General features: G+C 62.9%; 62 protein-coding genes and 6 tRNA genes (2 of these 68 only partly in view). 10 read left to right on the top strand and 58 right to left on the bottom strand.

The features are described from left to right. Positions 1–380 carry the 5' portion of a hypothetical protein gene (locus N4261_RS03250; protein ID WP_261758788.1) on the bottom strand. The gene continues 169 nt to the left of window position 1, outside the view, so only the first 380 of its 549 coding nucleotides appear in the window; the start codon lies at positions 378–380; the stop codon falls past the left edge of the window. A 425-nt stretch (positions 381–805) separates the two neighbouring features. Between N4261_RS03250 and N4261_RS03245 the strand changes: the two genes are divergently transcribed. Then, a complete protein-coding gene (locus N4261_RS03245) occupies positions 806–2,458 on the top strand; it encodes a glycine betaine ABC transporter substrate-binding protein (RefSeq protein WP_261758787.1) in 1,653 nt (550 codons plus the stop codon). Here the strand turns inward: N4261_RS03245 and N4261_RS03240 are convergent. After that, the gene (locus N4261_RS03240) at positions 2,418–3,593 is read right to left on the bottom strand and encodes an HDOD domain-containing protein (RefSeq protein ID WP_261758786.1); all 1,176 of its coding nucleotides are present in this window, start codon (positions 3,591–3,593) and stop codon (positions 2,418–2,420) included. The two genes, N4261_RS03245 and N4261_RS03240, sit on opposite strands and share 41 nt — an antisense overlap. A 271-nt stretch (positions 3,594–3,864) precedes the next feature. On the opposite strand from N4261_RS03240, the gene N4261_RS03235 reads away from it, so the two are divergent. After that, positions 3,865–4,374 carry a VOC family protein gene (locus N4261_RS03235; RefSeq protein WP_261758785.1) on the top strand — a complete coding sequence of 170 codons (510 nt, stop codon included), beginning with the start codon at positions 3,865–3,867 and terminating at the stop codon, positions 4,372–4,374. A 135-nt stretch (positions 4,375–4,509) separates the two neighbouring features. On the opposite strand, the gene N4261_RS03230 is transcribed toward N4261_RS03235, so the two are convergent. The 3 genes from N4261_RS03230 to N4261_RS03220 all read right to left on the bottom strand — a co-directional run bounded on the left by N4261_RS03230 (position 4,510) and on the right by N4261_RS03220 (position 8,179). Further along, positions 4,510–5,238, bottom strand: coding sequence for an ABC transporter ATP-binding protein (locus N4261_RS03230; protein ID WP_261758784.1), 729 nt, complete (start codon positions 5,236–5,238; stop codon positions 4,510–4,512). Position 5,239: 1 nt separating this feature from the next. Then, positions 5,240–7,024 (bottom strand): branched-chain amino acid ABC transporter ATP-binding protein/permease, encoded by a 1,785-nt coding sequence (locus N4261_RS03225; protein WP_261760594.1) that lies wholly within the window; start codon positions 7,022–7,024, stop codon positions 5,240–5,242. A 120-nt stretch (positions 7,025–7,144) separates the two neighbouring features. After that, positions 7,145–8,179, bottom strand: a complete 1,035-nt coding sequence (locus N4261_RS03220) for a branched-chain amino acid ABC transporter permease (RefSeq protein ID WP_261758783.1) — start codon at positions 8,177–8,179, stop codon at positions 7,145–7,147. 163 nt (positions 8,180–8,342) lie between these two features. Here N4261_RS03220 and N4261_RS03215 point away from each other — a divergent pair, with 163 nt between their 5' ends. Continuing rightward, positions 8,343–9,101, top strand: a complete 759-nt coding sequence (locus N4261_RS03215; protein WP_261758782.1) for an enoyl-CoA hydratase/isomerase family protein — start codon at positions 8,343–8,345, stop codon at positions 9,099–9,101. A 145-nt stretch (positions 9,102–9,246) separates the two neighbouring features. Here N4261_RS03215 and N4261_RS03210 read toward each other — a convergent pair whose 3' ends face one another. Continuing rightward, on the bottom strand, positions 9,247–9,771 hold the full coding sequence (locus N4261_RS03210) for a GAF domain-containing protein (protein ID WP_261758781.1): 525 nt from the start codon (positions 9,769–9,771) through the stop codon (positions 9,247–9,249). 376 nt (positions 9,772–10,147) lie between these two features. Between N4261_RS03210 and N4261_RS03205 the strand changes: the two genes are divergently transcribed. Beyond that, positions 10,148–10,384 (top strand): hypothetical protein, encoded by a 237-nt coding sequence (locus N4261_RS03205; protein ID WP_261758780.1) that lies wholly within the window; start codon positions 10,148–10,150, stop codon positions 10,382–10,384. 368 nt (positions 10,385–10,752) lie between these two features. On the opposite strand, the gene N4261_RS03200 is transcribed toward N4261_RS03205, so the two are convergent. After that, positions 10,753–11,313, bottom strand: a complete 561-nt coding sequence (locus N4261_RS03200) for a thymidine kinase (RefSeq protein ID WP_261758779.1) — start codon at positions 11,311–11,313, stop codon at positions 10,753–10,755. Positions 11,314–11,527: 214 nt separating this feature from the next. Between N4261_RS03200 and N4261_RS03195 the strand changes: the two genes are divergently transcribed. From N4261_RS03195 to selD, 4 genes are all read left to right on the top strand, one after another. After that, positions 11,528–11,731: a hypothetical protein gene (locus tag N4261_RS03195; RefSeq protein WP_261758778.1), complete on the top strand. Its 204-nt coding sequence runs from the start codon at positions 11,528–11,530 to the stop codon at positions 11,729–11,731. Between the two features lie 200 nt (positions 11,732–11,931). After that, positions 11,932–12,726, top strand: coding sequence for a ProQ/FinO family protein (locus N4261_RS03190; RefSeq protein WP_261758777.1), 795 nt, complete (start codon positions 11,932–11,934; stop codon positions 12,724–12,726). Beyond that, positions 12,674–13,363 carry a tRNA-uridine aminocarboxypropyltransferase gene (locus N4261_RS03185; RefSeq protein WP_435531999.1) on the top strand — a complete coding sequence of 230 codons (690 nt, stop codon included), beginning with the start codon at positions 12,674–12,676 and terminating at the stop codon, positions 13,361–13,363. The genes N4261_RS03190 and N4261_RS03185 overlap by 53 nt, the downstream gene beginning before the upstream one ends. A gap of 48 nt (positions 13,364–13,411) precedes the next feature. Next, positions 13,412–14,467 (top strand): selenide, water dikinase SelD, encoded by a 1,056-nt coding sequence (selD, locus tag N4261_RS03180; RefSeq protein ID WP_261758776.1) that lies wholly within the window; start codon positions 13,412–13,414, stop codon positions 14,465–14,467. Between the two features lie 137 nt (positions 14,468–14,604). On the opposite strand, the gene N4261_RS03175 is transcribed toward selD, so the two are convergent. The 38 genes from N4261_RS03175 to rpsL all read right to left on the bottom strand — a co-directional run bounded on the left by N4261_RS03175 (position 14,605) and on the right by rpsL (position 38,476). After that, on the bottom strand, positions 14,605–15,123 hold the full coding sequence (locus N4261_RS03175; RefSeq protein ID WP_261758775.1) for a DUF2306 domain-containing protein: 519 nt from the start codon (positions 15,121–15,123) through the stop codon (positions 14,605–14,607). A 503-nt stretch (positions 15,124–15,626) separates the two neighbouring features. After that, positions 15,627–15,703 (bottom strand) — tRNA-Met (locus N4261_RS03170). A 190-nt stretch (positions 15,704–15,893) separates the two neighbouring features. Continuing rightward, positions 15,894–15,970, bottom strand: a tRNA-Met gene (locus N4261_RS03165). A gap of 39 nt (positions 15,971–16,009) precedes the next feature. Beyond that, on the bottom strand, positions 16,010–17,911 hold the full coding sequence (dsbD, locus tag N4261_RS03160) for a protein-disulfide reductase DsbD (RefSeq protein WP_261758774.1): 1,902 nt from the start codon (positions 17,909–17,911) through the stop codon (positions 16,010–16,012). Between the two features lie 280 nt (positions 17,912–18,191). Next, the gene (gene rplQ / locus N4261_RS03155; RefSeq protein WP_261758773.1) at positions 18,192–18,581 is read right to left on the bottom strand and encodes a 50S ribosomal protein L17; all 390 of its coding nucleotides are present in this window, start codon (positions 18,579–18,581) and stop codon (positions 18,192–18,194) included. Between the two features lie 91 nt (positions 18,582–18,672). After that, a complete protein-coding gene (locus tag N4261_RS03150; protein WP_058933619.1) occupies positions 18,673–19,665 on the bottom strand; it encodes a DNA-directed RNA polymerase subunit alpha in 993 nt (330 codons plus the stop codon). A 142-nt stretch (positions 19,666–19,807) separates the two neighbouring features. Next, positions 19,808–20,431 (bottom strand): 30S ribosomal protein S4, encoded by a 624-nt coding sequence (gene rpsD, locus N4261_RS03145; RefSeq protein ID WP_261758772.1) that lies wholly within the window; start codon positions 20,429–20,431, stop codon positions 19,808–19,810. Positions 20,432–20,688: 257 nt separating this feature from the next. Further along, complete coding sequence (rpsK, locus tag N4261_RS03140) at positions 20,689–21,093, bottom strand: 30S ribosomal protein S11 (RefSeq protein WP_056194196.1); 405 nt, start codon at positions 21,091–21,093, stop codon at positions 20,689–20,691. Positions 21,094–21,121: 28 nt separating this feature from the next. Next, positions 21,122–21,487: a 30S ribosomal protein S13 gene (rpsM, locus tag N4261_RS03135; protein ID WP_261758771.1), complete on the bottom strand. Its 366-nt coding sequence runs from the start codon at positions 21,485–21,487 to the stop codon at positions 21,122–21,124. 36 nt (positions 21,488–21,523) lie between these two features. Further along, the gene (gene rpmJ, locus N4261_RS03130) at positions 21,524–21,637 is read right to left on the bottom strand and encodes a 50S ribosomal protein L36 (protein ID WP_058933616.1); all 114 of its coding nucleotides are present in this window, start codon (positions 21,635–21,637) and stop codon (positions 21,524–21,526) included. A 63-nt stretch (positions 21,638–21,700) separates the two neighbouring features. Next, positions 21,701–21,919 (bottom strand): translation initiation factor IF-1, encoded by a 219-nt coding sequence (gene infA, locus N4261_RS03125; RefSeq protein ID WP_261758770.1) that lies wholly within the window; start codon positions 21,917–21,919, stop codon positions 21,701–21,703. 53 nt (positions 21,920–21,972) lie between these two features. After that, entirely contained in the window at positions 21,973–23,283 is a 1,311-nt protein-coding gene (gene secY, locus N4261_RS03120; RefSeq protein WP_261758769.1) for a preprotein translocase subunit SecY, read from the bottom strand. Positions 23,284–23,308: 25 nt separating this feature from the next. After that, complete coding sequence (gene rplO, locus N4261_RS03115; RefSeq protein WP_261758768.1) at positions 23,309–23,740, bottom strand: 50S ribosomal protein L15; 432 nt, start codon at positions 23,738–23,740, stop codon at positions 23,309–23,311. Positions 23,741–23,766: 26 nt separating this feature from the next. Next, positions 23,767–23,949 (bottom strand): 50S ribosomal protein L30, encoded by a 183-nt coding sequence (gene rpmD / locus N4261_RS03110; RefSeq protein WP_261758767.1) that lies wholly within the window; start codon positions 23,947–23,949, stop codon positions 23,767–23,769. 16 nt (positions 23,950–23,965) lie between these two features. Next, a complete protein-coding gene (gene rpsE, locus N4261_RS03105) occupies positions 23,966–24,484 on the bottom strand; it encodes a 30S ribosomal protein S5 (protein ID WP_261758766.1) in 519 nt (172 codons plus the stop codon). 18 nt (positions 24,485–24,502) lie between these two features. Further along, positions 24,503–24,868, bottom strand: a complete 366-nt coding sequence (gene rplR / locus N4261_RS03100; protein WP_261758765.1) for a 50S ribosomal protein L18 — start codon at positions 24,866–24,868, stop codon at positions 24,503–24,505. Between the two features lie 11 nt (positions 24,869–24,879). After that, entirely contained in the window at positions 24,880–25,413 is a 534-nt protein-coding gene (gene rplF / locus N4261_RS03095) for a 50S ribosomal protein L6 (RefSeq protein ID WP_261758764.1), read from the bottom strand. 19 nt (positions 25,414–25,432) lie between these two features. Then, on the bottom strand, positions 25,433–25,828 hold the full coding sequence (gene rpsH, locus N4261_RS03090) for a 30S ribosomal protein S8 (RefSeq protein WP_058933609.1): 396 nt from the start codon (positions 25,826–25,828) through the stop codon (positions 25,433–25,435). A gap of 23 nt (positions 25,829–25,851) precedes the next feature. Further along, positions 25,852–26,157: a 30S ribosomal protein S14 gene (gene rpsN, locus N4261_RS03085; protein ID WP_067065192.1), complete on the bottom strand. Its 306-nt coding sequence runs from the start codon at positions 26,155–26,157 to the stop codon at positions 25,852–25,854. A gap of 8 nt (positions 26,158–26,165) precedes the next feature. After that, the gene (gene rplE / locus N4261_RS03080) at positions 26,166–26,705 is read right to left on the bottom strand and encodes a 50S ribosomal protein L5 (protein ID WP_261758763.1); all 540 of its coding nucleotides are present in this window, start codon (positions 26,703–26,705) and stop codon (positions 26,166–26,168) included. A gap of 10 nt (positions 26,706–26,715) precedes the next feature. After that, a complete protein-coding gene (rplX, locus tag N4261_RS03075; protein ID WP_261758762.1) occupies positions 26,716–27,033 on the bottom strand; it encodes a 50S ribosomal protein L24 in 318 nt (105 codons plus the stop codon). Between the two features lie 25 nt (positions 27,034–27,058). After that, entirely contained in the window at positions 27,059–27,427 is a 369-nt protein-coding gene (rplN, locus tag N4261_RS03070; RefSeq protein WP_058933605.1) for a 50S ribosomal protein L14, read from the bottom strand. Between the two features lie 258 nt (positions 27,428–27,685). After that, the gene (locus N4261_RS03065) at positions 27,686–28,195 is read right to left on the bottom strand and encodes a peroxiredoxin (RefSeq protein ID WP_261758761.1); all 510 of its coding nucleotides are present in this window, start codon (positions 28,193–28,195) and stop codon (positions 27,686–27,688) included. 163 nt (positions 28,196–28,358) lie between these two features. Then, positions 28,359–28,628, bottom strand: a complete 270-nt coding sequence (gene rpsQ, locus N4261_RS03060) for a 30S ribosomal protein S17 (RefSeq protein ID WP_058933603.1) — start codon at positions 28,626–28,628, stop codon at positions 28,359–28,361. Further along, positions 28,625–28,822, bottom strand: coding sequence for a 50S ribosomal protein L29 (rpmC, locus tag N4261_RS03055; protein WP_261758760.1), 198 nt, complete (start codon positions 28,820–28,822; stop codon positions 28,625–28,627). The genes rpsQ and rpmC overlap by 4 nt, the downstream gene beginning before the upstream one ends. 13 nt (positions 28,823–28,835) lie before the next feature. Beyond that, positions 28,836–29,252: a 50S ribosomal protein L16 gene (gene rplP / locus N4261_RS03050; RefSeq protein ID WP_261758759.1), complete on the bottom strand. Its 417-nt coding sequence runs from the start codon at positions 29,250–29,252 to the stop codon at positions 28,836–28,838. Between the two features lie 2 nt (positions 29,253–29,254). Further along, the gene (rpsC, locus tag N4261_RS03045) at positions 29,255–30,076 is read right to left on the bottom strand and encodes a 30S ribosomal protein S3 (protein ID WP_261758758.1); all 822 of its coding nucleotides are present in this window, start codon (positions 30,074–30,076) and stop codon (positions 29,255–29,257) included. A 15-nt stretch (positions 30,077–30,091) separates the two neighbouring features. Then, on the bottom strand, positions 30,092–30,421 hold the full coding sequence (gene rplV / locus N4261_RS03040; RefSeq protein WP_261758757.1) for a 50S ribosomal protein L22: 330 nt from the start codon (positions 30,419–30,421) through the stop codon (positions 30,092–30,094). Positions 30,422–30,432: 11 nt separating this feature from the next. Next, positions 30,433–30,711, bottom strand: coding sequence for a 30S ribosomal protein S19 (gene rpsS / locus N4261_RS03035; RefSeq protein WP_058933599.1), 279 nt, complete (start codon positions 30,709–30,711; stop codon positions 30,433–30,435). A gap of 13 nt (positions 30,712–30,724) precedes the next feature. Continuing rightward, complete coding sequence (gene rplB, locus N4261_RS03030) at positions 30,725–31,549, bottom strand: 50S ribosomal protein L2 (RefSeq protein WP_261758756.1); 825 nt, start codon at positions 31,547–31,549, stop codon at positions 30,725–30,727. Then, positions 31,549–31,863, bottom strand: a complete 315-nt coding sequence (rplW, locus tag N4261_RS03025) for a 50S ribosomal protein L23 (protein WP_261758755.1) — start codon at positions 31,861–31,863, stop codon at positions 31,549–31,551. Before rplW ends, rplB begins: the two co-directional genes overlap by 1 nt. Beyond that, positions 31,860–32,480 carry a 50S ribosomal protein L4 gene (rplD, locus tag N4261_RS03020; protein WP_261758754.1) on the bottom strand — a complete coding sequence of 207 codons (621 nt, stop codon included), beginning with the start codon at positions 32,478–32,480 and terminating at the stop codon, positions 31,860–31,862. The genes rplW and rplD overlap by 4 nt, the downstream gene beginning before the upstream one ends. Then, the gene (gene rplC / locus N4261_RS03015) at positions 32,480–33,154 is read right to left on the bottom strand and encodes a 50S ribosomal protein L3 (protein WP_261758753.1); all 675 of its coding nucleotides are present in this window, start codon (positions 33,152–33,154) and stop codon (positions 32,480–32,482) included. The genes rplD and rplC overlap by 1 nt, the downstream gene beginning before the upstream one ends. 346 nt (positions 33,155–33,500) lie before the next feature. Beyond that, on the bottom strand, positions 33,501–33,815 hold the full coding sequence (gene rpsJ / locus N4261_RS03010; RefSeq protein ID WP_067065169.1) for a 30S ribosomal protein S10: 315 nt from the start codon (positions 33,813–33,815) through the stop codon (positions 33,501–33,503). 134 nt (positions 33,816–33,949) lie between these two features. Then, complete coding sequence (gene tuf, locus N4261_RS03005) at positions 33,950–35,140, bottom strand: elongation factor Tu (protein ID WP_261758742.1); 1,191 nt, start codon at positions 35,138–35,140, stop codon at positions 33,950–33,952. A 160-nt stretch (positions 35,141–35,300) separates the two neighbouring features. After that, positions 35,301–37,403, bottom strand: coding sequence for an elongation factor G (fusA, locus tag N4261_RS03000; protein ID WP_261758752.1), 2,103 nt, complete (start codon positions 37,401–37,403; stop codon positions 35,301–35,303). Between the two features lie 69 nt (positions 37,404–37,472). After that, entirely contained in the window at positions 37,473–37,943 is a 471-nt protein-coding gene (rpsG, locus tag N4261_RS02995; RefSeq protein ID WP_261758751.1) for a 30S ribosomal protein S7, read from the bottom strand. A gap of 155 nt (positions 37,944–38,098) precedes the next feature. Next, on the bottom strand, positions 38,099–38,476 hold the full coding sequence (rpsL, locus tag N4261_RS02990; RefSeq protein WP_058933591.1) for a 30S ribosomal protein S12: 378 nt from the start codon (positions 38,474–38,476) through the stop codon (positions 38,099–38,101). 267 nt (positions 38,477–38,743) lie between these two features. On the opposite strand from rpsL, the gene N4261_RS02985 reads away from it, so the two are divergent. Next, positions 38,744–39,217, top strand: coding sequence for a PIN domain-containing protein (locus tag N4261_RS02985; protein WP_261758750.1), 474 nt, complete (start codon positions 38,744–38,746; stop codon positions 39,215–39,217). A gap of 98 nt (positions 39,218–39,315) precedes the next feature. Here N4261_RS02985 and rpoC read toward each other — a convergent pair whose 3' ends face one another. The 13 genes from rpoC to N4261_RS02920 form a co-directional block, all read right to left on the bottom strand. Next, complete coding sequence (gene rpoC / locus N4261_RS02980) at positions 39,316–43,536, bottom strand: DNA-directed RNA polymerase subunit beta' (protein ID WP_261758749.1); 4,221 nt, start codon at positions 43,534–43,536, stop codon at positions 39,316–39,318. 21 nt (positions 43,537–43,557) lie between these two features. Beyond that, on the bottom strand, positions 43,558–47,679 hold the full coding sequence (gene rpoB / locus N4261_RS02975; protein ID WP_261758748.1) for a DNA-directed RNA polymerase subunit beta: 4,122 nt from the start codon (positions 47,677–47,679) through the stop codon (positions 43,558–43,560). 418 nt (positions 47,680–48,097) lie between these two features. Then, a complete protein-coding gene (rplL, locus tag N4261_RS02970) occupies positions 48,098–48,478 on the bottom strand; it encodes a 50S ribosomal protein L7/L12 (RefSeq protein ID WP_261758747.1) in 381 nt (126 codons plus the stop codon). A gap of 48 nt (positions 48,479–48,526) precedes the next feature. Continuing rightward, the gene (gene rplJ / locus N4261_RS02965; RefSeq protein WP_261758746.1) at positions 48,527–49,057 is read right to left on the bottom strand and encodes a 50S ribosomal protein L10; all 531 of its coding nucleotides are present in this window, start codon (positions 49,055–49,057) and stop codon (positions 48,527–48,529) included. A 376-nt stretch (positions 49,058–49,433) separates the two neighbouring features. Then, positions 49,434–50,141 carry a 50S ribosomal protein L1 gene (rplA, locus tag N4261_RS02960; protein ID WP_261758745.1) on the bottom strand — a complete coding sequence of 236 codons (708 nt, stop codon included), beginning with the start codon at positions 50,139–50,141 and terminating at the stop codon, positions 49,434–49,436. A 1-nt stretch (position 50,142) separates the two neighbouring features. After that, positions 50,143–50,574: a 50S ribosomal protein L11 gene (gene rplK, locus N4261_RS02955; protein ID WP_199596317.1), complete on the bottom strand. Its 432-nt coding sequence runs from the start codon at positions 50,572–50,574 to the stop codon at positions 50,143–50,145. 220 nt (positions 50,575–50,794) lie between these two features. Beyond that, positions 50,795–51,379 (bottom strand): transcription termination/antitermination protein NusG, encoded by a 585-nt coding sequence (gene nusG, locus N4261_RS02950; RefSeq protein ID WP_261758744.1) that lies wholly within the window; start codon positions 51,377–51,379, stop codon positions 50,795–50,797. Between the two features lie 24 nt (positions 51,380–51,403). Then, on the bottom strand, positions 51,404–51,787 hold the full coding sequence (gene secE / locus N4261_RS02945) for a preprotein translocase subunit SecE (protein WP_261758743.1): 384 nt from the start codon (positions 51,785–51,787) through the stop codon (positions 51,404–51,406). A gap of 144 nt (positions 51,788–51,931) precedes the next feature. After that, a tRNA-Trp gene (locus tag N4261_RS02940) sits at positions 51,932–52,007 on the bottom strand. A gap of 16 nt (positions 52,008–52,023) precedes the next feature. After that, complete coding sequence (gene tuf, locus N4261_RS02935) at positions 52,024–53,214, bottom strand: elongation factor Tu (protein ID WP_261758742.1); 1,191 nt, start codon at positions 53,212–53,214, stop codon at positions 52,024–52,026. 47 nt (positions 53,215–53,261) lie between these two features. After that, positions 53,262–53,336, bottom strand: a tRNA-Thr gene (locus N4261_RS02930). A 69-nt stretch (positions 53,337–53,405) separates the two neighbouring features. Continuing rightward, a tRNA-Gly gene (locus N4261_RS02925) sits at positions 53,406–53,479 on the bottom strand. Between the two features lie 78 nt (positions 53,480–53,557). Next, a tRNA-Tyr gene (locus N4261_RS02920) sits at positions 53,558–53,643 on the bottom strand. Positions 53,644–54,150: 507 nt separating this feature from the next. Between N4261_RS02920 and N4261_RS02915 the strand changes: the two genes are divergently transcribed. Next, positions 54,151–54,553, top strand: the 5' portion of a protein-coding gene (locus N4261_RS02915; protein ID WP_261758741.1) for a TonB-dependent receptor. The gene runs 2,255 nt beyond the window's last position; 403 of the gene's 2,658 nt are visible here — the first part of the coding sequence; its start codon is at positions 54,151–54,153; the stop codon falls past the right edge of the window.

Raw genomic sequence — 54,553 nt, 5'->3', positions numbered from 1 at the left:
GGTGCGCGGGGATCGCCGCAATCCAGCAGATCGCCGTATCGATTCAGGGCCTCGCGGTAGAAGCGCGCGACGCGGTCGACATCGTCGCGACTTTGGTACTTGGCCGCGGCCAACTGAACACCAAAGCGGCCACCCCACATGCTCAGGTTGACCGCGGACTTGTCCTCCGCACTGTCCCGCTGGGGCTGGGCGCCGGGATACACGGGCATGCCCAGTTGCGCCGGACCGACCTCCTCCGTGACCTCGATGCCCGCACTGAAACCGCTCGCCGGCGCAGGCGGTGGAGGGGGTGGCGGAGGCGTCTGCGCGCAGGCGCCCAGCGCCAGCAAGGGCAGCACGGACAGGCTGAGCAGCCGTCGAGACAAGGGGCGAAGCGTCATGGCGGGCTCCTGGATGAACGAAGCGTGGCAGATGCGGGGAAGGTCGCACTCGAGCGGCCGGTGCATTGCGTGGCGACGACCGGCCGCCCCCCCTGCCCTCGTCGCGGACTGTAGGCATCGCACGCCGATCGCGCGTTCGTGCCGCGACAGACCGCAGGCCCGCTGGCACCAGGTGCGGCAAGGTCCGCTCAACTGCAGGACCATCGCCACCGCCACCGCCCGGCGCCCCCCCCGCCGCGAACACAAACGCCATCGGCCCGCGCCTAGCCTTCGCGGACCGCGGCCGACGGCCCGGTCTGGTTATGCTCCGCCCCATGCTCTTGATTCGCTGGATGAGGCGCGGCCTCCCCTCGCAGGCGCCGCATGCGGTGTCATCCACACGAACGCGCTCGCGCTGTAGCGCTGCGCTATGGGCCAGCCTGACGATGCTGGCGTTGGTCTGCGGGACGTCCGTCGCCGAGGCCACGTCCACGTCCACGCCGACCTCCTCCAGCAGCGCCCCAGCGAGGACGGCCCCGACCTCCGAGACGCCGTTGCGCATCGGCTCCAAGCGTTTCACCGAGAGCTACATCCTGGCCGAAGTGATGGCGCAGACGGTGCGTGCCGCAGACGCCTCGGCCGCCGTGGAAGTGCGCCAAGGCCTGGGCAACACCGCGATCGTGCTGGCGGCCTTGCGGGCCGGCAGCATTGATGTCTATCCGGAGTACCTGGGCACCATCGAGCGCGAGATCCTGGGACGCTCCACGACCGGCGCCTCGCTCGATCAACTGCGGGACGCCCTGCGACCGATGGGGCTGGACGTGGCCGTGCCGCTGGGCTTCAACAACGGCTATGCACTGGCAATGCGCGGGGAAGACGCCCGCGCGCGAGGCCTGACGCGGCTGTCGCAGCTGGCGGCGCATCCGTCGCTGCGACTGGGTCTGAGCCACGAATTCCTGGGGCGTGCAGACGGCTGGCCTGGGTTGGCCAGGCGCTACGCCCTGCCGCAGCGGCCGGAAGGTCTGGACCACGGGCTGGCCTATCAGGCGCTCGCACGGGGACAGATCGCGCTCACCGACATCTACACCACCGATGCGCAGATCGCCGCGCTGGGGCTGACGGTGCTGGAAGATGATCGGCAGTTCTTTCCCCGCTATGACGCGGTGCTGCTGTTCCGCGCCGAGCTGCCGCAGCGCCATCCGCGCGCATGGGCCGCGCTGCAGACGCTGCGCGGCCGCATCAAGGAAGCGGACATGATCGCGATGAATGCGCAGGCGGAACTGAAGGCCCAACCCTTCGATGCGATCGCGCGGCGCTTCCTGGCGTCGTCGCCGTCCGCCGACGCCGCATCCGCATCCGCATCCGCATCTGCATCTGCATCTGCATCTGCATCTGCATCCACGCCTTCATCTGCGTCCAACGCAGCATCAACAGGTCCATCCACGGCAGGCTCCCAGAGCGACGCGCCGCGTGCCGGCCTGTGGGCCCGTCTGTTCGGACCTGACTTGCCGCGACTGGCGCTGCAGCACCTGGGATTGGTTCTCGCCGCGGTGGGCCTGGCGACAGTGATCGGCGTGCCGCTGGCCTTGCTGCTGCATCCCTGGCCGCGGTGGCGTGAGGCGGTGCTGGCCACCAGCGCGTTGATGCAGACGATCCCGTCCCTGGCGCTGCTGGCCTTGCTGATCTGGGCCATGGACCGCATCGGCCCGGCGCCGGCAGTGGTGGCCCTGACGCTTTATGCGCTGTTGCCCATCCTGCGCAACAGCACCGTCGGATTGAGCGAGGTGCCCAGTGGGCTCATCCAGGCCGCGACAGCCCTGGGATTGACGCGCTTCCAGACCCTGAGGCTGGTGCAATTGCCGCTGGCGCTGCCAGTGATGCTGGCGGGCTTGCGCACCGCCACCAGCCTGTCGGTGGGCACGGCGACGATGGCGGCCTTCATTGGCGCGGGCGGCTTCGGCGAACGGATCGTCACCGGGTTGGCGCTGAACGACCAGACGCTGCTGCTGGCCGGCGCGCTGCCGGCAGCGGCCTTGGCGCTGGTGCTGGACGCTGGCTTCAGCCTGCTGGGATGGCGTCTGGTGCGGCGTCGGAATTGAAGCGCTGCTCCAGCGCCTCATAGGCGCGGCGCTGGGCCAGCGACCAGTCACCGAGTTGGGACGCCTGCAGACCCGGCTGCATCAGATGACGCAGCGCCACCGCGCCGGCCGCGCGCACCACCTGGGCCAGCACCGCCACTTCCGCGCTCTGGCCCGGCTGCCCCGGTCGGGCAACCAGGGCGTCCACGACCCGGCTCGGGAAGCCCCAATGGGCGACGATCAATGAGGACCAGCCCGCCGACAGCGGCACCAGTTGCCGATGCAGGCCCTCGCGATCCAGCGCCGGTCGCTGACCGACCGGCAAGGTGTCCAGGACCCGCAGCAGGCCCATCAGCCCGACTTGCGAGCTGAGGCCAGCCAGATAAGCGGCAAAGCGCTCATCCCCCGGTGGGGCCAGCCGCATGGCCGCGAGGCCGGCGCGTTCGCCCAGATCCCAGAGCAGCGTGCCGGCCTGCCGGCTGTAACGTCCCTGGGCCTGGCTGTAGATGGGTCGCATGGTGACCCGCATGACCACCTGGTTCAGGCCCTCATGGCCCAGCACCAGCACGGCGCTGGCCAGATCAGTGATCTCGCGCTCGGGCCGGTAGAGCGCCGAGTTGGCGACGCGCATCAGCTCGCCCACCAGACTGGGATCGCGCGACAGCACATCGACCAGCGCGCGCGACGAGAGGTTCTCTCGCCGCATCAGACTCATCAGTTGCGGCAGGACCGCCGGCAGACGCGGCAGCAGTTCCGACCACTGCGCGCCGGTGCGGGTCTGCAGGCGATGCAGCAAGGCCGATTCCAGCGGATGCGGCGCAGAATCCTTCAGGCGCTGCAGACCGAACAGCCGCGCGCTGAATTGCAGCCATTCGGCGGTGACCGGCTGGGACATGTCCGGCGAGGCCGCCCCGGGATAGAGCTCCGGCGGTCCCAGCGTGATGGGCCGCGAGGCCGGCACCGTGTCATAGCCGTGGGTGGACGGCGTCACCGAGATGTCCGGCAGCGTCAGCGACAACGCCACCGACGGCGCCGGCGGCGGTGCGCTGACCGTCGACGGCGGCGCGCCGCGCAGCGAGGACGGCGCAGCGGTGGTGGCGGGGGACTTGCGGCTGTCGCTGGACAGCAGCTTTTTCAGGGTGGACAGGAGGGCCATGATGTGTCCGGGGATTATGGTGGTCGACCCTCGGTTGACCGCGCGGGCCGCCCCTGACTGAGGGGGCCGGATCGGTAAAACTGCGCGGCAGCCGCCCTGTGTCAATCGGTGTCTGGCCCGTCGACATCCCGCAGCGGCGCGTGGGACACAAGTCGGCACACCTTTAACGCGCTGCTGTCGAAATTGCCGCTGCCGCTTCGTCGTGCTCATGTAGGGAATGACGCAGCCCGCGATCCAGACCACGATGCAGACCCCACCACAGGAGATCGAGATGACTGACTTCACCGATGCCACGCCGCGCACGGGCCCGACCGCCACGCAGGCCGTCCCGCCAGCCGACGGCGTGATTCCTTACCTCACGGTGCGCAACGCGCCGGCGGCGATCACGTTCTATCAACAGGCCTTCGAGGCCCGTCAAGGCACCCGGCTGGAGGCGCCCGACGGCGTGATGCATGCCGAGCTCCACATCGGCGGCGCGCGCTTCATGCTCACCGAGGAGCGGCCGCAGTTCGGCGCGCTCAGCCCGCAGGGGCTCAGTGGATCACCGGTCTCGATGGTCGTGTTCGTGCCGGATGTCGACGCGACGGTGGCCCGCGCACAGGCGGCCGGTGCCACCGTCGACATGGCGGTCCAGGACCAGTTCTGGGGCGACCGCATGGGGCAGATCACCGATCCCTTCGGCCACAAGTGGATGGTGGCCACGCACAAGGAAGACCTTGATGACGCCCAACTGAAAGCGCGGATGGCCGCAATGCTCCAGCAGGGCAAGCCCTCCTGCTGATGCGCCGGGCTGGCGCAGCGTTCGGCGGGAAGAGCCGCCGGCGCCGCGCGCTCAGCGACTCCGCCTGATGCCGGGCCCCTGGCCGCGGGCCGGCTTCAGCCTCGGTACCGTCATCGGCACCGGCGCCGTCCGCGTTCAGTCCTTGCGATTCGCCCCCAGGTACGTGTCGATCACGCGGGGATCGGAGGCCAGTTCGGCCGCGGGTCCTTCCAAAGCGATCTCGCCGGTTTCCAGCACATAGCCGTAGTCCGCCACCTCCAGCGCCGCCCGCGCGTTCTGTTCGATCAGGAGGATGGACACCCCGGCCTCGCGCAAGCGCGCGACGATGCGGAAGACTTCCTTCACGATCAGCGGCGCCAGGCCCAGGCTGGGCTCATCCAGCATCAGGAGCTTGGGCCGCGCCATCAGCGCGCGCCCGACCGCCAGCATCTGCCGCTCGCCGCCCGACAAGGTGCCGGCCGATTGATCGCGCCGTTCCCGCAGTCGGGGGAAGAGCTCGTAGACACGGCCCAGCTCATCGCGCCAACCGCGCACTCCCAAGCGCATCGGACGGAAGCCGCCCAGCACCAGGTTGTCTTCCACCGTCATCGTGGTGAACAGTTCGCGCTTCTCCGGCACCAGGGACATGCCCTTCATCACGCGGGCTTCCAGGCCGAGCGAGCCGATGTCCTCACCATCAAACACCACTTGGCCGCGTGAGGGCAACACGCCCATCAACGCATTGAGCGTGGTGCTCTTGCCCGCCCCGTTGGGCCCGATGACCGTGACCACTTCGCCCTGACGCAGCCGCAGGTCCAGGCCCGTCAGCACGTGCGCTCGACCATAACCGGCATGCAGCCCGCGGACCGTCAACAGCTCGCTCATGTCAGTGTTCCGTTCCGAGATACGCCGCCCGCACCTCGGGGCTGGCCTGCACCTGCGCCGGAGTGCCTTCGATGAGCTTGGTGCCGAATTCCATCACCACCAGACGGTCGGTGAGCCCCATCACGAAGTCCATGTCGTGCTCCACCAGCAGGATGCTCATGCCTTCACTGCGCAACTGGCGCAGCACCTCGGCCAGTGCCTGCTTCTCCTTGTGGCGCAATCCCGCAGCCGGCTCATCCAGCAGCAGCAGCGACGGATCGCTGCACAGCGCGCGAGCGATCTCCATCATGCGTTGCGGTCCCAGCGCCAGGTTGCCGGCCAGCTCATGCAGGTGGGCCTGCATGCCGATGCGCTGCAGCTGCCGTTCGGCTTCGGCGAACAGGCGGCGCTCGTCCTCGCGGTCCAGGCGCAGCATGGCGCGCAGGGTGCCGCTGGTGCTGCGCAGATAACCGCCCAGGGCGACGTTCTCCAGCACCGTCATGTCCGGAATCATCTTGACGTGCTGGAAGGTGCGCGAGAGCCCAAGCCGCGCAATGCGGCGCGAGGGCAGCCCGCTGATCGAGGCCCCCGCGAAACGCAAGGTGCCGGCGCTGGCCGACATCACGCCCGAGATGAGGTTGAAGGTGGTGGATTTGCCGGCGCCGTTGGGTCCGATCAATCCCATGATCTCGCCGGCCCGCAGGGTGAAGCTGACATCGTTCACCGCCACCAGGCCGCCGAACTGCTTGCGCAGACCATCCACCTCCAGCAGCACCGTGCCGGCGGCCGGCTTGGGCCGCACCGGAAGAGCCGGCGCCTGCGCCCAGTCGCGCATACGGGCGCGCGCAGGGCGATGGCGTGCCAGCGCGGTCTGCAAGGCCGGCCACAGTCCCTTGGGCGCGTACTTCAGCATCAACACCAGCACGACGCCCAGCACGATGATCTCGAAGTTGCCGTTGCTACCCAGCAGGCGGGGCAGCAGTTCCTTGAGCTGGTCCTCGATGATCTTGAACACGCCCGCGCCGACAAACGCGCCCCAGACACTGGACGCCCCACCGACGACCGCCATGAAGAGGTATTCGATGCCCATCTTCAGGCCGAAGGGGCTGGGGTTGACGGTGCGCTGCACATGCGCGAACAGCCAGCCCGAGACCGACGCCAGCAAGGCCGCGATCAGGAAGATCACTACCTTGTAGCGGTAGGTGGAGACGCCCATCGCCTCGGCCATGACGGTCGCGCCGCCCAGCGCGCGAATAGCTCGACCGGGTCGGGAGTCCAGCAGGTTGCGCACCGCCAGCGCCCCTAGCAGCGCGCACAGCCAGATCAGGTAGTACATCGCTCTGCCATCCGCCAGGCTGACGCCGAACAGACTGATCGCCGGCACGCCCAGCAGGCCGTCGTACTTGCCGAGGAACTCGAGGTTGGCGATGGTGAAGTTCAGGCTCAATGCCCAGGCGATCGTCGCCAGCGGCAGGTAGTGCCCCGACATCCGCAAGGTGATCCAGCCCAGCACCGCCGCGATCACCACGGTGATCGCCAAGCCCGCCACCAGGCCCAGCCAAGGCGACAGCCCGTAGCGTGTGCTGAGCAAGGCGGTGGCATAGGCGCCCACACCGACGAAGGCGGCCTGGCCGAAGGAGGTCAGTCCAGCGACGCCCGTGAGCAGCACCAGCCCCAGGGCCACGAGCGCGAACATGCCGATGTAGTTGGCCTGGGTGATCCAGAACTCGGGCACCGGCAGAAGGGGCAACACCGCCAGCGCAAAGACACCGGCAGCGGCGGACAGATGGGAAGGCTTGATCGTCATCGGGTTGGAGGTCGTGCTCGGCGCAAAGGCGCGCTCGTGGTCGATGGCGGTGGCGCGGGCGGAGAGGCTGGAGCGAGTGGTGCGAAGCGGCAATTCCGAGCGCCGCGCCGGCAATCGGCGTCAGTGGTCTTCCTGGTGCGGATCGCGCCAACTGCGCCACAACAGCACCGGCAAGATGGTGGTGAAGACGATCACCTCCTTGAAGGCACTGGCCCAGAAGGAGCTGAAGGATTCGATCAGCCCGACCAGCAGCGCACCCAACGCCGCTCCCGGATAACTCGACAGCCCGGCAAACACGGCCGCCACGAAGCCCTTGAGGCCGATCAGGAAGCCGCTGTCATAGAAGATCGTGGTGGTGGGACTGATCAGCAAGCCGGACAGCGCGCCGATGAAGGCCGCCAAGGTGAAGGACAGCCGTCCCGCCGAGAGGCTGGAGATGCCCATCAGGCGGGCGCCCAATCGATTCACGGCGGTGGCGCGCAGCGCCTTGCCGTACAGGCTCTTCTCGAAAAACAGCCACAAGCCGATGATCAGCGCGATCGAAGCGCCGACGATGATCACGGTCTGGCCCGAGAACAGCAGCGGGCCCAGATTGAAGCTGGCATCCCAGAAGCTGGGATTGCGCGAACCTTCCGCACCGAAGAACGCCAGTCCGAGCCCGGTCAGCGCAAAGTGCACCCCGACCGACACGATCAGCAGCACCAGCACCGACGCATCCGCCAGCGATTGGTAGGCCAATCGGTACAGCAGCCCGCCCATCGGCGTGACGATGGCCAGCGTCAACAGGGCCTGGCCGCCCAGGGGCAACTTCATCGGCGCCAGCCAGAGCGCGGCCGCGCCGATCAACAACGGCGGTGCGGCCCGCAACACGATGCCCCGCAGCGAAGCCGCCAGATGCCCGGCCCGCACGGCCGCCACGAGATCCAGCAGCGCAGCCAGCAGCGCCATCGCGATCAGGAAATGGATGGTCAGCGGCGTGTGTCCGAGCTGCAACCCGGCCAGCGTCAGCGCGCCGAAGGCCACGAATTCGCCCTGTGGGATGAAGATCACCCGGGTGACCGCAAAGACCAGGACAAGGGCCAGCGCCAGCAGCGCATAGACCGCGCCGTTGGTGATCCCGTCCAGCACCAGAATGCTTGCGATCGAGCCGTCCACCGTGTCTCCGTGTGGGTTGTTGTGCGGCCGACTCTAGCCAGATTCCAACGGTCCTCCGTCAGTGGATGCCGCATTGACAAGGTGGAGCGACTTCAGCCGACCGGTCGGTCGATCTGATCGGCCGCGTGCGCGCCTGCGGGCCGGGCCACTAGACTTCCCAGCCATGCCGCAACACGCACCCACCCTTGAGATCGATGGCCCGCTGGCCCGGATCACGCTCCGCCGCCCGCAGGTCGCCAATCGGCTGGAACTGCTGGACCTGCAGACGCTGCAATCGCATTTGCAGCAGGTCAACGCTCGGCCGGACGTGCGGGTCCTGCTGCTCCAGGCGCTGGGCAAGCATTTCTGCAGCGGCTTCAACATCGATGCGGTACCCGGCGTGGATGCCGGCGCGCTGTTCGAATCGCTCGCCGATGCATGGGAGCAAGCCCGCCCGGTGACCGTGGCGGCCCTTCAGGGCGGTGTCTACGGCGGCGCGACCGATCTGGCACTGGCCTGCGATTTCCGGCTGGGCACCCTGGCCTGCGAGATGTTCGTGCCGGCCGCACGGCTGGGTCTGCATTTCTATCGCGGCGGCATGGTGCGCTACGTCAACCGGCTCGGACTGTCGATGGCCAAGCGCATCCTGCTGGCCGGCGAGACGCTGGAGGCGCAGGCGATGCGCGACAGCGGCTTCCTCGACCAACTGCTCACCGACCGCGCCGCGTTGGAAGAAGCGGTCGAGGCGTTGTGCGCGCGGCTGTGCGCTTATGCGCCGCTGGCGCTGTCCGGCATGAAGCGGCATTTGAATGCCATCGCCAACGGCTGCCTGGATGCGCAGGCGCTGGCGGCGGACATCGCCGCGGCCAACGCATCTGACGATCTGGCGGAGGGTGTGCGGGCGTGGCAGGAGAAGCGCGAACCGCGCTTCGTCGGACGCTGAGGACCTCGGGCCGGCGCCGGTCAAGTCTGAGGCCCGTCCATCACCGTGAGCGTGCGAGTGAGCGTCAGCGTGGCGTGAGCATGGCGTGAGCGTCAAGGGGTCAGCGCCGCGCGTCGTCGGGGAAAGCGACTCAGGCCGACGCGACTCAGACAGTCTCCAGTTCCTGCCGCAGCGCATGCAGACGCAGGCAGGCCTTGGCGGTGGCGCGGCGGAGGTCGAGTTCCTCACGCTTGGTCCAGTTGCGGGCCTCATCGCGCTCGCCCAAGGCAATCACGCCGATGGTCTTGCCATTGATCTGGCCGCAGACGTCCAGCATCGAACGCCAGGTGGGCGGAGGTGTCAGGCCCTGGAGTCGTGGATCGAGATGGGAATCCGCGCAGTGGAAGACCCCTTGGCCCAGTAACGCCTGGAAGTAGCCGGGATAGGCTTGCTGCGCGCAGATCGGGTTCTGGCGGCTGGGGCCATCGGACTCATGCGAGGCGAGGTTGCGCAGACGATGCTCGCCGGGCGCGCCGTCCAGCAGCCAGATGCTGGCATGCGAGCACTGAAAGTAATGGCACAGGGCTTGGCTGACCTGCTGAGCGAAGCTGGCGATGCTGTCGCCTGAATGCCCGTCCAGCGGTTGCCCTGCCGCCCGCATGGCGGCGAACAGGCTCTCGATCCGATCCATCACTGCGCTCGCTTCCCTGTGTTGCGATTTTTCGCGTTTTGTTTCTTGACGCCCGCATGGAACCGAGCGGCGGAATTCTAGGTGTTTTCCCTAGACGCTGCCAAGGCCGTCGGGCGGGTGTTACACGCGCGGCGCCGGCGCCCAGGGCGCCGCCGTCAGGGGGACCGGTCGCAAGAGGCGGCCCGCCAAAACGCCGCAAAGCGGGTTTTTCCAACCCCTGTCAACGACGCAGATCGACCCCATGTCACGGGCATTAGCGATGGCCCGGTAGGGGGAAGCTCCCGCTTATAGGAAAATACGGGTTTGGCCGACGACCTCCAGGGGGACTCGGGGAGTCGGCCTGGCATTTCATACTCTTATCAAGATCAGGATCAGCGTGGCCAAGGAAACGACCAAGACGACCATCGAAGCCGATGGTTTGCGCTATCGCTCTAAAGCTCCCGGTTCGCCGTTCGCGGCAACCTCTTCCTTCGGCGCGGCAACCATGTCGTGCTTCCTCTGTGGCAAGCATCGCCCGCGCGCGCTGCTGAAGTCGCGCAAGCTGCTGGGCAAGTCTCAGCCTGTCTGTGCGCCGTCCTGCAAGGAACTGGAAGAACAACTCAACAAGAAGTAACCGCCGGTCGCCCAGGTCTGTCCGCGCCTCAGCGCGTCAGACCTGCGGCCACCCGTGGCCCCGCCGATCGCGCGGGGCCCAGGTTGGCGTGTCGATGCCGCCGCCGCCGTTCTGCCGTGGTGCCTCGGGAAGAGGCCACGCCTGGGAGGCGCGCGCCCGTCTCCGCCCCTCATATCGCCGACGACGGCTGCATGGGCGGCGCCGGTGCTGATGGAGACCGCGCACGCGACCGTTCGCCACTGCGTCAACATCAGCGGCAATGTCGCGTGCGGGAAGTCCCATGGTCTTCTCGCGCCGCCCCTCAATGCGGCTGGTGGGCCGCATCCCCTCTTGAGCGCTTCGGTGCCCTTCAGCGCCCTTCAGCGTGCTCAGGCCCCGCGAAAGCATCTTCCGCAGACGGCCCTGTAGCGGCTGTTTCCGCCGATCTCCACCTGGGCGCCTTCAGTCTGCTTGCGCCCGGTGGCATCCACCCGCATGTTCATCGTTGCCTTGCGGCCACAGTCGCAGATGGTCTTCATCTCGTCCATCTCATCCGCCAGTGCCAACAACGAGGCCGATCCCGGGAACAACTCGCCCTGGAAATCGGTACGCAGGCCATAGCAGATCACCGGTACGTGGCGAATGTGGGCGATCTCATGCAGCGCCCAGACCTGATCCTTCGTCAAGAACTGGGCCTCATCGACCAGCACACAGGCGATGGCCGGCGTGGCGCCCAGCAAGGCGCGAAAGTCGGATTCGGGGGTGAACACCTCGGCCACGCGCTGCGGACCGAGTCGTGAGGTCACCATGCCCCGCCCGTACCGATCATCCACACCGGCGGTGAAGATGCGCACGGCATGGCCGCGCTCTTCGTAGTTGTGCGCGACCTGAAGCAGCGCGGTGGACTTGCCCGCGTTCATTGCCGCGTAGCGAAAAAACAGTTTGGCCATGGGGGTGCATTCAGCCGCACCGAATCGGGCGGCGGTGCGATTGTCGACGCAAAGTTGACCGTTCGTCGGATGCTTGCCGCCAGCGTAGAGACCCCCGGGCAAGCGATGTAGCGGGCCGTCATGGACGGCACCTAATATCGATCGAGAGGGATCCCGTGAGCCGTTGCGGTACCACCGGAGCGGCTCGCTACAACGCGCCAAGCGAAGCGAGACCATGAGCAAAGACACCAGCACCGCCGTTCGGGAAGACGGCCTGCGCTATGCCTCCAAGCTGGGAGGGTCGCCGTTCCAAGGCAGCGGCCAGACCCGTTCGTGTTTCAAGTGTGGCCGTCACCGCCCGCCCAGCAGCCTCCAGTCCAAGCGCATCCTCGGACGCACCGAGCTCATCTGCAAGCCCGCCTGCGAACCCAAACCCTGAGATTGATCGAATCCCGGCACGAATCGCCATTCTGGGGGAGGCCGACCGGTCGGCCATTGACGACGTGAATTGCCACGCCCGTGTGGCTATGGGCACAATCCCCCCTTTTCTCCGTTGGCCGGCCGCGCGCCGCTTGATTCATGTCCTCCAGCATTCCGCCTCAAGGCGAAGCGACCTCTCCCGCACCGGCCTCTGAGCCCGTGGAGACCCCCTCTTCTCTCACCTCAACGGGGGAGAACGTCGCTGCGCCCGAAGCGTCCGACGATCCCGCGACAGACAGCGGCGCGTCGGAGAACTCGTCGGCAGGGCCTGCCCAGGCCGCCGAGAAGTCCGCTCGCGTGGATGTGCCCGCCATCGCCGCCGCGCTCAAGGAATTGTTCCCGGCGCTGTTCGCTGGCGCACCCAAGCCGCTGAAGCTGCGCATCCAGGCGGACATTCAGGAACGCGCTGCGGGCCGTTTCACCAAGGCGCAGTTGTCGGCCTTCCTGCGACGTTACACAGGCGGCACCGGCTATCTGATCGCCCTGTCTCGTGCCAAGCAGCGCTTTGACCTGGACGGCCAGCCCGCCGGCGAGCTCAGCGACGAGCATCGGGATGCGGCCGTGCAGGAACTGACGCGTCGTCGCGGCATCACCGAAGCGCGTCGCGCCGAAGAGGACCGCGGTCGGCAGGAACGCGCGCAATTGCTGCGTGACTTCTCTCGCACCACGCTGACGCCGACCAACTTCGGCGCCTTGAAGGGCCTGTCGCCCGAGCAACTCGACGAACAGCTCGCTCTGGCCCGCAAGGAAGAGTCCGAGCAGCCGGTGCGCACCGAACGTCAGGATCGCCCGCCGCGCGGCGGCGATCGGCGGCCCGGCGCGCCGAGAGACGCTCGCGGCGATCAGCGCGGCCCCGGCGGCCGGGGTGGTGAAGGTCGCGGAGATCGCGGCCCTCGTGCCGATGGTCCGGGCCGACCCAATGACGGTCGTCGCCCGCCCCGCCAACCTCGCTGATCCGTCACGGGCCGCCGGCGACGCGACGTGCCCCGATCGGCGGGCGCACTGCGTGGATTGCGGTCGGCCGTGCGCCGCGTGCTTTTGCCACTGCGTGCGGCCGGTGGACAACCTCACCGCCTTGCTGATCCTCCAGCATCCCGATGAGGTCTCGCAGGCCAAGGGCACTGCCGCGCTGCTGCATCGGTGCCTGAGGCGCAGCAGAACCGTCATCGGCGAGCGCTTCGATGCCCCGCTCGCCACCGACGGTCTGGTACTGCTCTATCCCGCCGCGACGCCCTCACCGCCTCTGGTGCCACCCGCACCTGGGCGGGACCGTCGGCCGCTGACGCTTGTCGTCCTGGACGGCACCTGGCGCAAGAGCCGGCGGATGCTGCACGAGAACCCCTGGCTGCAGTCACTCCCGCGACTGTCCTTGATCGCCCCGCCCCCGTCGCGCTACGCCATTCGGCAGGCGCAGGCGCCCCTGCAGCGCAGTACGCTGGAAGCCTGCGCGCTCGCGCTGACCCAACTGGATGCGGATGCGGACCGCTATCAGCCGCTGTGGTCGGCGATGGACGACTTCATGGCGCTGCACCAGCAATGGACGGGCTTCCATCGCACGCCATCCGCGCATCGCGAGCGACACAGCGGGTAAGCTGACGATATCGCCCGGACGACGCCTGGGCGCTTGCAGGAGATTGCCATGTCCACGTCCACCGAACCTCGCCTGACCTCGCTCTCCCACGGTGGTGGCTGTGGTTGCAAGATCGCACCTGGGGTGCTGTCGGAGATCCTCAAGGGCGCGGCGTCGCTGCCCGTGCCCAAGGAACTGCTGGTCGGCATCGAAACGTCGGACGATGCGGCCGTCTATCGGCTCAACGACGAGCAGGCGCTGGTCGCCACGACCGACTTCTTCATGCCGATCGTCGACGATCCCCATGATTTCGGGCGGATCGCCGCGACCAATGCGATCAGCGATGTCTACGCCATGGGCGGCAAGCCCATCCTGGCGCTGGCTTTGGTCGGCATGCCGATTTCAGTGTTGAGCACGGCCACGATCGGCAAGATCCTTGAAGGCGGTGCATCGGTCTGCCGGCAGGCGGGCATTCCGATCGCCGGCGGCCACACCATTGATTCGGTGGAACCGATTTATGGCCTAGTGGCATTGGGACTGGTGCATCCCGACCATGTGAAGCGCAATGCCGATGCGCAGGCGGGGGACGTGCTCGTGCTCGGTAAGGCCCTGGGCGTGGGCGTGATGTCAGCCGCACTGAAGAAGGGCATGTTGGACGCGGCGATGTATCGCCGGATGATCGACACCACGACGCGGCTGAATACGCCCGGTCCCGAGTTGGCGGCCCTGGACGGCGTGCATGCGATCACCGATGTCACCGGCTTCGGGTTGGCCGGGCATGCGCTGGAGATGGCCAGAGGGTCGGGATGCAGCGTGGAGGTCGACTGGTCCGCGGTGCCGCTGCTGGAGGGCGTTCCAGCGCTGGCGCGGGACGGATTCATCACGGGCGCTTCCGGGCGCAACTGGGCGGCCTATGGGGCGGATGTCTCCTTGGGCGCCAGCCTGCCTGCGGAGGCCCAGGCTTTGCTCAGTGATCCGCAAACCAGCGGCGGCTTGTTGGTGTCCTGTACTCCGCAGTCATTGGACCAGGTCTTGGCGGTGTTCAAGCGTCATGGCTTCGACAGTGCTGCCGTGGTTGGGCGCGTGGCCGCCGCGGATGCCGGCCCGCATTTGCGCGTCGCCTGACACGATCGCCCCCGGGCAGTCGCCCGCATGGTCGGGCGCCTTGCGCCGCACAGCATCACCAGGCTGACGCGGGGTGCTTGAGACGGCGCCTCAGCCCGTCACTTCGACTGTGCGGCTCATCGTGACGCAGGCCAGGCTTAGACCGCCGCGCCTCGCAGCGCCGCGCCCAGGCGAAGCCGGGCGCGTAGGCGCCTGAGCTGGAGCGTGAGTCCGATCAACAGCAACACGAAGGCGCCGCCCACCAGCTTTCCCAGCAAGGGATCATCGGGCCCGCTGAGCCAAGGCGCCCCCAAGGGCAGGCGAGTGAAGGTCTCGTTGAAGCCCGGAATGCTGTGGAAGAAGAACGTGGTGGACATCGCGACAATCGCCACATATCCGGACCAAGCACCGAACCATCGACGCCGTTCTGCACCCAGCCCGACGGCGAGTGTGATCAAGGTGATCAAGGCCAGTGCATGCGGGGGCCCGAAACCGCCGTGCCGGAAGATCAACAGGCCGGTGAGGCAACTGAGTGCCGTCATCACCACGTAGAGCTGACCACCGCGGTTCGCCCATTGAATCAGCCCTTGGCGCCACAACGTCAGCGCGCCGGCAACGATGGCGATGACGCTCAGCAACGTGTGAACAAGTCCAAGCAGGGTCAGTGTTGATGCCATGGCGTTTCTCCTTTGCCATTGCGAGCGCGCGTGGATCGCATTCGTCAGAACTCAGGATGCGATGGCATTGGACGCCCCGGTGGCCAGGCTCGCTTGCAGGCATCGGAATCGTCCGTCCATGCCCTTCAAGCCGATGAGACCGCTTGATCCTGCCCAAGTCCTGCGCGATGCGACGTTTCAGCCAGCCCACTATCCGACCGTTCACGGACTGGGTCGTCTCTCAAAGGAGGTAGGTGTAGGCTGCACGGACAGGCACCACATGGCGGGCGAGGCCCGCGCCCAAGCTGCCGCAGAACGCCAACGCTCGTCGAACACCCTCGGATCAGTGGGTGCCCTCGGTGTGGCTTCTGGCTTCTGGCTTCTGGCTTTGGCTTTGGCTTTGGCTTTGGCTTTGGCTTTGAAACAAGACGCCAACGCCGACAACGCCAGATCAGTATCGAAAGCACGCGCGCAAAAAAAAGGCCCTCACGAGGAGGACCTTCGATGCACTTGCCGTGCCTTATTGGTTGCGGGGGCAGGATTTGAACCTACGACCTTTGGGTTATGAGCCCAACGAGCTACCAGACTGCTCCACCCCGCGACTGTTTTGTCGCTGCCAACACCCGAGGTGCTGGCCTTGCTGCCGTCCCTACAACCTCTGGTGGGCTGCCGGACTTTTTAAATCATCAAGTCCGTGTTCGGTCGTGCTGTCGAATTGCCTGAACGATCGATTCCCTGTGGGATTCTTTCTGTTCGACATTCTCAAACGCCGTCAACGTCCTTGAATATGCTGGTTGCGGGGGCAGGATTTGAACCTACGACCTTTGGGTTATGAGCCCAACGAGCTACCAGACTGCTCCACCCCGCGACTGAAGAATAAGAGTGTAGCACGAATAGACCGATGCGTTCAAATTCCTGCGGCCTGCAACGACTGGAGGAATCGATCGGCGTTCTGGAAGCCAATCACACGCACGCCGGTTTGCTCCTGACCTTGGGCATCAAAGAAGATGGTGCCCGGTGGTCCGAAGAGTCGGAATCGCTTGAGCAGTTCACGGTCCTGCGGACTGTTCGCGGTCACGTCCGCCTTGAGCAGCACCGCGCCGGAGAGCCGGCGCTGCACCCGCGGGTCGGTAAAGGTGTATCGCTCCATCTCCTTGCAGGACACGCACCAGTCGGCATAGAAGTCCAGCATCACCGGCTTGCCTGCCGTTCGGATCGCCTCGTCCAACTCAGCCACACTAGAAATCTTCCGGAAAGACACGACGTCTGCAGCCGCAGCGGGGTTGGCTGAAGTGGCCGCCGAGGCGCTGGACAAGCCCTGGATGGTCCATGCGGCAAGCGGCTTGAGCGGGTCCGTACCGCCGGCCGCCACACCGACGAACTGGGCGAGGCCGAACACCGCCGCCGCCAAAGCCACACTCTTGCGCAACCAGGTACGAGGCGCATGGGGCTCTGCGGCGTGGAACAGTCCGAGCAACCCGGCCAGTCCAATCAACAAGCCGCCCCAAAGCAATTGAGCCAACGACCCGGGAAGCACTGGCTGCGCGATCCAGAGCGCCGCTGCCAGGAGCATCAGACCGAAGAAGTATTTGACGTTCTCCATCCATGCACCCGCACGAGGCAACAGCGTGCCCGCAGACAGCCCCACAAGCAGCAGCGGCACGCTCATGCCCCATGCCAAGGAAAACAGCGCAGAACCGCCGAGCAGGACGTCCCGAGTGCGGCTGATGTAGAGCAGCAACCCCGCCAGCGGGCCGATCACGCAAGGGCTGACGATCAGTGCAGAGAGTCCACCCATCACGAACACGCTAATCAGGCGGCCCGACTGAAGCCGCTGACTCACGCCCGACACTCCGCCAGTGAATCGGCTGGGTAGTTGGAGCTCATAGACACCAAACATCGACAGCGACAGCCCCGCCAGCATCACCGCGAACAGGCCCAGCACCCAGGGCTTCTGCAGATAGGGGGCGAGCCCCTCGCCCGCCAGGCCGGCCGCAATCCCGAGCAAGGTGTAGATACAGGCCATCCCTGCGGAATAGCTGAATGCCAGCAGGAAGCCGCGCGTGCGGGACGGCGTCCCGCCTTGCCCCACGATGATGGAAGACAGAATCGGCAGCATCGGCAGAACGCACGGCGTCAGAGACAACAGCAGCCCGTAGCCAAACGCCACCAACACCACCAGCCAGAGCTTTCCGGACGCCAGCACCTCGTCCAACGCGGCATCCGACGATGCATCGGGCCGGCCCGTTGGCTGACCAGACGTCGCCGCACCGCTGTCCGGTGAGGTTACGGGGCTCGAGGCGACCGCGTTGGACAGTCCGAATCCGCTCATCGCGTCCTTGGCTGCCGAAATGCGGATGGCGCCGTCTCCGCCAAAACCTCGAAGTCCCAGTTCCAGCTCGCTCGCCATCGGTGGATAGCACAGACCTTTGTCGGCGCAGCCTTGACCGGTCAGCCGCAAGCGAAGCGGTGCGGTCGAGAGCGACTCCACTGGAACGACCAGCGTCAGTCGATCGCGGTAAGTTTCGACTTCCTTCTGGAAGGTCTCGTCGAACTTTCGCTTGGGCGTCGGCCATTGGATGGCCCCGAGGGCCGCCCCTGGCGCGTCCAGTTTGAACTGGTCGCGATACATGTAGTACCCGGACGCGATGTCGAAACGGAGTTGAACCTGGCGATCGCCGACCAATTCAACGTTGAGCTTGAATGCCTGCTCAGGATCCAGGAAGTCATCGGCTCGCGCGCCGGCCATGGCGCCAAGCAGAAGCGCAAGCGGCAACAGGAAGCGCCGGAGGAAGTGGACAAGAGACATGGAAGAAGACCCCGGGAATCTGGGCTAGGTGTTTCAAACAACCGCACCCGTCAGGAGAAGGCTCGGAGCTTAGCTCGGGCGCGCCGTGCCGATTCCGTCAAAGGGCAACACCCGCTGTCCAACCGCGCGGCGGGATCGAATTCCGCACGAAGCGCCGCCGCGCCACAACAACTCGCGAGCGTGCCCGATAAACCTTGCCAGCGCGCAACTGAAGATCGAACACGGCGGCCAGAAAAAGAAAAAGGCCAGCAATGCTGGCCTTTCAGGGTGCGCGCGCCGCTTATTCAGCGACGGCTTCGCCTTCGGTCGCTTCCGGACGATCAACCAGTTCCACGAACGCCATCGGAGCGTTGTCGCCGACACGGAAACCCATCTTCAGGATGCGGGTGTAGCCGCCCGGACGGGTGGCGAAACGCGGGCCCAACTCATTGAACAGCTTGGTCACCACGTCGCGATCGCGCAGGCGATTGAACGCCAGACGACGGTTCGCGAGAGTCGGTTCCTTCGCCAGGGTGATGAGAGGCTCGACGATGCGACGCAGTTCCTTGGCCTTGGGCACAGTGGTCTTGATCGCTTCGTGTTGCAGCAGCGAGACCGCCATGTTGCGGAACATCGCTGCGCGATGTTCGCTGGTACGGTTCAGCTTGCGGAGGCCGTTACGGTGGCGCATGGTGCTTTCCTTCCTTCAGTTATTGCCGACAGCCGGATCAGGTACTGCCGGGGGCACCGGGCGGATCTTCGACCCGCCCTCGTTCAAAAAATCAACGCTTGTCGAGACCTTGAGGCGGCCAGTTCTCGAGACGCGAGCCCAGAGTCAGACCACGCGAGGCGAGGACTTCCTTGATCTCGTTGAGCGACTTGCGACCCAGGTTCGGGGTCTTCAGCAGCTCGGTCTCGGTGCGCTGGATCAGGTCACCGATGTAATAGATGTTCTCTGCCTTCAGGCAGTTGGCCGAGCGGACGGTCAGCTCAAGCTCGTCGACCGGGCGCAGCAGGATCGGATCGAAGCTGCTGGAGCGTGCTGCCGGCGCTTGGTCGAAGGCATCGACCAGGTCGGTACCCTGCAGTTGAGCGAACACGGCCAACTGCTCGACCAGGATCTTCGCCGACGCACGGATCGCCTCTTCAGGAGAGATCGCACCGTTGGTCTCGATCTCCATGACCAGCTTGTCCAGGTCGGTGCGCTGCTCGACACGAGCATTCTCGACGGCATAGCTCACGCGCTTGACCGGGCTGAACGAAGCGTCCAGCACGATACGACCAATGGCCTTGGTCGGCTCATCGCCGTAACGGCGCATGTTGCCCGGAACGTAGCCGCGGCCCTTCTCGACCTTGATTTGCATGTCCAGCTTGCCACCTTGCGACAGGTGAGCAATGACGTGCTCGGGATTGATGATCTCGACGTCGTGCGGGGTCTGGATGTCGGCGGCGGTCACGGGACCTTCGCCCTCCTTGCGCAGGACCAGCGTCACTTCTTCACGGTTGTGAAGGCGGAACACCACGCCCTTGAGGTTCAGCATGATGTGAACCACGTCTTCCTGCACGCCGTCAATGGCGGAGTACTCGTGCAGCACGCCCGCGATCGTCACTTCCGTCGGCGCATAACCCACCATCGAGGACAGCAGCACACGGCGCAGGGCGTTGCCCAGGGTGTGGCCATAGCCGCGTTCGAACGGCTCCAGGATCACCTTGGCGCGATGACCGCCCAGGGGCTCCACAGTGATGGATTTGGGTTTGAGCAGATTCGTTTGCATGAGGTCTTTCTTTCAATACCCTCGGTTCGTTACACCGATAAGGCTGAGGGACCAACCGGGCGCCCCCAAAACAGCTGACGTCGCCCGGACGAGGAAAAGCCGAGCAGGCCCCGCAAAGGGCCGCTCGGCAAGCACGAAAGAATTAACGCGAGTACAACTCAACGATCAGCGACTCGTTGATCTCAGCGCCAAACTCGTCGCGATCCGGCGTCTTCTTGAAAACGCCTTCCATCTTCGTCGCGTCCACGGCCACCCAGGCCGGGAGACCGATCGACTCGGCCAGCTTCAGGCTGTCGACGATACGCAATTGCTTCTTCGCCTTTTCGCGAACAGCCACCACGTCACCGGCCTTCACCAGGTAGGAGGCGATGTTCACCACCTCACCGTTGACGGTGATACCCTTGTGCGACACCAGTTGACGAGCTTCTGCGCGGGTCGAGCCGAAGCCCATGCGATACACCACGTTATCCAGACGCGATTCCAGCAGCACCAGCAGGTTCACGCCGGTCGAGCCCTTACGGCGCTCGGCTTCGGCGAAATAGCGGCGGAACTGACGCTCCAGCACGCCGTACATGCGCTTGACCTTCTGCTTTTCACGCAGTTGCAGGCCGAAGTCGGAAGTGCGCTGACCGGAAGTCCGGCCGTGCTGACCTGGCTTGGTGTCGAACTTGGCCTTGTCGCTGATGGCGCGACGCGCGCTCTTCAGGAAAAGGTCAGTGCCTTCACGGCGGGAAAGTTTGGCCTTCGGGCCGAGGTAACGTGCCACTTTGCGTGTCCTTCATCAATCTGACGCGGAATGGCACCAACCATTCACGCGCGAGTCTGGCCAGTGTTTTTATCGGCTCAGACGGTGGGCTTCATGAAGTCTCAGGAGACTTCAGCAAGTCCGGTGTTGCCACCGGCTGCGCTGCGACAGCGGATCCGCCATCTACAGCAAAACGGCCGGCAGGCGCTGACGCGCCAGCCGGCTGAATCGAGTCCAGGATTGTCGCATCAAATTGACGCGACCTGAAACACGACCGTTTAGATACGACGACGCTTCTGGGGACGGCAGCCGTTATGCGGCACCGGCGTCACGTCGGAGATCGAGTTGATGCGAATGCCAAGCGCGGCCAATGCACGCACCGACGATTCACGACCCGGGCCCGGGCCCTTGATCTTGACGTCCAGGTTCTTGATGCCCTGTTCCTGAGCAGCACGGCCAGCCACTTCCGCAGCCACCTGGGCGGCGAACGGCGTCGACTTGCGCGAGCCCTTGAAACCTTGACCACCGGAAGAGGCCCAGGACAGCGCACCACCCTGACGATCGGTGATCGTGATGATGGTGTTGTTGAACGATGCGTGAACGTGCGCAATGCCGTCAGCAACGTTCTTGCGAACCTTCTTGCGAACGCGCTGGGCAGCCGAGTTATTGGGTGCTTTTGCCATGGTGAGCTTTCTTCAGTTGCCGCAGAGATTACTTCTTGCCCGTGGCAGCCGACTTGCGCGGGCCCTTGCGGGTACGCGCATTGGTACGGGTGCGCTGACCACGCACCGGGAGGCCGCGGCGGTGGCGGAAGCCACGATAGCAACCCAGGTCCATCAGACGCTTGATGTTGATGGACATCTCGCGACGCAGGTCGCCTTCGATGGTCAGACGGCCGACTTCATCACGGATCTTTTCCAGATCAGAGTCAGTCAGGTCCTTGACCTTCTTGTCAAACGGAATGCCGCAGCTCGAGCAGATCTTCTGCGCGGTCGTACGGCCAATGCCGTAGATCGAGGTCAGACCGATCTCGGTGTGCTTATGCGGCGGAATGTTGATACCAGCAATACGTGCCATGTGCGTCCTCTAATTCGCTTGCAGTCGTGCGGCCAATCAGCCCTGGCGCTGCTTGTGGCGCGGATCGGTACAGATCACACGCACCACGCCGTTGCGACGGATGATCTTGCAATTGCGGCACATCTTCTTCACAGATGCCGAAACTTTCATGGTCTGCTCCTTGACCTACTCTGTTCGCTCAATCAGCGTTAATCCGGGGGGTTGCTAAAAAGCTCACTTCGCCCGGAACACGATGCGAGCACGACTCAAATCGTACGGTGTCAGCTCAACAGTCACTTTGTCACCAGGCAGGATCCGGATGTAGTGCATCCGCATCTTTCCTGAGATATGACCGAGAACGACATGACCGTTCTCCAGCTTGACACGAAAGGTTGCATTCGGGAGGTTTTCAACAATCTCACCATGCATCTGAATGACGTCATCTTTCGCCATACCTTCGAGACTTACTGGAAAAGGGTCCTAATATTTTCCGATCGTTCGATGCTTCAGTTGGCCTTGAAATTGGCCTTCTTCAGCAGCGACTCATACTGCTGGCTCATCACATAGGACTGGACCTGCGCCCAGAAGTCCATCGTGACGACCACGATGATCAGCAGCGACGTTCCACCGAAATAGAACGGCACGTTGTACTTCAGCGTCAGGAACTCCGGCAGCAGGCACACACCGGTGATGTACACCGCACCCGCCAGCGTCAGCCGAGACAGGATCTTGTCGATGTGCCGAGCCGTCTGGTCACCAGGACGAATCCCGGGGATGAACGCGCCGCTCTTCTTCAGGTTGTCTGCAGTCTCACGGCTATTGAACACCAGCGCCGTGTAGAAGAAGCAGAAGAACACGATCGCAGCCGAGTACAGCAGCACATAGATCGGCTGACCCGGACGCAGCGCATCTGCCATGTCCTTGAGCCAACGCATGCTGTCGCCGGTCGCAAACCAGCTCACCAACGTGGTCGGCAGCAGGATGATCGACGATGCGAAGATCGGCGGAATCACTCCGGACATGTTCAGCTTCAGCGGCAGATGCGAGCTCTGACCACCGTAGACCTTGTTCCCGACCTGGCGCTTCGCGTAGTTCACGAGAATCTTGCGCTGGCCGCGTTCAACGAACACCACCAGGTAAGTCACGCCAACCACAATCGCCAGCACCACCAAGCAGGAGATCACGCTCATCGCGCCGGTACGAACCAGCTCGAGCAGCCCACCAATGGCGCCGGGCAGTCCTGCCGCGATTCCACCGAAGATCAGGATCGAGATGCCGTTGCCCAGACCGCGCTCGGTGATCTGCTCACCCAGCCACATCAGGAACATCGTGCCGGCCACCAAGCTGGTGACTGCTGTCAGACGGAATCCGAAACCCGGGCTCAGCACCAGCCCTGGCGAGCTCTCCAGCGCAAAAGCAATGCTCAAGCTCTGGAAAATTGCCAGCCCCAGGGTGCCGTACCGGGTGTACTGAGTGATCCGACGACGACCCGCCTCGCCTTCCTTCTTCAGCGCTTCCAAACTCGGCACCACGTACGTCATCAACTGCATGACGATCGAAGCCGAGATGTAGGGCATGATGCCCAGCGCAAAGACGGTAAAGCGCGACAAAGCGCCGCCCGAGAACATATTGAACAGGCTCAGGATCCCGCCCTGCTGACCCTTGAACAGCTGCTGAAGCTGCGTAGGATCGATGCCGGGCACCGGGATGTGTGCGCCAATCCGATAGACGACCAGCGCCAGCACCAGGAACACAAGCCGACGACGGAGGTCACCAAACTTGCCGCTCTTGGCCAACTGGGATGCGTTGCTTGCCACTGTGCCTAGTCCTGTGCTGGGCTGATCAAGCGACGGAGCCGCCGGCAGCCTCAATGGCAGCCTTCGCACCAGCCGTCACGCCGAGGCCCTTCACGACCACCTTGCGGCTGATCTCGCCGGACTTGATGACCTTCACGGACTTCGCCAGGTCCGAGACCAGACCAACCGCCTTCAGCGTCAGCAGATCGATCTCTTCACCCGCCAGCTGCTGCAGTTCGCTCAGGGTCACTTCCGCATTGAACGGACGAGCCAGCGACTTGAAGCCACGCTTGGGCAGACGACGCTGCAGCGGCATCTGGCCGCCTTCGAAGCCGACCTTGTGGAAGCCACCGGCACGCGACTTTTGACCCTTGTGACCACGACCAGCGGTCTTTCCCAGACCGGAGCCGATGCCACGGCCCACACGACGCTTGGAGTGCTTGGCACCAGCGGCGGGCTTGATGGTATTGAGTTGCATCTCTTGTTCCTCGTTGGTTCAGGGCCTTACAGCACCTGCACCAGGTAGGCGATCTTGTTGATCATGCCGCGCACTGCGGGCGTATCTTCGAGCGTGCTTGTGCTGTTGAGCTTGCGCAGACCCAGACCCACCACGGTGGCACGGTGCGAAGCGCGGCAACCGATAGGGCTGCGCACCAGCTTGACCGTCAGAGTTTTCTTGTCAGACATCTCTATCTCCCGGCGATCAGTTGAAGATCTCTTCAACCGACTTGCCGCGCTTCGCCGCCACTTGGGAAGGCGTCGAGCAGCGCTTGAGCGCGTCGAGCGTGGCGCGGACCATGTTGTAAGGGTTGGTCGAACCGTGGCTCTTGGTCACGATGTCGGTCACACCCATCACTTCGAAGACAGCGCGCATCGGGCCGCCAGCGATCACGCCGGTACCAGCAGGTGCCGGTGCCATGATCACGTGAGCAGCGCCGTGTTCACCCACCACGTTGTGCTGGATCGTGCCGTTGCGCAGCTGCACCTTGATCATGTTGCGGCGGGCGGATTCCATCGCCTTTTGAACAGCGACCGGAACTTCCTTGGCCTTGCCCTTGCCCATGCCGATGCGACCATCGCCGTCGCCGACCACCGTCAGTGCAGCGAACGACAGCGTACGGCCGCCCTTCACCACCTTGGTGACGCGGTTGACCGCGATCATCTTTTCCTTCAGGCCGTCGTCATTGCCTTCGGTCTGAGCGCGAGGTTGAAACTTTGCCATTTCTAAATCCTTTGAGCGTCAGAACTGCAGGCCGGCTTCGCGGGCAGCTTCGGCCAGAGCCTTGACTCGGCCGTGATAAGCGAAGCCTGCGCGGTCGAAAGCAACCTTCTCGATCCCAGCAGCCTTCGCCTTCTCGGCGATGCGCTTGCCGATCAGCGTCGCGGCAGCAACGTTGCCGCCCTTGCCATCGGCGCCCAGTTGAGCGCGCACTTCCTTCTCGGCGGTCGAAGCGCTGGCCAGCACGCGCTGACCGTCTTCGGAAATCACCGAGGCGTAAATGTGCAGGTTGGAGCGGAAGACCGTCAGACGGGCCACACGCTGGAGCGCAATGCGGACGCGCGTTTGGCGCGAGCGACGCAGGCGTTGTTCCTTCTTGTTCAGCATGGCACGGCTCCTTACTTCTTCTTGGTCTCTTTGAGGGAGACCTTTTCATCAGCGTAGCGGATGCCCTTGCCCTTGTAGGGCTCAGGCGGACGAATCGCGCGCACTTCGGCGGCGATCTGACCCACGACCTGGCGGTCCGCACCCTTGATGAGGATTTCGGTCTGCGTCGGGCACTCGACCTTGATGCCGGCCGGCATGTCCTTCACCACAGGGTGAGAGAAGCCGATCTGCAGGTTGAGCTTCTGACCCTGGGCCTGAGCGCGGAAGCCCACGCCGACCAGGTTCAGCTTCTTCTCGAAGCCCTTGCTGACACCGTTGACCATGTTGGCCAGCAGTGCGCGCATCGTTCCGCTCATCGCATCAGCCTCGGCCGACTCGTTGACAGGAACGAAGGTCAGCTTTCCGCCGTCCAACTTGACCGTGACCTGCGGGTGCACGGCCACGAACAGGGTGCCCTGGGCGCCCTTGACGCTGATCTTTTCAGCAGCGATCGTCACTTCCACGCCTTGCGGGACGACGACCGGCATTTTTCCTACGCGGGACATTGTCTGTCTCTCCTTGCGCTTAGGCGACGTAGCAGAGCACTTCGCCGCCGACACCGGCTTGACGTGCCTTGCGGTCGGTCATCACACCCTTCGGCGTGGTGACGATCGCCACACCCAGGCCATTCATGACCTGGGGAATATCGTGGCGGCCCTTGTAGATGCGCAGGCCGGGACGGCTCACGCGTTCGATGCGCTCGATCACCGGGCGACCGGCGTAATACTTCAGCGCAATCTCGAGTTCGGGACGGGCGGCATCGCCACGCACCGCGAAATCATCGATATAACCTTCGTCCTTCAGGACCTTGGCGATCGCGACCTTCAGCTTCGACGAAGGCATCACGACGCTGGCCTTCTCAACGCTTTGGGCGTTGCGAATACGGGTCAGCATATCGGCGATAGGATCACTCATGCTCATACGAAATCTCCTAAACCTGCCGATTACCAGCTGGCCTTGACGACACCGGGGATGTCGCCCTTGAAGGCCAGCTCACGAATCTTGTTACGAGCCAAGCCGAACTTGCGGAACGTGCCGCGCGGGCGGCCAGTCAGTTCGCAGCGGTTGCGCTGGCGGGTCGGGTTGGCATTGCGCGGGAGCTTCTGCAGCTCAAGGCGGGCCAGATAGCGCTCTTCGTCCGACTTCTTGCTGTCGTCGATGATGGCCTTCAGTTCCGCATACTTCTTGGCGTACTTGGCGACCAGTTGGGCGCGCTTCAGCTCACGTTGCTTAATCGAGAGTTTTGCCACAGGTCACCTCAGTTCTTGAAGGGGAACTTGAACGCTGCCAGCAGTGCCTTGGCTTCGTCGTCCGTCTTGGCAGTCGTCGTGATGCTGATGTTCAGACCACGCAGAGCATCCACCTTGTCGTACTCGATTTCGGGGAAGATGATCTGTTCTTTGACGCCAATGTTGTAGTTGCCACGACCGTCGAACGAACGACCCGAGATGCCGCGGAAGTCACGAACGCGCGGCAGAGCCACGGTCACGAAACGATCCAGGAACTCGTACATCTGCGCGCCGCGCAGAGTGACCATGCAACCGATCGGCACGCCGTCGCGAATCTTGAAGCCGGCAATTGCCTTCTTCGACTTCGTGACAACTGGCTTCTGGCCGGCGATCTTGGTCAGGTCACCCACAGCGTGGTCCATGACCTTCTTGTCGGCGACCGCCTCACTCACACCCATGTTCAGAGTGATCTTGGTGATGCGCGGCACTTCCATCACGGACTTGTAGCCGAACTTCTCGGTCAGGCTAGGCAGGACCTTTTCGCGATAAAACGCTTGCAAACGAGCCATGTCTAACCCCTTAAGCCTTGATCTCTTCGCCGGTCGACTTGAACACGCGCACCCGCTTACCGTCGTCGGCGAGCTTGATGCCCACGCGATCGGCCTTGCCGGCGGCGGCGTTGAAGATCGCCACGTTGGATTGATGGATGGGCATGGACTTGTCAACGATGCCGCCCGTAGTCCCCTTCATGGGGTTGGGCTTCACATGCTTCTTGACGACGTTGATGCCCTCGACCACAACGTGGTCAGCGTCGACGCGCAGCGTCACGGTGCCGCGCTTACCCTTGTCGCGGCCGGTCAGAACGATGACCTCGTCGCCTTTGCGAATCTTGTTCATGGCAATACCTTTGTCTGAGCGGGGCTTAGAGCACCTCAGGCGCCAGCGACACGATCTTCATGAATCGCTCGGTACGCAGTTCACGCGTAACCGGGCCGAAGATGCGGGTGCCGATGGGCTCCAGCTTGGCGTTCAGCAGCACGGCGGCATTGCCGTCGAACTTCACGAGGGAGCCGTCTTGACGGCGCACGCCTTTGGCGGTGCGCACAACAACCGCGTTGTAGACCTCGCCCTTTTTGACGCGGCCGCGCGGAGCAGCTTCCTTGATGCTGACCTTGATGATGTCGCCAATATGGGCATACCGACGCTTGGAACCGCCAAGCACCTTGATGCACATGACGGACTTGGCGCCAGTGTTGTCCGCGACATCGAGTCGCGATTGCATTTGGATCATGTCTGTCCCCAACTTTTCCCGCTCAGGCAACTGCGACCATCGCAGCCATCCAGAGCGGTCAGTCTTGGGCCCGTAAGCCATTCACCTGTCGCTTTAGCGGCGACCCGCGTCTGGCCTTCATGGGCAAGAAACCGAGATCCGAAGGCAGCTGTCACGCGCGCTAGTCACGCAACCCGTCTAGCAAGACGGCACCACCGTTCGGCGAAGCTGCGGATTATGCGGCACGCACAATCCGCCTGTCAACAAGGAGTTGAAGCGTCAAAGAGACCGCGCCTGCGCAAGCAGTGTGGCGGCGTCGCTCACCTCAAACTTTCCAGGCGCTTCCACGTTCAGCGTCTTCACCTCACCATCCTTGACCAGCATCGAGTAGCGCTGAGACCGGACACCCATACCACGGGCGGTCAGGTCCAGTGGCAACCCTACGGCGTTGGTGAATGCAGCACTGCCGTCGGCCATCATGCGCACCTTGCCCGCAGTCTTCTGGTCGCGCCCCCAGGCGCCCATCACGAACGCGTCGTTCACCGAGATGCACCAGATTTCGTCCACGCCGGCGGATCGAAACTCGTGCGCCTTCTCCACATAACCGGGTACGTGCTGAGCCGAGCAGGTCGGGGTAAACGCACCAGGCAGGGCAAAAATCGCGATCGTCTTGCCGGCGCTGAGAGCAGCGATGTCGAATGTGTTGGGCCCCAGAGAGCAGCCCTCGCCTTCCACTTCGATGAATTCCTGCAGGGTGCCAGCGGGCAGTCGGTCAGCCACTTTCAACATGGGAAGCTCCTGAATGATTGAGATTAGAAGGCGGCAGAGTGTGCCGTGAAAAACGAAAAATGGCCGGCTGCCGGGTTTAACCGGCAATCCAGCCACTTGGGTCAGGGGCGCGCTAAACGCCCCTTGTCTTGGCCACCGCACTGACGCGCGGCAGCCTCAACGATCAGACCAGTTGCGCCTTCTCAACCAGACGGGTCACAACCCAGCTCTTGGTCTTCGACAGCGGACGGCCCTCAGCGATCTCGACGACGTCACCCATCTTGTACTCGCCCTTTTCGTCATGGGCGTGGTACTTGCGGGAACGGGCCACGATCTTGCCGTACAGCTCGTGCTTGGCGCGACGCTCAACCAACACCGTGACGGTCTTGGCTCGCTTGTCGCTGACCACGCGACCCACCAGGGTGCGGGTGTTCTTTTCTTGAGCTTGCGTCATTTCGCGGCTCCCTTCTTCTCGGCCAGGATGGTCTTGGCGCGGGCAATGTCACGACGCGTATTTCCCAGCACCGTGGTGTTGGTCAGTTGTTGCGTCGCCTTTTGCATGCGCAGACCGAAGTGAGCCTTCAGCAGGTCGGTGACTTCCTTTTCCAGGGCAGCCACATCCTTGGCGCGCAGTTCAGATGCTTTCATGGGGTATCTCCAATCAGGCGCCGAGCTGGCGAGTCACGAACGTGCAGCGCAGGGGCAGCTTGGCAGCGGCCAGCGTGAACGCTTCGCGCGCCAGTGCCTCAGGCACACCGTTGATCTCGTAGAGCACCTTGCCGGGCTGGATTTCAGCCACGTAGTACTCCGGGTTGCCCTTGCCGTTACCCATCCGGACTTCAGCAGGCTTTTGCGAGATCGGCTTGTCAGGGAAGATGCGGATGAAGATCCGGCCACCGCGCTTGATATGGCGCGAAATGGCACGGCGAGCCGCTTCGATCTGACGAGCAGTGATGCGGCCGCGCTCGGTGGCCTTCAGACCGAAATCACCGAAAGCGACGGACGCGCCGCGGGTCGCCACACCAGTGTTACGACCCTTTTGCTCCTTGCGGTATTTGCGACGAGCAGGTTGCAGCATGTTTATTCTCCTTTGGCCTCGCCAGCCGGAGCGGCGGCGGGCTTACGCACCACACGCTTGGCAGCGGGCTTGTCGCCGCCTTCGGCGGGCTTGTCGCCACGACCACGGCCACCCGGGGCGCCCGGACGGGCGTTACGGCGCGGACGACGATCATCTTCAGCACCCGGAGGGGTGTTGATCACGGGAGCCTCGCCATTGGCCAGGCGGTCACCGCGATACACCCACACCTTCACGCCGATAACGCCGTAGGTGGTCTTGGCTTCGGAGAAGCCATAGTCGATGTCAGCCTTCAGGGTGTGCAGCGGCACACGACCTTCGCGATACCACTCGGTGCGAGCGATTTCGATGCCGTTCAGACGGCCGGCAGACATGATCTTGATGCCCTGGGCGCCCAGGCGCATCGCGTTCTGCATCGCGCGCTTCATGGCGCGGCGGAACATGATGCGCTTTTCCAGCTGCTGGGTGATCGAGTCGGCGATTAGCTGAGCATCGATTTCAGGCTTGCGCACTTCTTCGATGTTCACGGCCACCGGCACGCCCAGACGCTTGGTCAGCTCGGCCTTCAGGTTTTCGATGTCTTCGCCCTTCTTGCCGATCACGACGCCCGGACGAGCCGAGAAGATCGTGATGCGTGCGTTCTTGGCGGGACGCTCGATCAGAATGCGAGAAACGGCGGCGTTCTTCAGCTTGGCCTTCAGGAACTCGCGAACTTGCAGATCTTCGGCCAGCATCGTGGCGAAGTTCTGGTTGTTCGCGTACCAGCGCGACGCCCAATTACGGGTGACGGGCAGGCGGAAGCCAGTCGGATGAATTTTCTGTCCCATAGTCTTCCTTCAGCCTCAGTTGCCGACGGTCACGAAGATGTGGCAGGTCGGCTTGCTGATGCGATTGCCACGACCCTTTGCACGGGCCGAGAAACGCTTCAGCGTGGTGCCTTGCTCCACATAGATCGAAGTGACCTTCAGCTCGTCAATGTCGGCACCGTCGTTGTGCTCAGCATTGGCAATAGCCGATTCCAGCGCCTTCTTGATGATCAGCGAGGCCTTCTTCTGGGTGAATTCCAGGATGTTCAGCGCCTGGTCCACCTTCTTGCCGCGGATCAGGTCAGCCACCAGGCGACCCTTGTCACACGAAAGGCGAACGCCACGAACGATTGCTTTGGTTTCCATCGTCGGCATCCTTACTTCTTCCCGGCCTTCTTGTCGGCCGGGTGGCCTTTGAAGGTGCGGGTCAGTGCGAATTCACCCAGCTTGTGGCCGACCATTTGGTCAGACACATAAACCGGCACGTGCTGCTTGCCGTTGTGCACGGCGATCGTCAGACCGATGAACTCGGGCAGGATCGTCGAGCGACGCGACCAGGTCTTGATGGGCTTCTTGTCCTTGATGGCAACAGCCTTATCGACCTTGGCCATCAGGTGGTGGTCCACGAAGGGACCCTTTTTGAGGGAACGAGCCATGTTGGTCTACCCCTTACTTCTTGCGACGCGAGACGATGAAAGTCTGCGTGCGCTTGTTGTTACGAGTACGGTAGCCCTTCGTCAGGGTGTTCCACGGCGACACAGGCACCTGACCTTCACCCGTACGACCCTCACCACCACCGTGCGGGTGGTCGACCGGGTTCATGGCGGTACCACGCACGGTCGGGCGGATGCCCTTCCAGCGGATGGCGCCGGCCTTGCCGTATTGACGCAGGCTATGCTCTTCGTTGCTCACTTCACCAATGGTGGCGCGGCAATCGATGTGGATGCGGCGGACTTCGCCAGAGCGCAAACGCAGCTGTGCGTAGGAACCGTCACGCGCCATCAGCACCACGGAGGCGCCAGCGGAACGAGCGATCTGTGCACCCTTGCCTGGCAGCATTTCCACGCAGTGGATCGTCGAACCCACCGGGATGTTGCGGATAGGCAGCGTGTTGCCGACCTTGATCGGAGCCTCAGCACCGCTCACGATGGACGAACCCACTTCCAGGTTGCGCGGCGCGATGATGTAGCGACGCTCGCCGTCGGCATAGCACACCAGCGCGATGTGAGCCGTACGGTTCGGGTCGTATTCAATGCGCTCAACCTTCGCCGGGATGCCATCCTTGTTGCGACGGAAGTCCACCACGCGGTAGTGGTGCTTGTGACCACCGCCCTTGTGGCGCATCGTGATGTGACCGTTGTTGTTACGGCCAGACTTTTGCTTCTGCGGCTCGAGCAGCGAAGCCTCGGGAGCGCCTTTGTGCAGGTGCTTATGCACCACCTTCACCACGCCACGACGGCCAGGCGAAGTAGGCTTGACTTTAACGACGGCCATTACGCAGCCTCCCCGGAGAAGTTGAGCTCTTGGCCCGCCTTCAACGACACGTACGCCTTCTTGACGTGGTCGCGACGGCCCAGACGGCCACCAAAGCGCTTGGCCTTGCCCTTCACGTTCACAACGTTGATGGCCTCGACCTCGACCTTGAACATCAGTTCAACAGCGGCCTTGATCTCCGGCTTCGTTGCGTCGCGCAGCACCTTGAACAGGACTTGGTTGTGCTTTTCGCCAGCCATCGTGGCCTTTTCGGACACGATCGGAGCGAGCAGCACCTTGGCCAGACGGCCTTCAGCAAACTTGGGCGCGCTCATGCCAGCATCTCCTTCAATTGCTCGATCGCGGCCTTCGTCACCAGGACCTTCTTGTAGAAGACCAGCGACAGCGGATCGACGTAGCGCGGCTCCACAACCAGCACGTTCGGCAGGTTGCGCGAGGCCAGCAGCAGGTTGTCATCCACTTGATCGGAGATCACCATCACGTGATCCAGACCCATGCCCTTGAGCTTGGCAGCCAGCAGCTTGGTCTTCGGGGCTTCGATCGAGATCGAATCCACCACAGCCAGACGACCTTCGCGAGCGAGTTGCGACAGGATCGCAGCCATGCCAGCGCGGTACATCTTCTTGTTCAGCTTGTGCGAGAAGTTCTCGTCAGGCTTGTTCGGGAAGATGCGACCGCCCCCACGCCACAGCGGCGAGGAGGTCATACCAGCACGCGCGTTGCCAGTACCCTTCTGACGGAACGGCTTTTTCGTCGAGTGACGAACTTCAGCACGTGTCAGTTGGGCGCGAGTGCCTTGGCGAGCGTTGGCCTGGAAGGCCACGACCACCTGGTGCACCAGGGCTTCGTTGTAGTCACGAGCAAAAATGGTGTCAGGAGCGTCCACCTTGGACGTGGCCTGACCCTGCTCATTCAGGAGCTCGAGTTGCATCAGTTGGCTCCCTTCTTGACCTTGACCTTGACGGCCGGACGGATCACGACGAATCCATCACGTGCGCCAGGAACGGCACCACGAACCAGAACCAGCTGGCGGGCTTCGTCAATGCGAACGACGTCCAGGTTTTGAACGGTCACGGTGACGTCGCCGAGGTGGCCCGACATCTTCTTGCCAGGGAACACACGACCGGGATCCTGCGCCATCGAGATGGAGCCAGGAACGTTGTGCGAACGGCTGTTACCGTGCGAAGCGCGCTGCGAACCGAAGTTGTGGCGCTTGATGGTGCCGGTGAAGCCCTTACCGATCGAGGTGCCTTGCACATCGACCTTCTGGCCAGCAGCGAACAGCGTGACCGGAACTTGCGCGCCGGCCTTGTATTCGGCGGCAACATCCGACTCAACGCGGAATTCTTGGAGGATTTCGCCGGCTTCGACGCCAGCCTTCGCGAGGTGACCCGCTTCAGGCTTGGTGACGCGGGAGGCCTTGCGGGCACCGTAGGTCACTTGGATGGCGCTGTAGCCGTCGTTTTCGTCGGTCTTGATCTGGGTGACGCGGTTGTTGGACACATCCAGCACGGTCACGGGCACGGTATCACCGTCCGCCGTAAACACGCGCATCATGCCCACCTTGCGGCCCAGCAAGCCGAGGCGGCGTTTGCTAAGACTCATGGTTTTCTCCTGACTTCCGAACACGCAATGGAGACACCACTGCAGCGGTCGACAGTCATTTCACACACCCGACATCGGTTGGCCGGGCTGACAAGCATCGCTGATCTACAAGCGCAGAGGTAAAGGCCCCGACACTTGCATCCGCACGATGCGACGAAGCCGCACCAAGAAATCCTGGCGCGGAAAAGCTGCGGAGTATAGCGCCAACGTTGCGCGCGCCGCAAGCCAAGCCTGCACGAGCGTTCAAATCGCCATGAAAAAAGGCAGCCCAAAGGCTGCCTTTTGAAGAAGTGCGAGCTCGCCCCCACTTCGAACGATGACGCCTCAGCGCCACCGTGAAACCGCATTACTGCAGCTTGATCTCGACATCCACACCAGCCGGCAGGTCCAGCTTCATCAGCGCGTCCACCGTCTTGTCGGTCGGATCGACGATGTCCATCAGACGCTGGTGAGTGCGAATTTCAAACTGGTCGCGCGACGTCTTATTGACGTGCGGCGAACGCAGAATGTCGAAACGTTCCTTGCGAGTCGGCAAGGGCACCGGGCCCTTGACGATCGCGCCGGTACGCTTGGCGGTGTCCACGATTTCCAGGGCCGATTGATCGATCAGCTTGTAATCGAAGGCCTTGAGCCGAATGCGGATCTTTTGCTTGGTAGACATGACTTTTCCTTCAAAGAGCGACGCAACGCCGAAGACATTGCGGAGGCAGCTGTAAGCGCCGCCGGGACCCAACAGGCGTCAACTCAAACAGAGCTAACGACCCGCCGAGCATCCGGCGGTGTGCAGCAAAAAAATTACTCGATGATGGTGGCCACGACGCCCGAGCCGACGGTGCGACCGCCTTCACGGATAGCGAAGCGCAGACCTTCTTCCATGGCGATCGGAGCGATCAGCTTCACGGTGATGCTGACGTTGTCGCCAGGCATGACCATTTCCTTGTCCTTCGGCAGCTCCACGGCACCGGTCACGTCCGTGGTACGGAAGTAGAACTGGGGACGGTAGTTGTTGAAGAACGGGGTGTGACGGCCGCCTTCTTCCTTGCTCAGAACATAGATCTCAGCAGTGAAGTGGGTGTGCGGCTTGATCGAGCCGGGCTTGGCCAGCACTTGGCCGCGCTCGACGTCTTCACGCTTGGTGCCGCGCAGCAGGATGCCCACGTTGTCGCCCGCTTGACCTTGGTCCAGCAGCTTGCGGAACATTTCCACGCCGGTCACGGTGGTCTTCTGAACATCGCGGATGCCGACGATTTCGATTTCTTCGCCGACCTTGATGATGCCGCGCTCGACGCGACCGGTCACCACGGTGCCACGACCAGAGATCGAGAACACGTCTTCCACCGGCAGCAGGAACGCGCCGTCCACAGCACGCTCAGGCGTGGGGATGTACGAGTCCAGCGCATCGGCCAGCGCCATGATCGCGCCTTCGCCCAGCTCGCCCTTGTCGCCTTCCAGCGCCAGCTTGGCCGAACCCTTGATGATCGGGGTGTCGTCGCCAGGGAAGTCGTACTTGCTCAGCAGCTCGCGGACTTCCATTTCCACCAGCTCCAGCAGCTCGGCGTCGTCCACCATGTCGCACTTGTTCAGGAAGACGATGATGTACTTCACACCGACCTGACGTGCCAGCAGGATGTGCTCGCGGGTCTGGGGCATCGGGCCGTCAGCGGCCGAGCACACCAGGATCGCGCCGTCCATCTGCGCCGCACCGGTGATCATGTTCTTCACATAGTCAGCGTGTCCGGGGCAGTCCACGTGGGCGTAGTGGCGGTTGGCCGTCTCGTATTCCACGTGTGCGGTATTGATCGTGATGCCGCGCGCCTTTTCTTCCGGGGCCGCATCGATCTGGTCGTAGGCCTTCGCTTCGCCGCCGAACTTCGCAGCCAGCACGGTCGCGATCGCAGCCGTCAGCGTGGTCTTGCCATGGTCAACGTGACCAATCGTGCCCACGTTCACGTGCGGCTTGGTCCGTTCAAACTTGCCTTTTGCCATTTCAAATCTCCAAGAAAGAGCATTCGCCAGTCTGTTGGTTTAGCGTTTCCGCAGTGCCCTTGGACCCCGGCGACTGGCAACCGGGAGAGCCTCTGCGAAGACGAATCTGGAAATCAAAGAACGAAAAGAGCCGGCGCCCGGGGGCACCAGCTCAAACTCATCACTTCGCGCGAGCAGTGACGATCGCGTCGGCGACGTTCTTTGGAGCTTCGCTGTAGTGCTTGAACTCCATCGTGTACGTCGCACGGCCTTGCGTGGCCGAACGCAGCGAGGTCGAGTAGCCGAACATCTCGGACAGAGGAACCTCTGCCTTGATGATCTTGCCACCACCGACCATGTCGTCCATGCCCTGCACCATGCCGCGACGGCTGGACAGGTCACCCATCACCGTACCAGCATAGTCTTCCGGCGTCTCGACTTCCACGGCCATCATCGGCTCGAGGATCACGGGGCTGGCGCGACGGCAAGCTTCCTTGAAGCCCATCGAGGCGGCCATCTTGAACGCGTTTTCGTTCGAGTCCACATCGTGGTACGAACCGAAGGTCAGCGTGACCTTCACGTCCACCACCGGGTAGCCGGCCAGCACGCCGTTCGGCAGGCTGTCGATCACACCCTTTTCGACCGCGGGGATGAACTCGCGAGGCACCACGCCGCCCTTGATGGCGTCGACGAACTCGAAGCCCTTACCGGCTTCTTGCGGCTCGATCGAGAACACGACGTGACCGTACTGACCCTTACCACCGGACTGACGCACGAACTTGCCTTCGACGTCGGACACCGACTTGCGGATCGTCTCGCGATAAGCAACCTGCGGCTTGCCCACGTTGGCTTCCACGCCAAACTCGCGCTTCATGCGGTCGACGATGATTTCCAGGTGGAGCTCGCCCATGCCGGAAATGATGGTCTGGCCCGACTCTTCATCGGTACGCAGGCGGAACGACGGATCCTCAGCAGCCAGACGGCCCAGCGCGATACCCATCTTTTCCTGGTCGGCCTTGGTCTTCGGCTCGACAGCCTGCGAGATCACCGGCTCCGGGAACACCATGCGTTCCAGCGTGATGATGCTGTCAGGGTCGCACAGGGTTTCGCCCGTGGTCACGTCCTTCAGACCCACGCAGGCCGCGATGTCACCAGCCAGAATTTCCTTGATTTCCTCACGCTGGTTGGCGTGCATCTGCAGGATCCGGCCGATACGCTCTTTCTTGCCGCGGACCGGGTTGTACACGGTAGCGCCCGACTGCAGCACGCCCGAATAAACGCGCACGAAGGTCAGTTGGCCGACATACGGGTCAGTCATCAGCTTGAAGGCTAGCGCCGAGAACTTCTCGTCGTCCGTACGTTGACGGGTGATCGGCTGATCATCTTCGTCCGTACCAGCCACCGGCGGGATGTCCAGCGGCGACGGCAGGAAGTCGATCACGGCGTCCAGCATGCGCTGCACACCCTTGTTCTTGAACGCGGTGCCGCACAGCATCGGCTGGATCTCGGTCGCGATGGTGCGCTTGCGGATCGCGAGCTTGATTTCTTCCTCGGTCAGGTCGCCCGTCTCGAGGTACTTGTTCATCAGCTCTTCGGTGGCCTCGGCAGCCGCCTCGACCATCTTCTCCCGCCATTCCTGGGCCACTTCGACCAGGTCAGCGGGAATCTCTTCGAAGGTGAACTTCATGCCCTGGGAAGCTTCGTCCCAGATGATGGCCTTCATCTTGAACAGGTCCACCACGCCCTTGAAGTTTTCCTCCGCGCCGATGGGGATGACCACGGGCACGGGGTTGGCCTTCAGGCGGGTCTTCATCTGGTCCACGACCTTGAAGAAGTTGGCACCCGTGCGGTCCATCTTGTTCACGAAGGCCAGACGCGGCACCTTGTACTTGTTGGCTTGGCGCCAGACGGTTTCCGACTGGGGCTGCACACCACCCACGGCGCAATAGACCATGCAGGCGCCGTCCAGCACGCGCATGGAACGTTCGACTTCAATGGTGAAGTCGACGTGCCCGGGGGTGTCAATGATGTTGAAGCGATGCTCAGGGTAGGACATGTCCATGCCCTTCCAGAAGCAGGTCGTCGCGGCCGACGTGATGGTGATGCCGCGCTCTTGCTCCTGCTCCATCCAGTCCATCGTGGCCGCACCATCGTGCACTTCGCCGATCTTGTGGTTCACACCGGTGTAGTACAGGATACGTTCCGTCGTCGTGGTCTTGCCGGCATCGATGTGCGCCGAGATACCGATATTGCGGTAGCGCTCGATGGGGGTCTTGCGGGACATGGTGTCACTCCAAATGCATGGAGCCGCCAGCGGGTTAGTAATAACCCGAGGCGGCCTGAGAGGTCTTGTTTAGAAACGGAAGTGCGAGAACGCCTTGTTGGCGTCTGCCATGCGGTGGACTTCGTCGCGCTTCTTCATCGCGCCGCCGCGGCCTTCCGAGGCCTCCAGCAGCTCGTTGGCCAGACGCTGAGCCATCGACTTCTCACCGCGCTTGCGGGCCGATTCCTTCAGCCAGCGCATGGCCAGGGCCATACGGCGGACGGGGCGAACTTCCACGGGAACTTGGTAGTTCGCACCGCCAACGCGGCGGGACTTCACTTCGACCATGGGCTTCACGTTGTTCAGCGCGATCATGAACACTTCCAGCGGGTCCTTGCCGGACTTCTGCTCGACTTGCTCCAGGGCGCCGTAAATGATGCGCTCTGCGACGGCCTTCTTGCCCGATTCCATGATGACGTTCATGAACTTGGACAGATCGACGCTGCCGAACTTCGGATCAGGCAGGATCTCGCGCTTGGGTACTTCGCGACGACGTGGCATGGGATTCTTCCTTCAATGCTTCAGTTGGTCAGGGCTTTCACCCCGCCGCGGATCACCACCAGACAGACAGGGGGATCCACTTACTCGGTGACCAGTGCACATGCATCTGGACCGCAACAATTCGGTGACCGACAGGCCACCAAGACCTTGGCTGATTAAGCCTTCTTTGGACGCTTCGCGCCGTACTTGGAACGCGACTGCTTGCGATCCTTCACGCCCTGCAGGTCCAGCGAACCGCGCACGATGTGGTAACGCACACCTGGCAGATCCTTGACACGACCGCCGCGCACCAGCACGACGCTGTGTTCCTGCAGGTTGTGGCCTTCACCGCCGATGTACGAGATGACCTCGAAACCATTGGTCAGGCGCACCTTGGCCACCTTACGAAGCGCCGAGTTCGGCTTTTTCGGGGTGGTGGTGTACACGCGGGTGCAGACGCCACGGCGCTGCGGGCACGACTGCATAGCCGGCGACTTGGATTTCGTCACCTCGGTCTCGCGACCGTGGCGAACGAGTTGATTGATGGTTGGCATAAGTAACTTGTTCCCGTTTGAAGTCACAACTTCAGCGGGCCTTGGGGATGCAACTCCGGCCCGAAATCGACCCATTGAGACCGATTTCACAAGCAACAAAAGCGCAGCACCTTGCGGCACCACGCTCGGATCAACACCACCCCGCACAGATAAGCGGCGTGAGGGCGCATCAAGACATGCTGAAGAGCCGGCGATTGTAGGCCAGTTCGATGCAACCACACAAGGCGCTATGCTCCGAGCCCCATGCCCGCCGCTGATTGCCCCCTCATGCACGCCCCGCAACCACCGCAGCAGCTCGTCAGCCCGGTGCTCGTTCTCGACACCCAGATCGTCATGGACTGGGTGGTGTTTGGCGAGGCAAGCCTGTCGCCACTCATCGATGATATCGAGAGCGGGCGCTTACGTTGGATCGCGACGCAGGCGATGAAGGGGGAATTGGTCCATGTCATTGCTCGCGGGGTGGCGGCATCCTACGCACCCGACCTGCAGCGAGTGAATGACGTGTTTTCCCGTCATTGCCAATTCGTCGAGGCCCCGATCCTGGGCATGGCGCGCCCCCGCTGCAGCGATCCAGATGATCAGAAGTTCATCGACCTGGCACTTGCGCAGTGCGCGCTCCAACCGACTTGCCTGATCTCTCGCGATCGCGCCGTGCTGAAAGTAGCCAGGCGGGCCGCCAAACTTGGGCTGGACATCCTGTCTCCGGGCGCTTGGCTGGCTCGGCGCTCCTCGTTGGACTGACCCAACAAGATCGCCGCGGTTTCAGGCAGCGCTAGAACGGAAAAAGGCTGCCGCCCCTTTCGGAACGGCAGCCTCTGACGGATGGAGATCCGTTCGGCTTATTCGGCCGAACCGCCCTCGCCCGGTTCCAGCGCAGCCAACTGCACCGACGCCAGCTCTTCGGCTTCCTGGATCGCGATGGAACGGCGCTCGGCGTCGTCCATCTCTTCCTTGGCACGGCGAGCCTGGTGGAAGGCCATGCCGGTACCCGCCGGGATCAGACGACCCACGATCACGTTTTCCTTCAGGCCGCGCAACTCGTCGCGCTTGCCCATGATCGCGGCTTCGGTCAGCACGCGGGTCGTTTCCTGGAACGACGCCGCAGAGATGAACGAATCCGTTGACAGCGAGGCCTTCGTGATACCCAGCAGCACGTCGGAGTGGGTGGCAATCATCTTGCCTTCACCGCGCAGACGGTCGTTGGTGTCCAGCAGCTCCGAGCGCTCGACTTGCTCGCCAGCGATGTAGGACGAGTCACCCGGGTTGGCGATCTGCACACGACGCAGCATCTGGCGAACGATCACCTCGATGTGCTTGTCGTTGATCTTCACGCCTTGCAGACGATAGACGTCCTGGACTTCGTCGACGATGTAGCGCGCCAGTTCCTCGATGCCCAGCAGGCGCAGGATGTCCTGCGGATCCGCCGGACCGTCGACGATCAGTTCGCCGCGGTTCACGACCTGGCCTTCGTGCACCAGGATGTTCTTTTCCTTGGGCACCAGCAGCTCGTGCTTGCGGCCTTCCGGATCAGTGATCTCCAGGCGAACCTTGCCCTTGGTCTCCTTGCCGAACGAGACCGTGCCAGTCTGTTCTGCCAGAGCACCCGCATCCTTCGGCGAACGGGCTTCGAAGAGCTCGGCCACACGCGGCAGACCGCCGGTAATGTCACGCGTCTTCTGACCTTCCACCGGGATACGTGCCAGCACTTCACCTGGGGCGAGGTCCTGACCGTCGCGGATCTGGATCAGCGAGCCGACCTGGAAGCCGATGGTCACCGAGTGATCGGTACCCGGGATCTTCACTTCCTGACCGTTCGCATCCAGCAGCTTGACCTGCGGACGAACCACCTTGGCTGCACCACGACGCTTCGGATCGATCACGACCAGCGTGGACAGACCCGTCACCTCGTCGACCTGCTTGGCCACGGTGACGCCTTCCTCGACGTTCTCGAACTTCGCCTGACCGGCGAATTCCGTGATGATCGGGCGAGTCAGCGGATCCCAGTTCGCCAGGATCGTGCCAGCCTTGATCGTCTGGTCGGCCTTGATGTTCAACAGGGCGCCGTAAGGCACCTTGTGACGCTCGCGCTCGCGGCCGTGCGGGTCGCTGATCACGATTTCGCCGGAACGCGAAATCACCACCAGGTCGCCCTTGCCGTTCGTGACGTAGCGCATCGTGGCGTTGAAGCCGATGATGCCGTCCGACTTGGCTTCGACGCTCGAGGCCACTGCCGCTCGCGATGCCGCACCACCGATGTGGAAGGTACGCATCGTCAGCTGCGTGCCCGGCTCACCGATCGACTGCGCGGCAATCACGCCCACAGCTTCACCGGTGTTGACCAGACCACCACGGCCCAGGTCGCGGCCGTAGCACTTCGCGCACAGGCCGAAACGCGTGCCGCAGGTCAGCGGCGTACGGACCTTGACCTCGTCCACGCCGGCAGCTTCCAGCACATCCAGCGTGTCTTCGTCGAGCATGCTGCCCGCGACCAGCAGGACCGACTGGGTCTCCGGATGCACCACATCAATCGCGGCCACGCGACCCAGGATGCGGTCACGCAAGGACTCGATCACCTCTCCGCCTTCCACCAGGGCGCGCATGTTGATGCCGTTGTCGGTGCCGCAATCGGATTCGGTCACGACCAGATCCTGCGTCACGTCCACCAGACGACGCGTCAGGTAGCCGGAGTTCGCCGTCTTCAGCGCCGTATCCGCCAGGCCCTTACGAGCACCGTGGGTGGAGATGAAGTACTGCAGAACGTTCAGGCCTTCGCGGAAGTTCGCGGTAATCGGCGTCTCGATGATCGAGCCATCCGGCTTGGCCATCAGTCCCCGCATACCCGCCAGCTGGCGAATCTGTGCGGCGCTACCGCGGGCGCCGGAGTCGGCCATCATGTAGATGGAATTGAACGACTCCTGCTCCACTTCCTTGCCGTGGCGGTCCAGGATCTTCTCCTTGGACAGCTGCGACATCATCACCTTGCCGACTTCGTCACCGGTCTTGCCCCAGATGTCGACGACCTTGTTGTAGCGCTCGCCGGCGGTCACGAGACCCGAGACGTACTGCTGCTCGATCTCCTTGACTTCCTTCTCGGCGCGGTCGATTAGCTCGGCCTTCTGCTTGGGCACGAGCATGTCGTCGATGGCGATCGAGATGCCCGCGCGGGTGGCCAGCTTGAAACCGGACTGCAGCAGCTTGTCTGCCAGCACCACGGTTTCCTTCAGGCCGCACTTGCGGAAGGAGGTGTTGATCAGGCGCGAGATTTCCTTCTTCTTCAGCGCCTTGTTGATGTTGCTGAACGGCAGACCCTTGGGCAGGATTTCCGACAGCAGCGCACGACCGACGGTCGTGTCCACCAGCTTGGTCTCGGGAACCCACTCGTTGGAATCCTTGTCCTTGACGTACTCGGTCAGACGGACACTGATCTTGGCGGTGATCTCCACGGCGCCGTTGTCCAGCGCACGGATCATCTCGGAAATGTCCGAGAACACCATGCCCTCGCCCTTGCCGTTGGTGCGTTCGCGGGTCGCGTAATACAGACCCAGCACCACGTCTTGCGACGGGACGATCGACGGTTCGCCGGAAGCCGGGAACAGCACGTTGTTGGAGGCCAGCATCAGCACGCGGGCTTCCATCTGCGCTTCGATCGACAGCGGCACGTGGACGGCCATCTGGTCACCGTCGAAGTCGGCGTTGAACGCCGCGCAGACGAGCGGATGCAGCTGGATGGCCTTGCCTTCGATCAGCACGGGCTCGAACGCCTGAATGCCCAGACGGTGCAGCGTCGGCGCACGGTTCAGCAGAACCGGATGCTCCTTGATGACCTCTTCCAGGATGTCCCAGACGACCGGGGTGCCGGATTCGACTTCCTTCTTCGCCGCCTTGATGGTGGTGGCGATGCCCATCGCCTCCAGACGCGAGAAGATGAAGGGCTTGAACAGCTCCAGCGCCATCAGCTTGGGCAGACCGCACTGATGCAGCTTGAGCGTCGGGCCCACGGTGATGACCGAACGACCGGAGTAGTCGACCCGCTTGCCCAGCAAGTTCTGACGGAACCGGCCGCTCTTGCCCTTGATCATGTCGGCCAGGGACTTCAGCGCGCGCTTGTTCGCGCCGGTCATGGCCTTGCCGCGACGACCGTTGTCCAGCAACGAGTCGACGGCTTCCTGCAGCATGCGCTTTTCGTTGCGCACGATGATTTCAGGTGCCTTCAGCTCGAGCAGACGGGCCAGACGGTTGTTGCGGTTGATGACGCGGCGATACAGGTCGTTCAGGTCAGAGGTCGCGAAGCGACCGCCGTCCAGCGGCACCAGCGGACGCAGGTCCGGCGGCAGCACAGGCAGAACTTCCAGCACCATCCAGTTCGGCTTGATGCCCGAACGTTTGAAGGCTTCCATCACCTTGAGGCGCTTGGAATTCTTCTTGATCTTCAGCTCGGAGCCGGTCATGTCGTTGCGCAGGCGATCGATCTCGACATCGAGATCCATCTCGGCCAGCAGCTTCTGGATGCCTTCGGCACCCATCAGCGCAACGAACTCGTCACCGTACTCGACACGCTTCGCGTCGTAGTCGTCCTCGGACATGATGCCGAATTTCTTCAGCGGGGTCATGCCCGGATCGACGATCACATACGCCTCGAAGTAGAGGACGCGTTCGATGTCACGCAGCGTCATGTCGAGCACCATGCCCAGACGCGACGGGAGCGACTTCAGGAACCAGATGTGGGCGCAGGGCGCGGCCAGGTCGATGTGACCCATGCGCTCGCGACGCACCTTGGTCTGGGTGACTTCAACGCCGCACTTCTCGCAGATCACGCCGCGGTGCTTCAGGCGCTTGTACTTGCCGCACAGGCACTCGTAGTCCTTGATCGGGCCGAAGATCTTGGCGCAGAACAGGCCATCACGTTCCGGCTTGAACGTCCGGTAGTTGATGGTCTCGGGCTTCTTCACCTCACCGAACGACCACGAACGGATCTTTTCGGGCGAGGCCAGCCCGATCTTGATCGCGTCGAAATGCTCGTCCGGGGTGAATTGCTTGAACAGGTCCAGCAAACCTTTCATGTGTCTCTCCTGTTCCTATGCTTAGTTGCGCTCGAGCTCGATGTCGATGCCCAGCGAACGAATTTCCTTCACCAGCACATTGAACGACTCGGGCATGCCGGCTTCGATCGAGTGCTCACCCTTGACGATGGACTCGTACACCTTGGTGCGGCCATTCACGTCATCGGACTTCACGGTCAGCATTTCCTGCAGGATGTACGAAGCGCCGTAGGCTTCAAGCGCCCACACTTCCATCTCACCGAAACGCTGGCCGCCGAACTGCGCCTTGCCGCCCAGCGGTTGCTGCGTGACGAGCGAGTACGGACCGGTCGAGCGGGCGTGCATCTTGTCGTCCACCAAGTGGTGCAGCTTCAGCACGTGCATGTAGCCGATCGTCGTCGGACGCTCGAAGCGTTCGCCGGTCCGGCCGTCATGCAGGAAGGCCTGGGTGCGGGTGGCCGTCAGTCCCTTGCGGGTGGCGATCTCTTCCGGATAGGCCAGTTGCAGCATCGCGCGGATTTCGCTTTCCTTCGCGCCGTCGAAGACGGGGGTGGCGAAGGTCACGCCGGTCGAGAGGTTCTTGGCCATGCCAAGGACTTCGTCGTCGGTCAGTTGAGCGATGTCTTCCGGTTTGCCACCGTTCTGGTTGAACAGCTCATCCAGGAACGAGCGCAGCTCAGCCACACGGGCTTCGCCTTGCAGCATGTCACCGATGCGTTGGCCAATCCCCTTGCCTGCCCAGCCCAGATGCACTTCCAGCACCTGACCCACGTTCATCCGCGACGGAACGCCCAGGGGGTTCAGCACGATGTCGGCAGGTGTGCCGTCGGCCATGTAGGGCATGTCTTCGATCGGGGTGATCTTGGACACAACGCCCTTGTTGCCGTGACGGCCGGCCATCTTGTCGCCAGGCTGCAGACGACGCTTCACGGCCAGGTACACCTTGACCATCTTCAGCACGCCAGCGGGCAGCTCGTCGCCTTGCGTCAGCTTCTTGCGCTTTTCTTCAAAAGCCAGGTCGAAGCTGTGACGGGTCTGCTCCAGCGAGTTCTTGATCGACTCCAGCTGGTTCGCGATCTCGTCCTCTGCGGGACGGATGTCGAACCAGTGGAACTTCTCGACCTCAGCCAGATAGTCCTTGGCGATGACAGTGCCCTTGGTGATCTTCTTCGGACCGCCATTGGCGACCTTGCCGATCAGCAGCTTTTCGATACGGTCGAACGCGTCGGCCTCAACGATACGCAGTTGGTCGTTCAGGTCCAGGCGGAAGCGCTTCAGCTCGTCGTCAATGATCTGCTGGGCACGCTTGTCGCGCTGGATGCCTTCGCGGGTGAAGACCTGCACATCGATCACGGTACCGTTGGTCCCCTGATCCACGCGCAGCGAGGTGTCCTTCACGTCGGACGCCTTCTCACCGAAGATGGCGCGCAGCAGCTTCTCTTCCGGCGTCAGCGTGGTCTCGCCCTTCGGTGTGACCTTGCCGACCAGCACGTCGCCCGGGTTGACTTCGGCACCGATGTACACGATGCCGGATTCGTCCAGACGAGCCAGTTGCTGTTCGCTCAGGTTCGGGATGTCGCGAGTGATTTCCTCGCTGCCCAGCTTCGTGTCGCGGGCCATCACCACCAGTTCCTCGATGTGGATCGAGGTGTAGCGGTCTTCAGCCACCACGCGTTCGGAGATCAGGATCGAGTCTTCGAAGTTGTAGCCATTCCAAGGCATGAACGCGACCAGCATGTTCTGGCCCAGAGCCAGTTCACCCAAGTCGGTCGAGGCGCCGTCGGCGATGATGTCTTCAGCGGCGACGCGGTCACCACGGTTGACGATAGGACGCTGATGGATGTTGGTGTTCTGGTTGCTACGCTGATACTTGATCAGGTTGTAGATGTCGACACCCACCTCGCCAGCCACGGTCTCGTTGTCGTTCACACGGATCACGATGCGGTTCGTGTCCACGTAATCGACGACGCCACCGCGACGGGCTGCCACCACGGTGCCGGAGTCCTTCGCGGCCACGCGTTCGACGCCGGTACCGACGAAAGCCTTTTCCGGACGCAGGGTCGGGACGGCCTGACGCTGCATGTTGGCGCCCATCAGCGCGCGGTTCGCATCGTCGTGCTCCAGGAACGGCACCAGCGAGGCCGCAACCGACACGATCTGCGTCGGCGCCACGTCCATGTACTGGATGCGTTCAGGAGAGGTCAGCACCGACTCGCCGTTTTCACGTGCGGAGACCAGTTCGTCGACCAGTTGGCCGCTCTCGTTCAGCGAGGCGTTCGCCTGGGCGATGACGTACTTGCCTTCCTCGATGGCAGACAGGTAGTCGATCTGGTTGGTCACCTTGGAGTCGACCACGCGGCGATACGGCGTCTCCAGGAAGCCGTACTCGTTGAGCTGGGCGTACAGCGCGAGCGAGTTGATCAGACCGATGTTCGGGCCTTCCGGCGTTTCGATCGGGCAGACGCGGCCATAGTGGGTCGGGTGCACGTCACGGACTTCGAAGCCGGCGCGCTCACGGGTCAGACCGCCCGGGCCCAGGGCCGAGACGCGACGCTTGTGCGTGATCTCGGAGAGCGGGTTGGTCTGGTCCATGAACTGCGACAGCTGCGACGCACCGAAGAACTCCTTGAGCGCCGCAGAGATCGGCTTGGAGTTGATCAGGTCGTGCGGCATCAGGGCTTCGGTCTCAGCCTGACCCAGACGCTCCTTGACGGCCTTCTCGATGCGGGCGAGGCCCGAGCGGTACTGGTTCTCCGCCAGTTCGCCGACGCAACGCACGCGACGATTGCCCAGGTGGTCGATGTCATCGACTTCACCGCGACCGTTGCGCAGCTCGACCAGGATCTTGACCACGTCGAGGATGTCCTCGTTGGACAAGGTCATCGCGCCTTCAGGAATGTCGCGGCCCACGCGGGCGTTGAACTTCATGCGGCCGACGCGCGACAAGTCGTACGTGTCTTCGCTGTAGAACAGGCGGTTGAACAGCGCTTCGACCGCATCTTCCGTCGGCGGCTCGCCGGGGCGCATCATGCGGTAGATCGCCACGCGCGCGGCCAACTGGTCGGCGGTTTCGTCCGAGGCCAGGGTCTGGCTGATGTACGCGCCTTCGTCCAGCTCGTTCGTGAACAGTGCCTGGATGTCCTTGATGCCAGCACCGCGCAGCTTCTTCAGCAGCGAATCGGTCAGTTCATCATTGGCCTTGGCAATGATCTCGCCGGTGTCCGGATCGACCATGTTCTTGGCCAGCAGACGGCCGAGCAGGAAGTCTTCCGGCACGGTCACATGCTGCGTGCCGGACTGCTCCAGCTGACGCACATGGCGGGCGGTGATGCGCTTGTCCTTCTCGACGATGACCGCACCGCTCTTGTCGGTGATGTCAAAGCGAGCAACTTCACCCTTCAGGCGTTCGGCCACGAACTCCATCTGGGCGCCCGAATCCATCAGGCGGAAATTGTCGAAGACGAAGAAATGCGCCAGGATCTGCTCGGGGTTCAGACCGATGGCCTTGAGCAGAATCGTGACCGGCATCTTGCGGCGGCGGTCGACGCGGAAGTACAGGATGTCCTTCGGGTCGAACTCGAAGTCCAGCCAGGAGCCGCGGTACGGAATGATGCGCGCAGAGAACAGCAGCTTGCCGGACGAGTGGGTCTTGCCCTTGTCGTGTTCAAAGAACACGCCGGGCGAGCGGTGCAGCTGCGAAACGATGACACGCTCGGTGCCATTGATGATGAACGAGCCGTAGTCGGTCATGAGCGGCACTTCGCCCATGTAGACCTCTTGCTCCTTGATCTCCTTGACCGTCTTGGGCTGTGGGCTTTCCCGGTCATAGATGATCATCTGCAACTTTGCGCGCACGGCGGCGGCAAAGGTCAGACCGCGCTGCTGGCATTCGCGAACGTCGAATGGCGGCTTGGCGATGTTGAATTCGAGGAATTTCATTTCCACGAACCCGTTGTGCGACACGATGGGGAACGTGGACAGGAAGGCGGCTTGGAGGCCTTCCGGTTTGCGCTTCAGCGGAGCGACGTCTTTCTGCAGGAAGGCGACATATGAGTCCTTCTGCATCGTCAGCAAGTAGGGAACGTTGAGCACGCTCACGCGCTTGCCGAAGCTCTTGCGGATACGCTTGCGCTCGGTGTAGCTGTAGGGGGTTGCTTGCGCCATAAACACTCCGTGTCGAGCGCGCCCCTGGCCGCGAGGCGCGCTGCGTCGGCGACTGGCTGTTCGGGCATTGCACCCGAAGCTTGGTGGTTGGCCACTACCAACCGCTGGCGGACAACCCCGGCAGCCGGACGGGACCCATGAGGCGTTGCACCTCTGCAACCCTGGCATCCCGCACGACCGGACCGCGGCCCGACCAAACCGTTCTCTGCAGTCGGATCAGAGAACACTTGAAAGAACCGCACATGATACAGCACGATGCTTTCAGGTGCGCTTTGTCAACCTGAAATGCCCCGGGGATTACCCCGAGTGGGCGCTGCAAAAACCAGCCACCCTGAAACGAGGAAAGGGGAGGCCCCATGGGACCACCCCTCTCGTCGACAGGAGCCGAGCGGCAGAACCGCCCTCGCTCCACAAGGTCTTACTTGAGTTCGACCTTGGCGCCGGCTTCTTCCAGCTTCTTCTTGGCAGCTTCGGCGTCGGCCTTGGAGATGCCTTCCTTGACGGGCTTCGGAGCGCCGTCGACCAGGTCCTTGGCTTCCTTCAGACCCAGGCCGGTGATTTCGCGCACGGCCTTGATGACGGAGACCTTGTTGGCGCCGGCTTCGGTCAGCACCACGTTGAACTCGGTCTTCTCTTCGGCGGCAGCAGCACCGCCGGCGGCGGCGCCACCAGCAGCGGGAGCAGCCATCGAAGCGGCGGACACGCCAAACTTCTCTTCAATTGCCTTGACCAGATCGTTCAGTTCCAGAACGGTCATGCTGTCCAGGGCAGCCAGGAAAGCGTCTTTATCGAATGCCATGATAGTTTCCTAAAAACAGATAGATTGCTTGCGCAGGGGTTGCGTCGGTCAGGCAGCGGCCGGAGCTTCGGCCGGGGTTTCGGCTTCGGCGCCGCCACCCTTTTGCTGAGCCAGAGCTGCCAGCACGGCCGCGGTGCGTTGCACCGGCGACAGCAGCAGGCCAGCGATCTGCGACAGCAGCACTTCCTTGCTCGGGACCGAAGCCAGCGCCTTCACGCCGGCGACATCCAGAGCCTTGCCACCGTAGGCGCCGCCCTTGATGACGAGCTTGTCGTTGGTCTTGGCAAAGTCAGCGATGACTTTGGCAGCCGCGACAGCATCTTCCGAAAAGCCGTAGATCAGCGGACCGACCATGGCCTCCGAGGCGGCCTCGAACGAGGTACCGGCGACGGCACGACGGGCCAGGGTGTTCTTCAGCACATGAAGATAAACACCCTTGGCACGCGCATCGACGCGCAGCTTGTTCAAGGCTTCCACGGTGAGGCCACGGTACTCGGCCAGCGCCAGCGTCTGCGACTTGGCAGCTTGCGCTGCCACGTCCGACACAACGGCTGCCTTCTCGTTGCGATTGAGACTCAAGGTCTACTCCTCACATTACGCCCTTGAAGCAGCGACGAATCGCCACCGCGCGGGCACCGGATTCAGCGACCTTCTGTCAGGAAACTTCCCCAGAGAACCGGGACAGCAAACCTTTCAGCGGGACCGCCATCTGCGCTGGCCGACGACCGGGTCGTCGATTAAGCGATCACCCCAAACTGCGGGAGCTCACGCCAGCGGTCTTGGATGACCTGGACTCGAATCGACCGACAGACCCGGCGCCTGGAAGCGCCAAGCCAGCCAGCCGGCAGAAGAAGGCCCGCAAGGACAGACTTCCATCGAGCCTCAGCCCACCAATTCATCAGCGCAACGCCAGACTCGCGTCGCACCTCATTTGAGTTCAGCCGGAGGCAGAGTCTTAGGCGGCTGCCGTGGCATTGACCGTTGCGACGTCCACACGAGCACCCACGCCCATGGTCGACGACACAGCGATCTTGCGCAGGTAGATGCCCTTGCTCGACGCCGGCTTGGCCTTGTTCAGGGCCTCGATCAGCGCGCGCAGATTGCCTTCCAGCTTGTCGGTGTCGAACGAACGACGGCCGATCGTGCCGTGGATGATGCCGGCCTTGTCAACGCGGAACTGGACTTGACCAGCCTTCGCGTTCTTGACAGCGGTGGCGACGTCCGGGGTCACGGTGCCGACCTTCGGGTTCGGCATCAGGCCACGCGGGCCCAGGATCTGACCCAGGGTACCGACAACACGCATGGTGTCGGGCGAGGCGATCACGACGTCGAAGGGCATGTCGCCCGCCTTGACGCGCTCAGCCAGGTCTTCCATACCGACGACGTCAGCACCAGCGGCACGGGCTTCTTCAGCCTTGGCACCTTGGGCGAACACGGCGACACGGGTGGTCTTGCCGATGCCGTTGGGCATCACGACCGCGCCACGAACCACTTGATCCGACTTCTTCGCATCGACGCCCAGTTGAATGGACACATCGATGGCTTCATCGAACTTGGCGGTTGCGCAGTCCTTGACCAGGTTCAGCGCATCGCTCAGCGGATACAGCTTGGTCGACTCGACCTTGCCCTGAAGGGCTTTTTGACGCTTGGTCAGCTTGGCCATGTCAGACACCCTCCACGATGATGCCCATCGAACGGGCAGAGCCAGCGATGGTGCGAACGGCAGCGTCCATGTCGGCGGCCGTCAGGTCTTTTTGCTTGGTCTTGGCGATCTCTTCCAGCTGGGCACGGGTCAGTTTGCCGACCTTGTCCAGATGGGGACGCTGCGAACCCTTGTCGATCTTCGCTGCCTTCTTGATCAGCACGGTCGCCGGAGGCGACTTGATCACGAAGGTGAAGCTCTTGTCCGCGAAGGCGGTGATCACGACCGGCAACTTGAGGCCCGGCTCATAGCTCTGCGTTTGGGCGTTGAACGCCTTGCAGAATTCCATGATGTTCAGACCACGCTGACCCAGCGCGGGACCGACCGGAGGCGACGGATTCGCCTTGCCAGCCGGGATTTGCAGCTTGATGAAGCCGATAATCTTCTTGGCCATACTTTCTCCTGAAAGCGATGCAACGGCCTCGCCGCATCACCTGAGTGCCAGCGCAAGGGGCTCGGACGCGAGTCCTTACCCTTGCTCCTCTTGTCCGCCTCTCGTTGCGGACTGGTTACGGAGAGCTTTGTGACTCGCGCCACCGAGCGCTCTCACACTCGTGTTTCACTGTCCGGAAAGACCAAAGGCGGCATACGCCGCCAAATGGCCCCTCAGCAGATCAGACCTTTTCGACCTGGGCGAAGTCAAGCTCCACCGGCGTCGCACGACCGAAGATCGTGACCGACACGCGCAGCTTCGACTTGTCGTAGTTGACTTCCTCGATGCTGCCGTTGAAGTCGGTGAACGGACCTTCCTTGACACGGACGATCTCGCCAACCACCCACTCCACCTTCGGGCGCGGCTTGTCCACACCTTCTTGCATCTGGTTGACGATCTTCATGACCTCGGCTTCCGAAATCGGAGCCGGGCGATTCTTGGCGCCACCGACAAAGCCAGTCACCTTCGAGGTGTGCTTCACCAAGTGCCAGGTGTCGTCTTCCATCACCATCTCGACCAAGACGTAGCCAGGGAAGAAGCGACGTTCGGTCACGGCCTTCTTGCCGTTCTTCAACTCAACGACTTCCTCGGTCGGCACCAGGATGCGACCGAACTTGTCTTGCATGCCGGCGCGATCAATGCGCTCGCGCAGATTGCGCTCGACAGCCTTCTCCATGCCGGAATAGGCATGCACCACATACCAGCGCTTGGGCAGGCCTGCGGGGGCGGTCGACTCGGTCGCAACGACGTTTTGATCTTCGCTCATCTCGGTCCTATCTGTTGCCGCTGCTCAGCGCTTCCAACCCAGGATCAGGTCGTACAGCACCCATTCCAGCGTCTTGTCGGTGAGCCAAAGGAAGAGCGCCATCACCACCACGAATGCGAAGACATACAGCGTCATCTGGGTGGCTTCCTTGCGGGTCGGCCAGACGACCTTCTTCACTTCCTTGATCGAATCCTGACCATAGGCGATCAGCGACTTGCCGGACTCCGAGGTGAAGAACGCACCGGCCGATGCGACCAGCAGCGCCAGCAGTGCGCCCCATTGGACCCACGGACCTTGCTTACTCAGTGCATAGAACGCCACGAGCGCCGCCACCAACAGCAGCACGGCGCCGGCCAACTTGGCCTTGTCGGCGCCCGTCGTCACTGTTTCGACTTGAGGATTGGACATTGAACTCACTTCCCAGCCGCATCATCTGCGGCGGCATTTGTTCGACTGGAACAGCTCCAGCGAACCCACCAGCAGCAAAGCCCGCCGAGATAACTCCCGCGGGCTTGGCTTGACCACTAGAACCAGCGTTCGATCAACGTTCGCTGGCAGGGGCAGAGGGTCTCGAACCCCCAACCTTCGGTTTTGGAGACCGACGCTCTGCCAATTGAGCTATGCCCCTGTGGTCTCTAACTAAATTACTCGATGATCGTCGCCACGACGCCCGAGCCGACGGTGCGACCGCCTTCACGGATAGCGAAGCGCAGACCTTCTTCCATGGCGATCGGAGCGATCAGCTTCACGGTGATGCTGACGTTGTCGCCAGGCATGACCATTTCCTTGTCCTTCGGCAGCTCCACGGCACCGGTCACGTCCGTGGTACGGAAGTAGAACTGGGGACGGTAGTTGTTGAAGAACGGGGTGTGACGGCCGCCTTCTTCCTTGCTCAGAACATAGATCTCAGCAGTGAAGTGGGTGTGCGGCTTGATCGAGCCGGGCTTGGCCAGCACTTGGCCGCGCTCGACGTCTTCACGCTTGGTGCCGCGCAGCAGGATGCCCACGTTGTCGCCCGCTTGACCTTGGTCCAGCAGCTTGCGGAACATTTCCACGCCGGTCACGGTGGTCTTCTGAACATCGCGGATGCCGACGATTTCGATTTCTTCGCCGACCTTGATGATGCCGCGCTCGACGCGACCGGTCACCACGGTGCCACGACCAGAGATCGAGAACACGTCTTCCACCGGCAGCAGGAACGCGCCGTCCACAGCACGCTCAGGCGTGGGGATGTACGAGTCCAGCGCATCGGCCAGCGCCATGATCGCGCCTTCGCCCAGCTCGCCCTTGTCGCCTTCCAGCGCCAGCTTGGCCGAACCCTTGATGATCGGGGTGTCGTCGCCAGGGAAGTCGTACTTGCTCAGCAGCTCGCGGACTTCCATTTCCACCAGCTCCAGCAGCTCGGCGTCGTCCACCATGTCGCACTTGTTCAGGAAGACGATGATGTACTTCACACCGACCTGACGTGCCAGCAGGATGTGCTCGCGGGTCTGGGGCATCGGGCCGTCAGCGGCCGAGCACACCAGGATCGCGCCGTCCATCTGCGCCGCACCGGTGATCATGTTCTTCACATAGTCAGCGTGTCCGGGGCAGTCCACGTGGGCGTAGTGGCGGTTGGCCGTCTCGTATTCCACGTGTGCGGTATTGATCGTGATGCCGCGCGCCTTTTCTTCCGGGGCCGCATCGATCTGGTCGTAGGCCTTCGCTTCGCCGCCGAACTTCGCAGCCAGCACGGTCGCGATCGCAGCCGTCAGCGTGGTCTTGCCATGGTCAACGTGACCAATCGTGCCCACGTTCACGTGCGGCTTGGTACGTTCAAACTTGCCTTTTGCCATCTTGCGCTCCTGGCGATCAGATCAAGAAACGGGATACAGAAAAGAGGTGGTGCCCATGACGCGGATCGAACGCGTGACCTCTCCCTTACCAAGGGAGTGCTCTACCACTGAGCCACATGGGCATCGACACAGGATTGATGACGTTATCAGCAAACCTGTGTCGATTTCTCGACAACACCTTCAACTTCCGTTGGAGCGGGAAACGGGAATCGAACCCGTGTCATTAGCTTGGAAGGCTAAGGTTCTACCATTGAACTACTCCCGCCCGGGAGTTTTCCAATCTCAACAACCGCTCCGACTGCGAAGCGGATCACCGCTCCGAGCCATCGCATTTGTTTCGCCTTGGTGGAGGAGGCTGGATTCGAACCAGCGTACGCGTTAGCGGGCAGATTTACAGTCTGCTGCCTTTAACCACTCGGCCACCCCTCCGAGGCGAGCCCACGACTATAGCAGCGTTCATTCGCCACGCAAACACTTTTTGCAGGCAATTGATGAGGCGTGCGAGTTTCGTGCATCGCACCTACATCCTCTATCACGCCGAATTGCCTGAACTCATGAATCGCTGACCGTTTCGCAGCAACCAGCCCACCCCCACCAACCGACACCATGCCCGCCAAGTAGCCGCCTTTCGCTAATACCAATTAGCGACCAAGTCGCCACACGCGCTCCCCACCTCGACCGCACACGCCTTCTCGCAGCGAAAACCGCCAGACACCGCTGTCCATCGCGGTCGTGAGCCTGCCACAGCAGGGAAAACACGGCCCTTGAACTGGTAGCAAAGTGGCACTACCGGCCGTTATAGTGGCATGGCATTGGTTGTATTAGAGGTGTATTCGGGGGCGCCGGCGGAATGCCACTCTGGGATGGGTGTCGTGATTCGGGTGCCAAGTCTTCATCCTGGCCGTCCAGATCCATCGGCCACTCGAGGAGCAGTTCATGAAGGTCAACAAGACCCCAATCGCGGCAGCCGTGACGCTGACGCTGATGAGCGCAGCGTTCGCCGTCCATGCGCAACAGGCGGAACAAGCCGCCAAACCGGCCGACAGCACGCAACTGGAACAGGTGGTGGTCACCGGGATCCGTGCATCGCTGCAGTCCGCCGCCGCCATCAAGAAAAATGCCAGCGCCACGGTCGACGCCGTCTCCGCCGAAGACGTGGGCAAGCTGCCCGACTCGGACGTGGGTCAGGCGCTGGGTCGCATTCCTGGCATTTCGGTGGGGCGGGACTTCGGCGTGGGCGCGTCGGTGTCCATCCGCGGCACCGATCCGCAGATGACCTACACCACGCTGAACGGCCAATCCGTCGCCTCAACCGGCTGGTATGACCAGAAGGCCATCG

Origin of the sequence: Roseateles amylovorans (assembly GCF_025398155.2) — a bacterium.
GTDB classification, from domain to species: domain Bacteria; phylum Pseudomonadota; class Gammaproteobacteria; order Burkholderiales; family Burkholderiaceae_C; genus Roseateles; species Roseateles amylovorans.
This window is presented reverse-complemented; position numbering and strand designations above follow the sequence as displayed.

Excerpts from the sequence above, each read along its gene's own strand:
- rplE (WP_261758763.1), bottom strand. The coding sequence starts at position 26,705 with ATGGCTCGTTTGCAAGCGTTTTATCGCGAAAAGGTCCTGCCTAGCCTG.
- rpsL (WP_058933591.1), bottom strand. The coding sequence starts at position 38,476 with ATGCCAACCATCAATCAACTCGTTCGCCACGGTCGCGAGACCGAGGTG.
- rpsG (WP_261758751.1), bottom strand. The coding sequence starts at position 37,943 with ATGCCACGTCGTCGCGAAGTACCCAAGCGCGAGATCCTGCCTGATCCG.
- N4261_RS03175 (WP_261758775.1), bottom strand. The coding sequence starts at position 15,123 with ATGGCATCAACACTGACCCTGCTTGGACTTGTTCACACGTTGCTGAGC.
- rplD (WP_261758754.1), bottom strand. The coding sequence starts at position 32,480 with ATGCAACTCGAGCTCCTGAATGAGCAGGGTCAGGCCACGTCCAAGGTG.
- rpsK (WP_056194196.1), bottom strand. The coding sequence starts at position 21,093 with ATGGCAAAAGCACCCAATAACTCGGCTGCCCAGCGCGTTCGCAAGAAG.
- selD (WP_261758776.1), top strand. The coding sequence starts at position 13,412 with ATGTCCACGTCCACCGAACCTCGCCTGACCTCGCTCTCCCACGGTGGT.
- tuf (WP_261758742.1), bottom strand. The coding sequence starts at position 53,214 with ATGGCAAAAGGCAAGTTTGAACGTACCAAGCCGCACGTGAACGTGGGC.
- N4261_RS02985 (WP_261758750.1), top strand. The coding sequence starts at position 38,744 with ATGCACGCCCCGCAACCACCGCAGCAGCTCGTCAGCCCGGTGCTCGTT.
- rpsJ (WP_067065169.1), bottom strand. The coding sequence starts at position 33,815 with ATGTCTACCAAGCAAAAGATCCGCATTCGGCTCAAGGCCTTCGATTAC.
- N4261_RS03185 (WP_435531999.1), top strand. The coding sequence starts at position 12,674 with ATGGTCCGGGCCGACCCAATGACGGTCGTCGCCCGCCCCGCCAACCTC.
- rplF (WP_261758764.1), bottom strand. The coding sequence starts at position 25,413 with ATGTCCCGCGTAGGAAAAATGCCGGTCGTCGTCCCGCAAGGCGTGGAA.
- rpoB (WP_261758748.1), bottom strand. The coding sequence starts at position 47,679 with ATGGCGCAAGCAACCCCCTACAGCTACACCGAGCGCAAGCGTATCCGC.
- dsbD (WP_261758774.1), bottom strand. The coding sequence starts at position 17,911 with ATGTCTCTTGTCCACTTCCTCCGGCGCTTCCTGTTGCCGCTTGCGCTT.
- rpoC (WP_261758749.1), bottom strand. The coding sequence starts at position 43,536 with ATGAAAGGTTTGCTGGACCTGTTCAAGCAATTCACCCCGGACGAGCAT.
- rplB (WP_261758756.1), bottom strand. The coding sequence starts at position 31,549 with ATGGCCGTCGTTAAAGTCAAGCCTACTTCGCCTGGCCGTCGTGGCGTG.
- rpsH (WP_058933609.1), bottom strand. The coding sequence starts at position 25,828 with ATGAGCATGAGTGATCCTATCGCCGATATGCTGACCCGTATTCGCAAC.
- rplQ (WP_261758773.1), bottom strand. The coding sequence starts at position 18,581 with ATGCGCCACCGTAACGGCCTCCGCAAGCTGAACCGTACCAGCGAACAT.
- N4261_RS03195 (WP_261758778.1), top strand. The coding sequence starts at position 11,528 with ATGAGCAAAGACACCAGCACCGCCGTTCGGGAAGACGGCCTGCGCTAT.
- rplA (WP_261758745.1), bottom strand. The coding sequence starts at position 50,141 with ATGGCCAAGCTGACCAAGCGTCAAAAAGCCCTTCAGGGCAAGGTCGAG.
- rplW (WP_261758755.1), bottom strand. The coding sequence starts at position 31,863 with ATGAGCGCGCCCAAGTTTGCTGAAGGCCGTCTGGCCAAGGTGCTGCTC.
- infA (WP_261758770.1), bottom strand. The coding sequence starts at position 21,919 with ATGGCGAAAGATGACGTCATTCAGATGCATGGTGAGATTGTTGAAAAC.
- rpsQ (WP_058933603.1), bottom strand. The coding sequence starts at position 28,628 with ATGACGCAAGCTCAAGAAAAGAACACCCGCACCCTGGTGGGTCGCGTG.
- N4261_RS03215 (WP_261758782.1), top strand. The coding sequence starts at position 8,343 with ATGCCGCAACACGCACCCACCCTTGAGATCGATGGCCCGCTGGCCCGG.
- N4261_RS03235 (WP_261758785.1), top strand. The coding sequence starts at position 3,865 with ATGACTGACTTCACCGATGCCACGCCGCGCACGGGCCCGACCGCCACG.
- tuf (WP_261758742.1), bottom strand. The coding sequence starts at position 35,140 with ATGGCAAAAGGCAAGTTTGAACGGACCAAGCCGCACGTGAACGTGGGC.
- N4261_RS03200 (WP_261758779.1), bottom strand. The coding sequence starts at position 11,313 with ATGGCCAAACTGTTTTTTCGCTACGCGGCAATGAACGCGGGCAAGTCC.
- N4261_RS03230 (WP_261758784.1), bottom strand. The coding sequence starts at position 5,238 with ATGAGCGAGCTGTTGACGGTCCGCGGGCTGCATGCCGGTTATGGTCGA.
- secE (WP_261758743.1), bottom strand. The coding sequence starts at position 51,787 with ATGTCCAATCCTCAAGTCGAAACAGTGACGACGGGCGCCGACAAGGCC.
- rplO (WP_261758768.1), bottom strand. The coding sequence starts at position 23,740 with ATGCAACTCAATACCATCAAGCCCGCCGCTGGTGCCAAGCACTCCAAG.
- rplK (WP_199596317.1), bottom strand. The coding sequence starts at position 50,574 with ATGGCCAAGAAGATTATCGGCTTCATCAAGCTGCAAATCCCGGCTGGC.
- rplR (WP_261758765.1), bottom strand. The coding sequence starts at position 24,868 with ATGCTGAACAAGAAGGAACAACGCCTGCGTCGCTCGCGCCAAACGCGC.
- N4261_RS03225 (WP_261760594.1), bottom strand. The coding sequence starts at position 7,024 with ATGACGATCAAGCCTTCCCATCTGTCCGCCGCTGCCGGTGTCTTTGCG.
- N4261_RS03150 (WP_058933619.1), bottom strand. The coding sequence starts at position 19,665 with ATGCAAACGAATCTGCTCAAACCCAAATCCATCACTGTGGAGCCCCTG.
- N4261_RS03210 (WP_261758781.1), bottom strand. The coding sequence starts at position 9,771 with ATGGATCGGATCGAGAGCCTGTTCGCCGCCATGCGGGCGGCAGGGCAA.
- N4261_RS03245 (WP_261758787.1), top strand. The coding sequence starts at position 806 with ATGCTGGCGTTGGTCTGCGGGACGTCCGTCGCCGAGGCCACGTCCACG.
- rplL (WP_261758747.1), bottom strand. The coding sequence starts at position 48,478 with ATGGCATTCGATAAAGACGCTTTCCTGGCTGCCCTGGACAGCATGACC.
- rpsM (WP_261758771.1), bottom strand. The coding sequence starts at position 21,487 with ATGGCACGTATTGCTGGTATCAACATTCCGCCGCATAAGCACACCGAG.
- rpsE (WP_261758766.1), bottom strand. The coding sequence starts at position 24,484 with ATGGCAAAGTTTCAACCTCGCGCTCAGACCGAAGGCAATGACGACGGC.
- rpmC (WP_261758760.1), bottom strand. The coding sequence starts at position 28,822 with ATGAAAGCATCTGAACTGCGCGCCAAGGATGTGGCTGCCCTGGAAAAG.
- rplC (WP_261758753.1), bottom strand. The coding sequence starts at position 33,154 with ATGAGTCTTAGCAAACGCCGCCTCGGCTTGCTGGGCCGCAAGGTGGGC.
- rpmD (WP_261758767.1), bottom strand. The coding sequence starts at position 23,949 with ATGTCTGACAAGAAAACTCTGACGGTCAAGCTGGTGCGCAGCCCTATC.
- N4261_RS03240 (WP_261758786.1), bottom strand. The coding sequence starts at position 3,593 with ATGGCCCTCCTGTCCACCCTGAAAAAGCTGCTGTCCAGCGACAGCCGC.
- rpsC (WP_261758758.1), bottom strand. The coding sequence starts at position 30,076 with ATGGGACAGAAAATTCATCCGACTGGCTTCCGCCTGCCCGTCACCCGT.
- rpsS (WP_058933599.1), bottom strand. The coding sequence starts at position 30,711 with ATGGCTCGTTCCCTCAAAAAGGGTCCCTTCGTGGACCACCACCTGATG.
- nusG (WP_261758744.1), bottom strand. The coding sequence starts at position 51,379 with ATGAGCGAAGATCAAAACGTCGTTGCGACCGAGTCGACCGCCCCCGCA.
- N4261_RS03065 (WP_261758761.1), bottom strand. The coding sequence starts at position 28,195 with ATGTTGAAAGTGGCTGACCGACTGCCCGCTGGCACCCTGCAGGAATTC.
- fusA (WP_261758752.1), bottom strand. The coding sequence starts at position 37,403 with ATGTCCCGCAAGACCCCCATCGAGCGCTACCGCAATATCGGTATCTCG.
- rpmJ (WP_058933616.1), bottom strand. The coding sequence starts at position 21,637 with ATGAAAGTTTCGGCATCTGTGAAGAAGATGTGCCGCAATTGCAAGATC.
- rplN (WP_058933605.1), bottom strand. The coding sequence starts at position 27,427 with ATGATCCAAATGCAATCGCGACTCGATGTCGCGGACAACACTGGCGCC.
- rplP (WP_261758759.1), bottom strand. The coding sequence starts at position 29,252 with ATGCTGCAACCTGCTCGTCGCAAATACCGCAAGGAGCAAAAGGGTCGT.
- rplV (WP_261758757.1), bottom strand. The coding sequence starts at position 30,421 with ATGGAAACCAAAGCAATCGTTCGTGGCGTTCGCCTTTCGTGTGACAAG.
- rplX (WP_261758762.1), bottom strand. The coding sequence starts at position 27,033 with ATGAACAAGATTCGCAAAGGCGACGAGGTCATCGTTCTGACCGGCCGC.